41 protein-coding genes and 4 pseudogenes (1 of these 45 running past the window's edge) are annotated in these 57,671 nt (G+C 62.8%); 20 read left to right on the top strand and 25 right to left on the bottom strand.

Features of this window, described 5'->3' with window-relative positions:
• Positions 1-917, bottom strand: the 5' portion of a protein-coding gene (locus EA796_RS20620) for an AraC family transcriptional regulator (RefSeq protein ID WP_122109961.1). It extends 145 nt beyond the left edge of the window; the window shows 917 of its 1,062 coding nt (coding positions 1-917); its start codon is at positions 915-917; its stop codon lies off the left edge, out of view.
• Between the two features lie 155 nt (positions 918-1,072).
• On the opposite strand from EA796_RS20620, the gene EA796_RS20615 reads away from it, so the two are divergent.
• A protein-coding gene (locus EA796_RS20615; protein WP_122109960.1) for an IS5 family transposase occupies positions 1,073-1,926 on the top strand; the annotation gives its coding sequence in 2 pieces (ribosomal slippage) (positions 1,073-1,415 and positions 1,415-1,926; 855 coding nt in all).
• 64 nt (positions 1,927-1,990) lie between these two features.
• A pseudogene (locus tag EA796_RS20610) lies at positions 1,991-2,969 on the top strand (IS5 family transposase).
• Positions 2,970-3,957: 988 nt separating this feature from the next.
• Here the strand turns inward: EA796_RS20610 and EA796_RS20605 are convergent.
• From EA796_RS20605 to EA796_RS20575, 7 genes are all read right to left on the bottom strand, one after another.
• Complete coding sequence (locus EA796_RS20605; RefSeq protein ID WP_122109959.1) at positions 3,958-5,424, bottom strand: DUF1254 domain-containing protein; 1,467 nt, start codon at positions 5,422-5,424, stop codon at positions 3,958-3,960.
• Positions 5,425-5,577: 153 nt separating this feature from the next.
• On the bottom strand, positions 5,578-7,188 hold the full coding sequence (locus tag EA796_RS20600) for a long-chain fatty acid--CoA ligase (protein ID WP_122109958.1): 1,611 nt from the start codon (positions 7,186-7,188) through the stop codon (positions 5,578-5,580).
• A 231-nt stretch (positions 7,189-7,419) separates the two neighbouring features.
• On the bottom strand, positions 7,420-8,196 hold the full coding sequence (locus tag EA796_RS20595) for an SDR family NAD(P)-dependent oxidoreductase (RefSeq protein ID WP_122109957.1): 777 nt from the start codon (positions 8,194-8,196) through the stop codon (positions 7,420-7,422).
• On the bottom strand, positions 8,196-9,380 hold the full coding sequence (locus tag EA796_RS20590; protein WP_122109956.1) for an acetyl-CoA C-acyltransferase: 1,185 nt from the start codon (positions 9,378-9,380) through the stop codon (positions 8,196-8,198). Before EA796_RS20590 ends, EA796_RS20595 begins: the two co-directional genes overlap by 1 nt.
• Before the next feature lie 70 nt (positions 9,381-9,450).
• The gene (locus tag EA796_RS20585) at positions 9,451-11,556 is read right to left on the bottom strand and encodes a 3-hydroxyacyl-CoA dehydrogenase NAD-binding domain-containing protein (RefSeq protein WP_122109955.1); all 2,106 of its coding nucleotides are present in this window, start codon (positions 11,554-11,556) and stop codon (positions 9,451-9,453) included.
• 124 nt (positions 11,557-11,680) lie between these two features.
• On the bottom strand, positions 11,681-13,483 hold the full coding sequence (locus EA796_RS20580) for an acyl-CoA dehydrogenase (protein WP_122109954.1): 1,803 nt from the start codon (positions 13,481-13,483) through the stop codon (positions 11,681-11,683).
• A gap of 133 nt (positions 13,484-13,616) precedes the next feature.
• On the bottom strand, positions 13,617-16,256 hold the full coding sequence (locus EA796_RS20575; RefSeq protein WP_147459067.1) for a LuxR C-terminal-related transcriptional regulator: 2,640 nt from the start codon (positions 16,254-16,256) through the stop codon (positions 13,617-13,619).
• 894 nt (positions 16,257-17,150) lie between these two features.
• Here EA796_RS20575 and EA796_RS20570 point away from each other — a divergent pair.
• The 3 genes from EA796_RS20570 to EA796_RS20560 all read left to right on the top strand — a co-directional run bounded on the left by EA796_RS20570 (position 17,151) and on the right by EA796_RS20560 (position 21,994).
• Entirely contained in the window at positions 17,151-18,929 is a 1,779-nt protein-coding gene (locus EA796_RS20570; RefSeq protein WP_122109952.1) for a DUF1302 domain-containing protein, read from the top strand.
• A gap of 25 nt (positions 18,930-18,954) precedes the next feature.
• Positions 18,955-20,322 carry a DUF1329 domain-containing protein gene (locus tag EA796_RS20565; RefSeq protein WP_122109951.1) on the top strand — a complete coding sequence of 456 codons (1,368 nt, stop codon included), beginning with the start codon at positions 18,955-18,957 and terminating at the stop codon, positions 20,320-20,322.
• 277 nt (positions 20,323-20,599) lie between these two features.
• Positions 20,600-21,994 (top strand): DUF1254 domain-containing protein, encoded by a 1,395-nt coding sequence (locus tag EA796_RS20560; protein WP_122109950.1) that lies wholly within the window; start codon positions 20,600-20,602, stop codon positions 21,992-21,994.
• Positions 21,995-23,132: 1,138 nt separating this feature from the next.
• On the opposite strand, the gene EA796_RS20555 is transcribed toward EA796_RS20560, so the two are convergent.
• A complete protein-coding gene (locus EA796_RS20555) occupies positions 23,133-24,515 on the bottom strand; it encodes a heavy metal sensor histidine kinase (RefSeq protein WP_021443170.1) in 1,383 nt (460 codons plus the stop codon).
• Positions 24,512-25,183, bottom strand: coding sequence for a heavy metal response regulator transcription factor (locus tag EA796_RS20550; protein ID WP_021443169.1), 672 nt, complete (start codon positions 25,181-25,183; stop codon positions 24,512-24,514). The genes EA796_RS20555 and EA796_RS20550 overlap by 4 nt, the downstream gene beginning before the upstream one ends.
• A 147-nt stretch (positions 25,184-25,330) precedes the next feature.
• On the opposite strand from EA796_RS20550, the gene EA796_RS20545 reads away from it, so the two are divergent.
• Together EA796_RS20545 and uraH are read left to right on the top strand one after the other, a co-directional pair.
• A complete protein-coding gene (locus EA796_RS20545) occupies positions 25,331-25,828 on the top strand; it encodes a heme-binding protein (RefSeq protein ID WP_122109949.1) in 498 nt (165 codons plus the stop codon).
• 14 nt (positions 25,829-25,842) lie between these two features.
• Complete coding sequence (uraH, locus tag EA796_RS20540; protein ID WP_122109948.1) at positions 25,843-26,253, top strand: hydroxyisourate hydrolase; 411 nt, start codon at positions 25,843-25,845, stop codon at positions 26,251-26,253.
• Positions 26,254-26,360: 107 nt separating this feature from the next.
• Here uraH and EA796_RS20535 read toward each other — a convergent pair whose 3' ends face one another.
• From EA796_RS20535 to EA796_RS20525, 3 genes are all read right to left on the bottom strand, one after another.
• Positions 26,361-26,894: a DUF3833 domain-containing protein gene (locus EA796_RS20535; RefSeq protein WP_122109947.1), complete on the bottom strand. Its 534-nt coding sequence runs from the start codon at positions 26,892-26,894 to the stop codon at positions 26,361-26,363.
• A 184-nt stretch (positions 26,895-27,078) separates the two neighbouring features.
• The gene (locus EA796_RS20530; protein ID WP_122109946.1) at positions 27,079-28,857 is read right to left on the bottom strand and encodes an acyl-CoA dehydrogenase C-terminal domain-containing protein; all 1,779 of its coding nucleotides are present in this window, start codon (positions 28,855-28,857) and stop codon (positions 27,079-27,081) included.
• A 377-nt stretch (positions 28,858-29,234) separates the two neighbouring features.
• Positions 29,235-30,113 carry a LysR family transcriptional regulator gene (locus tag EA796_RS20525; RefSeq protein WP_122109945.1) on the bottom strand — a complete coding sequence of 293 codons (879 nt, stop codon included), beginning with the start codon at positions 30,111-30,113 and terminating at the stop codon, positions 29,235-29,237.
• A gap of 107 nt (positions 30,114-30,220) precedes the next feature.
• On the opposite strand from EA796_RS20525, the pseudogene EA796_RS20520 reads away from it, so the two are divergent.
• A pseudogene (locus EA796_RS20520) lies at positions 30,221-31,219 on the top strand (zinc-dependent alcohol dehydrogenase family protein); the annotation flags it as partial.
• Positions 31,220-31,284: 65 nt separating this feature from the next.
• Here the strand turns inward: EA796_RS20520 and EA796_RS20515 are convergent.
• Positions 31,285-32,238 (bottom strand): GlxA family transcriptional regulator, encoded by a 954-nt coding sequence (locus tag EA796_RS20515; RefSeq protein WP_178082585.1) that lies wholly within the window; start codon positions 32,236-32,238, stop codon positions 31,285-31,287.
• A gap of 131 nt (positions 32,239-32,369) precedes the next feature.
• On the opposite strand from EA796_RS20515, the gene EA796_RS20510 reads away from it, so the two are divergent.
• From EA796_RS20510 to EA796_RS20495, 4 genes are all read left to right on the top strand, one after another.
• Complete coding sequence (locus EA796_RS20510; protein WP_122109944.1) at positions 32,370-33,170, top strand: SDR family oxidoreductase; 801 nt, start codon at positions 32,370-32,372, stop codon at positions 33,168-33,170.
• A gap of 83 nt (positions 33,171-33,253) precedes the next feature.
• Complete coding sequence (locus EA796_RS20505; RefSeq protein WP_122109943.1) at positions 33,254-33,733, top strand: DUF1348 family protein; 480 nt, start codon at positions 33,254-33,256, stop codon at positions 33,731-33,733.
• Between the two features lie 47 nt (positions 33,734-33,780).
• Positions 33,781-34,683: an alpha/beta fold hydrolase gene (locus EA796_RS20500; RefSeq protein ID WP_122109942.1), complete on the top strand. Its 903-nt coding sequence runs from the start codon at positions 33,781-33,783 to the stop codon at positions 34,681-34,683.
• Position 34,684: 1 nt separating this feature from the next.
• Positions 34,685-35,437: a hypothetical protein gene (locus EA796_RS20495; protein ID WP_122109941.1), complete on the top strand. Its 753-nt coding sequence runs from the start codon at positions 34,685-34,687 to the stop codon at positions 35,435-35,437.
• 598 nt (positions 35,438-36,035) lie between these two features.
• On the opposite strand, the pseudogene EA796_RS20480 reads toward EA796_RS20495, so the two are convergent.
• Positions 36,036-36,289: pseudogene (locus EA796_RS20480) on the bottom strand (transposase); the annotation flags it as partial.
• Positions 36,290-36,831: 542 nt separating this feature from the next.
• Here EA796_RS20480 and EA796_RS20475 point away from each other — a divergent pair.
• Positions 36,832-37,738: pseudogene (locus EA796_RS20475) on the top strand (oxaloacetate decarboxylase).
• A gap of 313 nt (positions 37,739-38,051) precedes the next feature.
• Here the strand turns inward: EA796_RS20475 and EA796_RS20470 are convergent.
• Positions 38,052-38,330, bottom strand: a complete 279-nt coding sequence (locus EA796_RS20470) for a peptidylprolyl isomerase (protein WP_031302901.1) — start codon at positions 38,328-38,330, stop codon at positions 38,052-38,054.
• Between the two features lie 149 nt (positions 38,331-38,479).
• On the opposite strand from EA796_RS20470, the gene EA796_RS20465 reads away from it, so the two are divergent.
• Positions 38,480-39,703, top strand: a complete 1,224-nt coding sequence (locus EA796_RS20465; RefSeq protein WP_178082584.1) for a PilT/PilU family type 4a pilus ATPase — start codon at positions 38,480-38,482, stop codon at positions 39,701-39,703.
• Position 39,704: 1 nt separating this feature from the next.
• Here the strand turns inward: EA796_RS20465 and EA796_RS20460 are convergent, their stop codons facing one another.
• The 9 genes from EA796_RS20460 to EA796_RS20420 form a co-directional block, all read right to left on the bottom strand.
• Positions 39,705-40,355: an ABC transporter substrate-binding protein gene (locus EA796_RS20460; RefSeq protein WP_122109970.1), complete on the bottom strand. Its 651-nt coding sequence runs from the start codon at positions 40,353-40,355 to the stop codon at positions 39,705-39,707.
• Positions 40,356-40,557: 202 nt separating this feature from the next.
• Positions 40,558-41,529 (bottom strand): GGDEF domain-containing protein, encoded by a 972-nt coding sequence (locus EA796_RS20455; RefSeq protein WP_122109939.1) that lies wholly within the window; start codon positions 41,527-41,529, stop codon positions 40,558-40,560.
• Positions 41,516-42,346, bottom strand: a complete 831-nt coding sequence (locus EA796_RS20450) for an alpha/beta fold hydrolase (protein WP_122109938.1) — start codon at positions 42,344-42,346, stop codon at positions 41,516-41,518. The genes EA796_RS20455 and EA796_RS20450 overlap by 14 nt, the downstream gene beginning before the upstream one ends.
• A 201-nt stretch (positions 42,347-42,547) precedes the next feature.
• Positions 42,548-44,503, bottom strand: a complete 1,956-nt coding sequence (locus EA796_RS20445; RefSeq protein WP_122109937.1) for an acetoacetate--CoA ligase — start codon at positions 44,501-44,503, stop codon at positions 42,548-42,550.
• A gap of 244 nt (positions 44,504-44,747) precedes the next feature.
• Positions 44,748-45,647, bottom strand: coding sequence for a hydroxymethylglutaryl-CoA lyase (locus EA796_RS20440; RefSeq protein WP_122109936.1), 900 nt, complete (start codon positions 45,645-45,647; stop codon positions 44,748-44,750).
• A 181-nt stretch (positions 45,648-45,828) separates the two neighbouring features.
• Complete coding sequence (locus tag EA796_RS20435) at positions 45,829-47,763, bottom strand: acetyl/propionyl/methylcrotonyl-CoA carboxylase subunit alpha (protein ID WP_122109935.1); 1,935 nt, start codon at positions 47,761-47,763, stop codon at positions 45,829-45,831.
• Positions 47,760-48,560, bottom strand: a complete 801-nt coding sequence (locus EA796_RS20430; protein ID WP_122109934.1) for a gamma-carboxygeranoyl-CoA hydratase — start codon at positions 48,558-48,560, stop codon at positions 47,760-47,762. The genes EA796_RS20435 and EA796_RS20430 overlap by 4 nt, the downstream gene beginning before the upstream one ends.
• A 109-nt stretch (positions 48,561-48,669) precedes the next feature.
• Entirely contained in the window at positions 48,670-50,277 is a 1,608-nt protein-coding gene (locus EA796_RS20425; RefSeq protein WP_122109933.1) for a carboxyl transferase domain-containing protein, read from the bottom strand.
• A gap of 69 nt (positions 50,278-50,346) precedes the next feature.
• Complete coding sequence (locus EA796_RS20420) at positions 50,347-51,510, bottom strand: isovaleryl-CoA dehydrogenase (protein ID WP_122109932.1); 1,164 nt, start codon at positions 51,508-51,510, stop codon at positions 50,347-50,349.
• A gap of 213 nt (positions 51,511-51,723) precedes the next feature.
• Between EA796_RS20420 and EA796_RS20415 the strand changes: the two genes are divergently transcribed.
• From EA796_RS20415 to EA796_RS20390, 6 genes are all read left to right on the top strand, one after another.
• Positions 51,724-52,305 (top strand): peroxidase-related enzyme, encoded by a 582-nt coding sequence (locus tag EA796_RS20415; protein WP_122109931.1) that lies wholly within the window; start codon positions 51,724-51,726, stop codon positions 52,303-52,305.
• A 290-nt stretch (positions 52,306-52,595) separates the two neighbouring features.
• Positions 52,596-53,372, top strand: coding sequence for an ABC transporter ATP-binding protein (locus tag EA796_RS20410; RefSeq protein WP_122109930.1), 777 nt, complete (start codon positions 52,596-52,598; stop codon positions 53,370-53,372).
• A complete protein-coding gene (locus tag EA796_RS20405) occupies positions 53,369-54,091 on the top strand; it encodes an ABC transporter ATP-binding protein (RefSeq protein WP_122109929.1) in 723 nt (240 codons plus the stop codon). The genes EA796_RS20410 and EA796_RS20405 overlap by 4 nt, the downstream gene beginning before the upstream one ends.
• A 94-nt stretch (positions 54,092-54,185) precedes the next feature.
• The gene (locus EA796_RS20400) at positions 54,186-55,400 is read left to right on the top strand and encodes an ABC transporter substrate-binding protein (RefSeq protein ID WP_122109928.1); all 1,215 of its coding nucleotides are present in this window, start codon (positions 54,186-54,188) and stop codon (positions 55,398-55,400) included.
• Between the two features lie 61 nt (positions 55,401-55,461).
• Positions 55,462-56,349, top strand: a complete 888-nt coding sequence (locus EA796_RS20395) for a branched-chain amino acid ABC transporter permease (protein WP_122109927.1) — start codon at positions 55,462-55,464, stop codon at positions 56,347-56,349.
• A 2-nt stretch (positions 56,350-56,351) separates the two neighbouring features.
• Positions 56,352-57,356, top strand: a complete 1,005-nt coding sequence (locus EA796_RS20390; protein ID WP_122109926.1) for a branched-chain amino acid ABC transporter permease — start codon at positions 56,352-56,354, stop codon at positions 57,354-57,356.
• The last annotated feature ends 315 nt before the right edge of the window (positions 57,357-57,671 follow it).

Below are 57,671 nucleotides of genomic sequence, written 5' to 3'. Positions count from 1 at the left end.
AGAATTTCGGAGAGTTGCGTCAGGTTGATCTCGGAGTCGTTGAGGTAGCGGTTCGCCATAGCCATACGGGTTTGGTCGAGAATTAGGTTGAACGAGGTATTCTCTTCCTTGAGGTAGCGCTGCAGGGTGCGGGTGCTCAGCGACAGGTAATCGGCGATCTGCTCAATGGCGACGCGCCCCTGTGGGAGGAACTTGCGGATAACCTGTTGGACATGGGCGGGTAGATCCTGGGTGGAGATTCGCCCCAGGGCCTCGAGGTGTTGCTGAACCAGGCGCTTGAGCTCGGGGTCAGCTGAGCTCAGCGGGACGTCAAGCAGCTTGGCATCGAAGATCCAGGCATTGAGGGGGGCATTGAATTGCGGAGCCACGCCGAGAATACGGCTGTAGCTTTGTGGGTCGCGCACGGGGGCGTGCTGCAGTAGCAGGGCCTGCGGCTGCCAGCGAATGCCGAGCAGCAGCCGCATGAGTTGCAGTCCGCCGCCGAGCACCAGCTCGACGATGGGGCGCGAACTGGCTATTTCCTCTCCTTCGACCGGGTCGTAGTAAAACAGCGCCAGCTCGCCTTGGACCTCTAGGCGAATCCGGACTGAACTGGCATGTACGTGAAAGTAGTTGCCGATCTCCCGAAGGGCGTCTCCGACGTTATTCGAGTTGCGCGCAAGATAAAGAAGGGGGCCGATGGTGCCGGCGATATTTTGCTGTAGGCCGAGTTGCAGGCCGAAAAGGGCGTTGCCGGAGCGTTCTGCCCCCAACTCCAGCACTTTGGCGATCTTCCGATAGGGGACCAGGCTATCCGGATAATCCAGCAGATCGCTTGGCAGGTCAGCTGCCTCAAGCAGGTACTGAGTATTCAATGAGTGCTTGGAAGCAAATTCTGCAAGGCCATGCAGAGCAGAAGCGCGTGCATAATCGATCATGGTTATCGTATCGAGATTCGATTGTTTAATGCGGTTACTACTCTATTGAGTTGGCGCTGGATGTCAAGTTTTTTGGGGCAATTCAGCTGCTCCCTAGGTTCTGTACGAAAAGTCGGTGCGGGTAGAATTGCCGCCATGATTGGCTGGAGGCCCGCATGGCAAAGCGCTACGAACTCCCCGATGCAGCATGGGAGTTGATCAAGGATCTAGTTTCCCCGGAACAGAAGATGGGCCGGCCGCGCAGTGATGATCAGCTGTTGCTCAACGGTATCTTCTGGATCCTTTGCTCTGGAGCCGCCTGGCGCGACCTGCCGGAGCGCTTCGGCCCGTGGTCAACGGTGTATCAACGATTCCGTGATTGGCGAGACGATGGCACGTTTGGCCGAGTACTTGAGCGGTTGCACGTCCGGTTAAATCAGGAAGGCCTGATCGATCTGGACACTTGGATGATCGACTCTACTGCAGTACGTGCAACCCGAGCCTCTTCAGGCGCCGGGAAAAAGGGGGGCCAGAAGAACCGGTAGACCATGCGTTGGGACGTAGCCGAGGCGGCCTGACCACCAAGATTCACCTGATCTGCGATGCCAGTGGGATACCTCTTCGCTTCGTGCTTTCGCCAGGACATGCCAGCGATATTGCACATGCTCAGCCGCTCTTGGATCAGGTGCGTATCCCCGGAAAGTCGGGACGACCTCGTAAGCGCTGCCGTTGGTTACTGGCAGACAAAGGTTACGATGCCGAACATCTGCGCCAGTACTGCGACCGTTACCGCATGCAACCGGTAATTCCGCAGCGCACCATGAAACGCAAACCCAAGCCAGGACTACCCAGGCTTTTTGATCGCCCGAAATACCGGCAACGGAACATCATCGAGCGTATGTTTGGCTGGCTGAAAGAGAGCCGGAGGATCGGCACCCGCTACGACAAGCTCGCCAGAAGTTTTGGCGCGATGGTCACGCTGGCTTGCGCGCTGCGATGCCTACGGCAGTACTTTTCGTACAGAACCTAGGGATGGTCTGAAAAAAGACTTCCTGAATTTGGCAACATGCCCGGATCCCCCGCTGAGTTATCCGATGAAGCAGGTGGCCTTTGCCGGCGCCGAGTACGCTGGCAGGCGCAAGTACACGCGCAAGGAGGTTTTCCTGATTGAGATGGATCAGGTTGTGCCGTAGAAGGGAAGGGGTTGGTCGTTCTGATCGCCCCCCACTACTAATGGCGATATTGCGTGTGTATCTGATGCAGAACTGGTTTGGCAACAGCGATCCAGCTATGGAGGAGGCGCTGTAGGAGGCCACGATCCTGCGCCAGTTTGCTGGGCTGAGTTTGGAGCGCACTCCCGATGAAACCACCATCCTCAACTTCCGCAGTCTGCTGGAAAACTACGGCCTGGCTGCCGGAATTCTGGCCATACTCAATGGCTATCTGGGAGACCGACGTCTGTCGCTGCGCCAAGGCACCATCGTCGATGTCACGCTGATCAATGCGCCTACCTCGGCCAGTAATAAGGATGGTAAGTGCGGCCCGGAGGTGTACCAGGCCGAGAAGGGCAATCAGTATTGCTTCGGCACCTAGGTCCATATCGGCGTAGATGACGAGCCGGGCTTGGTACATAGCATGGTGAGGGCGGCGGCCAGCGTGGCGGATATCACTCGGGTCGATAAGCTGCTGTATGGTGGTGAAAACATAGTTGGTGCCGCTGGCGTCGAGAAGCGCCTTGAATATGAAGGTCGTGAGGTCATCTGGCAGGTCGCTGTCTGCCGCAGTACAGACAAGAAGTTGGGCAAGCGCAGCCTGCGGTATAAAGCCAGGCGCAAGATCGAGAAGGCCAGGGCTCAGATGTGTGCCAAGGTCAAGCACTCGTTCTGGGTGATCAAGCGCCAACTCGGTTATGCGAATACGTGCTTTCGTGGCCTGACAAAGAACGCCGCGCAACTGGTGACGCTGTTCGTGTTGTCGAGCCTGTGGATGGCACGCCGACACTTCCTGATCAATACAGGAGAGGTGCGCCTGCAATGCGAGAAATGGCTGCCGCGAGGCGTTCGCAGCGGCTAATAACAAAGAAATGAGCGGGTGACCTGATCGTTTCTGATCGATTCGCCGCTTTCAAAATCGGTGGGGCTGAAGTCAGCCAGAAATGCATGGCCACCTCAGGCCATCCATAGGGTGGATGTTTTGCGCCAGAAAAAAAGGGCCACGACCAGCTTGATAGGGAACTGTTCCTATACATGCTGATGGCGGCCCGAAGGAGAGGAGAGAAATGTACTTCGGTACAAATAAAGGATTGCAGCAGGGCAGTCATCCCTTTTTCCGTGGGAAGCGAGTTCGCTGGTGGAGTGGCCGTCCGTGGCCAACCCATTAAATGAAATGACTGTGCGGGATAAATATTATCAACTCCGGTGCGAATCGCTTAATAGGATTTATCCTAAAACGGGTGTCGGTAAATTTGCCCCTTACTATTGAAAGGTGGTGCCTGTAGTGGAGCTCCATCCGGCAGGGTTCTTGCTCTGTGCACTATCCATCCCCAGCTTTACCTTGCCAATATTGCGAACGCCGCCCATCGAACCACTGATCCAGTAGGTCACGCTCGCGCACTTGGCACAAACGCCGCTCGTGGATGAAGGGACTGGGTTACTGACAGCGCCCACACCGGGGCATTCGAGAGGGCTGGGGGGGCAGTTCAATCAGCAGAGTGTTTTCAGTCACAGGGCGAGAGGTGACTACGTCGCGTAGCGCCGGAATCCGCAGACCGTCGTGTCGGAGCGGGCGAAAGGGCGGACCATGTCTACAGCCCGCTTGCTCGCCGCCTCGCGTTGGGCGTCGTCGAAAATGATGTCGACTGAGCTGTGTCCATAAATGATTTCAATCCGCTCTCCTGCGGCCGCACGAACACCGTATCGGGCGGCGAGACTGCTATGTTGACCGGCTCGGTAATCCAGATTCAAATCGTCATGGCAGGTTGCGATGGAGGGGCTGATGTAGGCTGTCCCATTCTGGCCAATGGTATGTCGCCCCTTCCATGCCTTCCTTGCCAGAGCGCTTGTCAGCGAACCTGTCTGACCGCTGGTGGGGCCCAGGTGCCGTTCAGCGCCTCTGGCTTGGGTGAGTAGAGCCGCAGCATGATTTGGAAATTGCCTGCTGGGGCTGGAAGCCAGTTGCTTTCCTTGTCCCGGCCTGGGGATTCGTGTTGCAGATACAGCCGCAGTGAACCGTCTGCTCCGTAATTGAGCGTGTCGTAGCTACCCAGGGCAAAGCGGTTGATCGGGTTGCCGACCTGGAAGCCCTCGTGGTCGTACATGGTCAATGACCAGAACGCTTCGGCTGGCGGTAGTTGGCCGGCCTCGAAGTGCATCACATAGGCATGCCGGCCGGAGTATGGCTGGCCATTGGCATCGACGAAACTGTTGGGGTAGATGGCGTCTTCCGGCAGATTCGCCCCCAGTCCGGCCAGCGCCACGGTGGCGCGCCGGCGGTAGTCGGTACCGTATGTACCCAGGTTGTTCGCCCAGTTCCAGCCATTTCTCACGTTACCGATGGAGGCCTTGCTGACGACCTCATAGAGTTCCTTCTGCGCCTGCTTGGCGATATCGCGTAGGATCTGCAACTGGTCCGCAGTGAAACGGCTGGTGTCGAAGTCTTTGCCGGGGTTCAGCCCCAACGCTTGCATGCGATGCAGGATGGGGTAGTCGTTGGCATGCGGAGGATAAACGTTCAGCAACTGGGCGAAACGGCTCAGCAGTTCTACGCCGTCCAGGGCATTGATCTGCTGCAGAGGGGGCGTTTCGTCGTCGATTGCCCGGCTCACAGGCTGGTCGTCAGACGGGGTGTAATCCTTGCCCCAGTGGCGCAACGGAGTGAGCTGGAGACCGTCCTGGAACTCGTGCACGTTGGCGTAATCGGCCGGGCCGTTGGTGAGGATGCGTGTCATCAACCAGACCATGGAGGTAGGCGCCTGAATCCGTTCGACGCCTTCTGGTAGCTGCCCGTCCCAGCCTGGCGCGGTAATGGCGTAGTGGCCTGGCTTGCCTTCGGTGGTGCGTGTGCCGGGAACAGCAAATACGTCAGTCCACATGTCCAGCATCGGGGCCAGGAAGTAGCGGCCTTTGTTATCCGGAATGGTCAGGATCACGGGCTCTTTGCTGGAGTCGATCCAGGCAAAGGAGTAGAGGGTATCGAAATTGAAGCGCACCACCTCTCTGGCATCGGCGGCGGGGTATTTGCGGTAGTGGGCGAACTGGTTGACGGGAGCCCTGCGTGGCACGCTTCGGGCGTCGGGCACATTGGTCGCCTGGCGCATGGTGAGGTCCATGATCACCAACGGGTAGGCGTACAGATAGACGTCTCGCGCCAGCGCCCTGAACGCAGCTTCGCTTTCGCTGACCGTATGGGCGGGCGATGAGGGGGGCTGGGCGGCGTGAAGCTTTGGGGCTAGACAGGCTCCGGCGGCCAGGCTGGCGGCGAGGCTGAGGGGTAGGGAAATTTTAGCTAGTGACACAGTGGGTCTCTCCATGGTTGTCGGTCTTGTTGTGCTTGGCGAGTCGAGCGGATTTGTACCAGACGCCACGTGACGGGGGCCCTTGGCTCGCGCTCAAGTGCCATGTGCCAAGGGGCGCAACTGGTGAGAGCGGGGGCGGGGGCGGGCCCGACGCTGCTTCCTGGGGGATCAAGCAGGCCATTGGATGTGGCGGTATTGCTCGCGAAGCTCTTTTTTGCTGACCTTGCCGGTGGCTGTGTGGGGAAGGGTTGCGGCTAGCAGGCAGGCGTCCGGCAACCACCATTTGGCGATGCGCCCTTTGAGAAACTCGAGTAACTCGCTCGGCTCTGGAGCGCCGTCTTGCCGAGGCACGACGATCAGCACTGGGCGTTCGCCCCAGTTGGGATGGGGCAGTCCGATCACGGCGGCCTCCAGGACTGCGGGGTGGGCCATTACGGCGTTCTCGATGTCGATCGAGCTGATCCACTCGCCACCCGATTTGATCACGTCCTTGGTGCGGTCAACGATATGCACATAGCCATGCGGATCGATGGTGGCCACGTCACCGGTGTCGAACCAACCAGCAATTGGAGCACTGCCAAAATAGCCGGCAGCTACCCAGGGACCACGTGCTTGCAGTGCTCCCGCGGTCTGGCCGTCGGGCGGCAGGGGCCGGCCGGTGTCGTCGATGATGCGCAGGCGGATGCCAAACACCTGGCGGCCTGCGCTGGTCAGTTGCCGGTTGCGACGGTCTTCGGGAAGTTGCGAGTACCAGGACTTGTGGCGGTTGTAGCTGCCCAAGGGGCTGGTTTCAGTCATGCCCCAGCCTACCTCGAGGGTGATGTCCTGAGCACGCATGCGCTCGATCAGAGACAGTGGGCAGGCCGAGCCACCCGAAACGGCACGGCGCAGGCTGGGGATATGGGTGCCGGTGGTTTCGAGGTGGTTGAGCAAGGCGAGCCATACCGTCGGGACGCCCAGGGCGTAACTGACCCGCTCTTCGTTGATCAATGCGGTCAGGGTTGCGCCGTCCCCCGCTTTGTTTCCAGGCAATACCAGCTTACTGCCGGCTATTGCGGCGCTGTAGGGAATACCCCAGGCGTTGACGTGAAACATCGGCACGATAGGCAAAACCACGTCATCGCCGCTCAGGCCGGTCGCTTCCGGCAAGCTGCCGGCCAGGGTGTGCAGCACGGTGCTGCGGTGGCTGTAGAGAACCCCCTTGGGATTGCCGGTGGTACCGGACGTGTAGCACAAGCCGCTCGGGGTACGTTCGTCGACGTCGGGCCAGGAATAGGTATCGGGATGTTCGGAGATCAGCGTTTCGTAACTGATCAGATTGGGCAGCGACGAGCCCGGGAGGTCATCCGCGGCACAGAGCGCTACGTAGTGGCGAACAGCGGGTAACTGGTGTTGAAGCTGTTCCAGCAGGGGGATGAACTGTGGATCGAGGAAGACGATGCGATTCTGCGCATGCTGGATAATGTAGGCGATCTGCTCGGGAAACAAACGCGGGTTGATGGTGTGACAGATACGGCCGGAGCAGGGTGCGGCGTAATACAGTTCGAAGTGGCGATAGTCGTTCCAGGCCAGGGTGGCGACAGGCTCGCCGGCATCGATCTGCAGATGATCCAGAGCATTGGCCAACTGCCGTACGCGCCTGAATGCGTCGGCATAGGTATAGCGGTGATGTTGGGCGTTGCTGAGAATCGAGACGATTTCCACATCGGCCGCTATCTGCTCGGCGTATTCCATGATCATGGTGATGTTGAGGGAGTCGGCCATCATCAGGTCTTGCATCGGATCCTCGCGGAACGTTGGCGTCGCCCAGCAGCCAGGCTGCAAGGTGAACGGTGGTGGATGTTTCAAGAGTGCGCGCATGGCGCAGAGATAAACTTGACTTTCTGCGTCAGCCTCTTGATGAGGCGCGCCTTCCTGGAACTCGTAAGCGAGCCGCTTTCGAGTGGGTACAGGGATGGCCAGCCATGCGCTCTAAGGGCCGAGCCTCGCGCGCTTCGCTGCGTCAGGGGTCTATAGGGTGGAAAGCAGGTGTCCGCCGTCCACAGCCATGACTTCTCCTGTCATGAACGATCCCGCTTCGCTGGCCAGCAGCAGGAAGGGCCCGTCCAGTTCCTGACGCAGCCCCAGGCGGCGCATCGGTACCGCGTCGCGGATATAAGCCTGGCCCTTATCGCAATCGAAGTAGGCGTCGTTCATCTCCGTTTTAAAGTAGCCGGGCGCGATGGCATTGACGCGAATCTGGTGGCGTGCCAGTTCCAGCGCCAGTGACTTGGTCAACTGCACCACGCCGGCCTTGGCTGCGCAGTAGTGGCTGTAGCCGTTACCGACTCGCAGCCCGAGAATCGATGCCACGTTGACGATGCTGCCGCCGCGACCGGCCTTGACCAAGCGCTGAGCGGCGCACTGGGCGACACGCCAGACTCCATCGAGGTTGGTCGACAGCATGGCGCGCCACTCGTCTTCGCTGATTTCCAGGGCGCGCCGGCCATTGCCGACGCCCGCGTTGTTGAGCACTACCTCGACCACGCCGAAGTGAGCTTCTGCCGCATGGAAGGCAGCTTCGACGCTGCTGCGATCGGTCACATCAAGCGCGACGGCCAGAGCCTCGCCGCCTAGCCATTGGATATCCTGGGCAATTTTCTCCAGGCGTTCGATGCGACGAGCCCCCAGGACAACCAGGGCACCGGCCTGGGCTGCGAGCCGGGCGAGGTGTTCGCCTATGCCGCTGGAGGCCCCGGTGATCAGAACGGTCTTGCCGGCCAGGGAAAACTTCTGCAGAGCGTCCATCAGAGCACCTCGAACAGGCCGGCTGCGCCCATACCACCGCCGACGCACATGGTGATCACCACGTACTTCACGCCCCGGCGCTTACCTTCCAGTAGCGCATGGCCGACCATGCGTGCACCGCTCATACCGTAGGGGTGGCCGATGGCGATGGCGCCACCGTTGACGTTCAGTCTGGCCGGGTCGATACCGAGCTTCTCGGCGCTGTACAGCACCTGGCAGGCGAAGGCCTCGTTGAGTTCCCACAAACCGATGTCATCGACGCTAAGACCGTGCTGCTTGAGCAATTTGGGTACGGCGAACACCGGACCTATGCCCATTTCCTCTGGCGCGAGACCTGCCACGGCGATGCCTCGATAGAGGCCCAGGGGGTTCAGATTGCGTTGTTCAGCCAGGCGCGCGTCCATCAACACGCAGGCGCTGGCGCCGTCGGACAGCTGGCTGGCATTGCCCGCGGTGATACAGCCGCCTTCGATAACCGGTTTGAGCTTGGTCAGGTCCTCCAGCACGGTCTGCGGGCGGTTGCCCTCGTCCAAGCTGAGAGTGACGTCCTCGTAGCTGACTGCGCCAGTTTCTTTATCTACCTGCTTCTTGCGGGCGCTGACCGGCACGATTTCGACGGTGAACAGGCCGGCGGCTTGGGCTGCGGCCGTACGTTGCTGCGACTGCAGGGAATAAGCATCCTGCGCCTCGCGGCTGATGTTGTAGCGCTTGGCGACGATCTCGGCGGTCTGCAGCATTGGCATATAGGCATGCTCGGCATTGCGCATCACCAGTTCGTCACGTTCAGCCATCGCCCATTCCAGATGGCGACCTTGCACCAGGCTGATGTGTTCCTGGCCGGCGCCCATGGTGACTTGCATGCCATCGACCATGATCTGTTTGGCTGCGGTGGCGATGGCCATCAGGCCGGAGGCGCACTGGCGGTCGAGGGTCTGGCCGCTGACCGAGAGTGGCAAGCCGGCGGCCAGGGCGGCCATGCGGCCGAGGTTCCAGCCGGCGGTGCCGCCCGGCATGCCGGTGCCCATGACCAGATCTTCGATCTCGCCGGCTTCAATGCAGGCGCGTTCGACTGCGGCGCGGATCGCATGGCTGGCCATGCTCGGCGATCTGAGATCGTTGAACGCGCCGCGAAACGCCTTGGTGATCGGTGTGCGGGCAGTGGAGAGGATGACGGCTTCTTTCATGCTTTGGATGTTCCTTCAGGTAGTGGAATCCGCGTGCCCGCCCTTGGCCCAGGGGCACGCAGGATCAGGCTCAGATCTTTTCGATGCGGCTCCTACCGGCCGCGACCAGTCGCTGCAGCAGCGGGGCCGGTTGAAACCACATTTCTCCGTAGGCACCAAGCGCCTGGCGGTAGTGCTGCAAGCGCGCCAGCAGCCGATCCAGGCCGATGCATTCGGCCTCGTGCATCGGGCCGCCGCGCCAGGCCGGAAAGCCATAGCCGTTGATAAACACCAGGTCGATATCGCTACTGCGCAGGGCGGTGCCTTCGTCGAGCAATTGGATGCCTTCGTTGATCAGGCCAAACAGGCAGCGTTCAAGGATTTCCTCGTCGGCTATCTGCCGACGCTGGATGTGCAACTCGCCGGCCACGCGCTCGGCGAGGGCAGTGACTTCGGGGTCGTCGAGGCGCTCACGGCCTTCATAGCGATAGAAACCTGCCATGGTCTTTTGCCCGAAACGGCCGAGGGTGTGCAGCTCGTCGCCCAGCTTGCAGTAGCTTGGGTCGTGGCCGATCACCTCGCGGCGCGATTCGCGGATCAGGTAGCCGATATCGATACCAGCCAGGTCCTGCACGGCCAGCATGCCCATGGCCAACCCGTGGTCGGTGAGCACCTTGTCGATCTGCGCCGGCGTGGCCCCCTCCAGCAGCAGGCGATGAGCCTCGCGAGAGTAGGGCTCGAACATGCGGTTGCCGATGAAGCCGAAGCACACCCCAGAGACCACCGCGATCTTGCCGATCCGACGCGCCAGCTTTAGCGTGGTGGCCAGCACGTCGGGCGCGGTCTCGCGGGCTCGGACCACCTCCAGCAAGCGCATTACGTTGGCCGGGCTGAAGAAGTGCAGCCCGATGACGTCTCCTGGGCGCTGGGTGACTGCGGCAATGGCGTCGACATCCAGGGTCGAGGTGTTGCTGGCGAGAATCGCGCCGGGCTTGCATACCTGATCCAGGGTGCGGAACACGTTCTGCTTGACTTCCAGGTTCTCAAACACCGCCTCGATGACCAGGTCGGCATCGGCCAGGTCGGCGTAATCGAGGCTGCCTTTGAGCAGCGCCATGCGCTGTTCCAGTTGCCGCGAGCTCAGCTTGCCGCGTTGCACGCTGATTTCATAGTTTCTGCGGATCTGCGTCAGACCGCGGTCCAGTGTTTGTGCCTGGGCTTCCAGCAAGATCACCGGGATACCTGCGTTGGCGAAGTTCATGGCGATGCCGCCGCCCATGGTGCCAGCTCCGATCACCGCTACTTGCGTGATCGGCCGTAGCATGGTGTCGGCGTTGATTCCAGGCACCTTGCTGGCTTCGCGCTCGGCGAAGAACACATGGCGCAGGGCTGCCGATTCCGTCGAAGCGTCGGCCTCGCGGAACAGTTCGGCTTCACGCCGCAGCCCCTCGGCGAGGGGGCGCTCGCAGGCTGCCTGAATCGCGGCGAGCACCCGCTGCGGGGCCTGCCGGCCTTTCCAGCGCGCTGCGTGCTTGGCCTGGTAGTCGGTGATGAAGGTGGCTGGCAGGCTAATACCCGGCTCGGAGAAGGGCGCGCTCGGTTGCGCCGGTGCGGCGTCGGCGAGCAGTTTGCGAGCGAAGGTGCGGGCGTCCTCCAGCAGGGTGGCAGAGCTGCGCGCCAGGCGGTCGACCAGGCCCGATTCTGCGGCCTTGGCGGCTTTAAGCGATTGGCCTGAGGCAATCAGATCGAGTGCTGCTTCGGCACCAATCAGGCGTGGAAGGCGTTGGGTGCCGCCGGCGCCGGGGAGCAGGCCGAGGTTTATTTCCGGCAGGCCGACGCGGGCCTCCGGCACGGCGATGCGGTAGCCGCAGGCCAGGGCAAGCTCCAGGCCGCCGCCGAGGGCCAGGCCGTCGATCGCGGCAATCAGCGGTTTGTCGATCAGGCTCAGACGCATCAGTATGTCGGGCAGGGACGGCTCAGCGTGGCTGGCCGCGCTGCCGAATTCGCCGATGTCGGCACCGGCGCTGAACGGTGAGCCGTGCAGGATGATGGCGCGTACCGTGGGATCGCTGGCAGCACGCTCGCAGGCAGCACTCAGGGCGCTGCGCAACGCCTGGCTCAGCGCGTTGACCGGTGGATAAGTCAGGCCGATCAGGGCCAGGCCGTCGTCGAATTGGTAATGGATAAGGTCGCTCATAATGGCTCCTGATCATTAAGGGTTAGGTGGCGTCTGCCTGAAGAAGCTGTTCCTCGCTTCCGCCCTTCGTATGCAGTCGATTCGGCTTGCTGAGTGCTGCAACTAGTGAGCGGGGGAGGGGGCGTTAGAACCAGGCGTTCTGCATGTCGAAGCAGACTCGATTGCCATCTCCGAGTAGTCGGGCCTGACCCTCCAGGCCAGCCAGCTCCCAGTCCATGAAGTAGCGCGCGGCCTGCAGCTTGCCCTGGTAGAAATCCGCGTCGCTGCCCGCTGCGCCTGCGCTCAGCGCCCTACTGGCGACCAGCGCCTGACGCAGCCAGATCCAGCCGAGCACCAGCTTGCCGAACAGATCGAGATAGGCGGTGGCGTTGCTCAGGCCGAGATCTGCGTCGGCGGCAACCTGGGCCTGCTGCTCGGCGGTGACCCGCTCGACGATCTGCAATGCGCTACGTAAAGCAGTGCCAAGTAAGGTGCAGCGTTTATCGTTGGCAGCCTCGCTCAAGCTGGCTCCGATCTCGGCCAGCAATAGCGGGTAGCCGTCTCCTCCGCGTGGACCGAGCTTGCGTGCAAGAAGGTCGATGGCCTGTATGCCTTCGGTGCCCTCATGAATCTGGTTGAGCCGGTTGTCTCGATATAGTTGCTCAAGCATGTACTCGCGGGTGTAGCCGGAGCCCCCCAGCACTTGGATGCCGATCTCCGATGCGAGCAGGGCATAGCGTGACGGCCATGACTTGACCACTGGAGTGAGCAAGTCGAGCAATTCGGCCGCTCGATGGCGTTGCTCGTCGTCAGGTGCGGTATGAGTGTCTTCTACCAGGGTACTGGCATACAGGCACAGCGCCAGGCTGCCTTCGGCATATACCTTCTGCTGCAGCAACATACGTCGTACGTCGGCGTGTTCGACGATATGCACTTGTGGGGTTGCGGGGCTCTTGTTGCCGGGCAGGCGGCCTTGTGGCCGCTCGCGGGCATAGTGGAGGGCGTGTAAGTAGCTCTGGTAGCCCAGGCTGGCAGCGCCCAGGCCTACCCCGATACGTGCCTCGTTCATCATCTGGAACATGTAAGCGAGGCCCTTGCCGGCTTCTCCGACCAGATATCCAACAGCACCTTGCTTTTCGCCGAAGTTGAGAACGGTGGAGGTGGTGTTGCGATAGCCCATCTTGTGCAACAGACCGGCCAGCGCCACATCATTGCGCGCACCTAGGCTGCCATCGTCATTGACCAGGTGCTTGGGCACAAGGAACAACGATATGCCCTTGACCCCAGGCGCTGCGCCTTCGATGCGGGCGAGAACCATGTGCACGATATTTTCGCTCAGCTCGTGGTCTCCGCCTGAGATGAACATCTTGCTGCCGCTGATGCGATAGCTGCCGTCACCGGCCTGTCGCGCGCTGGTGCGCAGGTCGCCGAGGGCCGAGCCTTGACCTGGCTCGGTCATCGCCATGGTGCCGCTGAATCGGCCGTCGAGCATCGGCGGCAGGAAGCGCTGACGCAGTTCGGTGCTGGCGAAGCTCTTCACCAGGTTGGCGGCAGCGATGCTGAGGAAGGAGTAGCCGACAGTGGCGATGTTCGCCGCGTTGAAATAGGCCATGCACGCGCGCAGAACAACTTCCGGCAATTGCAGGCCGCCGTCCTGGTAATCGTGATGTGCAGCCATGAAGCCTGCTGCGGCGAAGGCATCCCAGGCGACCTTGGTTTCGGGAATGAGGGTGACCTTCTCACCGTCGAAGGTCGGCTCGTTCGCATCACCTTTCTGATTGTGCGGTGCGAAATACTGGGCGGCGATCTCCCTGGCTGTGTTCAGCGTGGCATCGAGTACTGCGCGGTCATGCTCGGCATAGCGCGGTCGCTGTAGCAGGGCCTCGGTGTCGAGCATCTCGTACAGTTGAAAGCTCAGATCGCGGTCGTTGAGCAACTGGTCGGTCATGGTGTTCTCGTTCGACTAGAGGGACGAGGCGGCTTTGTAGCAAGGGGAGACGGTTGGGCGCGTCCAACCACGGGTGGATATTGGGAGGGAGGGGGGTGGAGATGGCAGGGATTGGCTTCCCTACCCTCGGTAGTCAGCTCAGCAGCTTCAGCTCTCGCGCCGTTTGCAGTGCACCTTCTCGATCCACGGCATCGAGCTTGCGGAACAGATTATTGATATGGGTCTTTACCGTGCTCAGACTGATATACAGGGCGTCGGCGATTAGCTGGTTGCCTTGGCCTTCGGCCATGCGGCGCAGAACATCTTGCTCTCGGCGGGTGAGGGGGTCGAACAGTGGTTGGTTGGTGCTGCCGTGTGCTACCAGCAGATGGAGCAGCTCGGCGAGTTTCTCGCGTGCTGGCAAGGGCTGCTCTAGGCTGTTCTGGCGACGAAACGATGGCGAAGCCAATTGGCGTAGTAGATCACCCAAGTGACGCCCCTCTAGTGTCAGCAACTGGCCGAACCCATTACGGCTTGCGAGTTGTACTGCTGACTCCAAGGTCAGCAGTGCCGCCGAGCGATCCGCTTCGTCCAGACGAAGGTAGGTATCCAGAAGGTATAGCTCTATGTGCAGCTGCTGATTGTCCTCGGCGGTGGCCAGCGCATGCAAGTCGCTGGAGACTTTATTCGCGACGGTGCGCTGGCCCAGATGGCGCTGTACCCATGCGTAGGCTAGCCATTCTTCGGGCATGGACTGGTCTGGACACCGACCCCGACACCGGTGCCACTCTTCAAACCAGTGGTGGATAAAGTCGTGGTCGCGTTCGAGAACCGCCAAGCGTACGCGCCATGCACCGCTCAGCCGGTAGACGGCGAACAGCTTGAATTGCCCGGCTAGGCGCCTCGCCTCGTCCCAGTGCAGTCGCGCTTGGTGTGTCTGGCCCTGAGCTGACAGGCACATGGCCTGATGATGCAGGACCCAGGGCAGGGCAGCGCTGTGTGGCGCCTCAAGGGCTATGGCTTCAGCCTGAGCCAACTGCTTGCAGGCCTGTGGCAGTTGATTCTGCAGCAATAGCACGACGCTCTGTCCGAGATGCTGGAACAGGTTGTAGAAGCCGTGTGGCGCAGCGGTGGCGAGCTGTCGAACGAGATTGGCGAAGCGCTCATCGGCGCGAGCAGTCTGTCCCTGCGCAAGTTCGATCAGGCCGAGTTGTAGGTGGAGTAGGTTGATGTAGCCGCTGAAACCGAGGGTCTCGAGCACATTCAGCGCGCGTTCGGTGTCGCGTCGAGCCTGCTGCAATTGCCCTAAGGCGAAAAAACAGGAGGCGCGGTTGAACAGCAGCACGGCGGTGGCTGCATTGATCTGCGTATAGCGCTCCAGAGCCTGCGTCACCAACGCTATGCCATGAGCGAAGTTGCCACCGAGAAAGGCCAGGCGACTGCGCAGGAAGGCCAGGGTCTGGTGCGCCCGTTCGCTTCGTCGTTCGGGCAGCATCTGGTGCCGGAGCAGTCGTTGGAGGCGACGCAAACTGGCGGTCGCCCGCGGGATGTCATTGGTGACTATGACTGTGCTGGCCTCGGTAATCGCCAGCGTGAAATGATCGTCGGCGCCTTGCCCGGGGATATCGGCAAAGAAGTCAACCAGCGCGTCGATTTTGCCTTCGCGCAGCAGGTCGAAACTGTGTCGCTCGATGGCGGTCAACAGGCTGTTGAAGTCGCGCCCTCTGCCGAGCTGATAGATGGCTTCTGCATAGCACTCATGTTGCAGCAACCAATGGGCCGCTCGTTGATGTAGCTGATTCAGGTTATCTGGATCGTCCTGACGAAATCGCCGGTAGAGCGTCTGGCGCAGTAGCGGGTGCAGGCGGTACTTCAGGCGCTCATTGCCGTGTTGCTGAATGAACAGGTCTTGGCGCTGTAGTTGGTGGATCAGTGCCCTGGCATCGTTGCGGCCGCTGAGATGGACGGCGAGTTCCGCATCGTAGGCGTTGACCACGGCCAGGCTTTTGAGGAATAACCGCATCGGTATAGACAAGGAGCGCAGTACTTCCTCTTCGAAGAACTGGGTAACCAGAGCATTAAACCTTTGCACCTGCATCTGGTTCGTTGGGTCTAGTGGTTGCTCAGCATCTTTGGGGAAGCTGAGGAGCACGCCGCTGATCCAGCCTTCGCAGGTTGCGCGCAGCAGATAGTTTGCGTCGCTATTGAGCGAGTGCCCGTGCGCGGTAGCGAGCGCGTGGACCTCCCCGCTATCCAGAGTGAAGTGGCGTATTCCCAGAACGTTCAGGCGACGGTCGCGGTGCAGGTGGCTGAGTGCCAAATTGGGCACGCCTTCACTGGCCGCGAGGATATGTAAACCAATTGGCGGATGGCGTAGAAGCTCGTTCAGATAGCGGCATGCTGAACGCGAGCGGATATGCTGCAGGTCGTCGAAGAACAGGGTAAAGCGCTCGTTCTTGCGCTCCAGGCACTCGATGATCTCGGCCCACATCTGTGTCTCGGCAGCTGCCGTAGGAGGGGGCGGTTGCTGCTGCACGCCGATGGCCTGGCGCAGATGCAGAAGCAAGTTGTAGGGCGTGTTATCGCTGTTTTCGCAGCGAAGCCAGGCCCAGGGGGTGGTGAGGCCGATCGCATACTGGGCGAGCAGTGTGGTCTTGCCATAGCCGAGAGGTGTACTTAGCAGGGTTAGTAAGCAGTCGCGCTCGATCGATTCATTCAGCTGTCGTAGCAAATGCGGTCGATCAATGATTGCCACCGGCAAGAAGGGAGGGCGCAGTTTGTTCAGTTTGAGCAATGTTCTAAACACGTCCAGCCCTGTGTTTGGTCGCGGAGCATCATAAGGTAGAACTACGCGGCGGTCATGATTGGTAATCAATACCCGGAGCGCTGCCGTTGTCAGCCGTAAGTCAGTTCGCCTCGTTATGAGATGAGGCCGATGTACTGAAGGTAAGAGTCAGGCCTTGAAATGACAAGTTGCTGGCGGGGCCTGTCAAGTTTTACGGTGGATAGCGAAGGCAGTATTCCCCTGATGCTTGTGTACTTCGAATGTGGGGCTTAGCTGGGGGAGCGATACCGGAAATTACGTCGAATTTCTGGACGCCAGTGAGATCGGGCCATGATCAACCGATCTCCTCGGTTAGCGCGATCAGGCCTCAGCATAGAAATACATCGACTCTACAGCAATACGGTACACCGCTCACGCCAAGTCCCGCTGTAACGACCGGTCATGGCCCGTTGATGACCGGTTGGGTGCGTTCCGGGACGACGCCAGGAAAGCGGGCGTTTCACGCTATTTCACAGCATGTCCTGCCTTCCGATATTGAATCAGGCGTTTGGCACTGAAGCGCTATTCCCTTGCGTCCGCGTTTTCCAGCTTGGTTGAGATGCTCGGAGTAAGGATGTCACATGCCTGAAGTACTCCAGGTGTGGCGCGAAATGATAAAACATTGGCGTGATATATCCAGAACCATCGCGAGGTCGGGCGTACAACTGATAGCCGGGCAGTCCCCTCGCGTCTGGATTGGTATCAACCTGACTCCAGTTTCTGGTGGCGGGACACGGTTCAGGCCGTTCGGCTCCACTTAACCGGTTGCTCGCGGCTAGTGAGCAGGGTGTCGGGCTCTCTTGCAATTACACAAGGCCCCAGACACTGCTCAAGGCAACCTCATATTCCATTACGGAGAGCCACATGACAAAAACAATATGGCCCGGATCCATCCTGCCAAGACCGCTAGCTGTCGCTATCACCCTGGGGATCGCAGCCCCCTCTGCGCAGGCGGTCACTTTCAATATTGGAGAAATTGAAGGCCAACTGGACTCTTCGCTCTCTCTAGGTGCCAGCTGGTCGATGCGTGGTGCCGATCCGGATCTGGTCGGTGCAACCAACGGCGGAAAGACCGCTGCTTCGGCCAACGACGATGGGCGCCTGAACTTCAAGAAGGGGGAAACCTTCTCGAAGATTTTCAAGGGCATTCATGACTTGGAACTGAAGTACGGCGATACCGGTGTGTTCTTGCGAGGCAAGTACTGGTACGACTTCGAACTGAAGGACGAGAACCGTCCGCATAAGGACATCGATGATCACAATCGCAAGGTAGGGGCACAATCCTCGGGTGCAGAGCTGCTCGACGCCTTTATCTACCACAACTACAGCATCGATGACCTTCCTGGCAGCGTGCGCCTGGGCAAGCAGGTCGTCAGTTGGGGCGAAAGCACCTTCATCGGCAATAGCATCAACTCCATCAATCCCATTGACGTTGCTGCTTTTCGTCGACCAGGCGCGGAGATCAAGGAGGGTTTGATCCCGGTCAACATGCTGTTCGTTTCTCAGGGCATTTCCGACCAACTTTCTGCTGAAGCCTTCTATCAGCTGGATTGGGAGCAGACGGTCGTTGACAACTGTGGAACCTTCTTCGGCTCAGACACCATTGCCGATGGGTGTGATGACAACTTCACCGTCGGCACGCCGCCGGCGGTTGCCGGATTGATGCCTTTTGCCGATCTGATGGGAGTCACGATCAAGTCGGAGGGACTGATTGTTCCACGTGGAGGGGACCGCGATGCCCGTGACAGCGGGCAATGGGGTTTGGCCCTGCGCTGGCTGGGTGATCAGGCGGAGTATGGCGTGTATGCCATGAACTACCACAGTCGCCTACCTTACCTGGGCTTTACCACTCCTGACGCGGCAAATATTGGCCTGGCGGCGGGGCTTCCCCAGGGGGGGCTGATAGGACCACTGGGACCGACTTCGCTGCTGGGCAACAGTCAGTACTTCTTCGAGTATCCCGAAGATATCCGTCTTTACGGTGCGAGCTTCGCCACCACTTTGCCCAGCGGTACGGCCTGGTCGGGTGAAATCAGCTATCGACCCAACATGCCGCTGGCCTTCAATGCCATAGATGCCACCAATAGCCCGGTGCTGCATGTAATCGGCGGGGCCTTGTCTGGTGGCCTGCCGGGGGCGTTGGCGACTGCCAGCGAGGATCTGAGCGCCTACAAGCGCAAGGAGGTGACTCAGGTGCAGACGACCCTGACGCACTTCTTCGAGCGAGTGATGGGCGCCGATCGCCTGATCCTGGTGGGTGAATTGGGGGCTACGCAGATCGGTGGCCTGGAGCGTCGCAGCGAACTGCGTTACGGACGAATCACCGAGGCGGGAGCTTACAGCCCGACCCATGATGGCGGTTTCTACACCCATACATCTTGGGGCTATCGGGCTCGCGGCATCCTCGAGTACAGCAATGTTATCGCCGGCATCAACCTCAAGCCTAATGTCGCCTGGTCGCATGACGTCGATGGTTATGGCCCAACGTTCAACGAGGGGGCCAAGGCCATCAGCGTCGGACTCGATGCCGACTACCGCAGCGTCTACACCGCTAGCCTCTCCTATACCGACTTCTTTGGTGGCGAATACAACAACCAGATTGATCGCGACTTTTTGGCGTTCAGTGTCGGTGTGAGCTTCTAATTCTGCTTTGAGAGAACCCGTTGCTATGAAAAAAACTGTACAGCTGTTCAGTGCTCTCACTTTGTCCTTGCTCGGCTCTTGCGTGTTTGCCGCTGCCTCCTCCACGGAGCTGGCCAAACTTGGCACCACCCTGACCCCTATGGGGGCGGAGAAGGCGGGCAACGCCGATGGCAGCATCCCCGAGTGGTCCGGCGGCCTGCCTAAGGATGCTGCACCGGTCGATGCCCAAGGTTTCCTTGGTGATCCCTATGCCGGGGAGAAGCCACTTTTTGTCATCACTGCGCAGAATGCTGAGCAATACAAGGACAAGCTGGCGGAAGGCCAACTGGCAATGTTCAAGCGTTACCCCGGTACGTTCAAGATGCCGGTCTACCCAAGTCATCGCAGTGTAGGGATGCCTCAGGATATCTACGCAGCCACTCACGTCAGTGCCGAGAAGGTTTCGCTCCTTGACGGCGGAACCGGGCTTAAGGGGTTTTCCGAGTCCCGCGTTTTTGCATTCCCCATTCCCAACAATGGATTGGAGGTGGTCTGGAACCACATCACTCGTTACAAGGGGGGTAACGTGCTCCGAGAGTCGACCAATGCTTTCCCGCAGAAGAATGGCGACTACACCCTCGTGCGGATGCGCGATCAGGTCGCGTTCCCGTTCTGGTTGGCGGATATGCCGCAAGACAAGGGAGAGAATACTCTCCTGGTTTTTAAATCTGTCACTACATCGCCGGCACGTTTGGCCGGCAACGTATTACTGGTGCATGACACCCTGGACCAGGTGCGTGAGCCACGTATGGCATGGCAGTACAACCCTGGACAGCGCCGTGTGCGTCGAGCTCCGCAGGTGGCCTACGACAGCCCCGGGTCCAATGCTGACGGTACGCGTACCTCGGATGACTTCGATATGTACAACGGCGCACCGGATCGCTACGACTGGACGCTGATTGGCAAGAGGGAAGTGTATATCCCCTACAACAACTACAAGCTGGCATCTCCAAGCCTGAAGTACGCCGACATTCTTCAGTCCGGCCATACCAATCAGGACCTCGCGCGCTATGAGCTGCATCGTGTCTGGGTGGTCGAAGGTGATTTGAAGAAGGACAAGCGCCACGTCTATGCCAAGCGCCGTTTCTACATCGACGAGGACTCTTGGACAATCGTCGCTTCCGAAATGTATGACGGGCGCGGACAGTTGTGGCGCGTCGGCCAGGCCATGCACCTTCACGAGTACAACGCACAGACGCCCTGGTATGCATTCGAAGCCGTCTACGACCTTATCTCGGGACGTTACGGGGTTTACGGGATGATTAACGAAGAAAAGAACTGGGTGAAATTCGGTATCCAAGCTTCGGCCAAGGAATATACCCCGGCGGCGTTGCGTACGGCCGGCGTTCGGTAATTAAGCCAGGGCGGCTCTGCCTCAGGCGAGCCGTGCGACTGAATGAACGACGGAAAAGTCAGTGTCGACGCTCTGACTTTCTGTAGCTGCGCAGATTGCGCTCGGGCCGCCGCCCCTTTTCGGCGGCCTTTTCTTTGAACCCGAGTCATCCAGCAGAACGGGGCTCGCAGTCCTAAGCACCTAGCGGCGTTTCAACCTGTGTGGAGCGGTCTATGGCTTTTCCAGAGCGACATTGTCTGGCGACAGGGCGGTTATATTGCGAAACTAAGGAGAACACATGAAGAGCCTATTGTTTGCGATCGCATGCGGGGCAGGGCTGGGAGTGCCGTTTATGGCCCAGGCCCAGCAGACCCTGTCCCGGGAAGAAGCTCGTGAAATTGCGCGAGACGCTTACATCTACGCTTATCCGCTGGTGCTGATGCAAGTAACTCGGGAGGTGAGCACGAATGTGTTGGAGCCCAAGGGGTTGGCCGCACCGATAAACCAGCTCACCCATGCGCGAAGCTTCCCCGATCATAATTTCACAGTAGTTGTCCGGCCTAATGCCGACACGCTTTACACGGCCGTTACTTATGACGTTAGTAAAGAGCCGTTGATAATCGAGATTCCGGAATCCGATGGTCGTTACTATCTGATGCAGGTTCTGGACTTCTGGACGGATGTTTTCATGTCGCCAGGCACCCGCACGACAGGTAATGCGGCGCAAAGTTTTGCCATTGTCAGTGCAAAGTGGAATGGTACGTTGCCGGAGGGCGTCAGGGAGTATCGCAGTCCAACCGATTCAGGGCTGATAATCGGTCGAGTGCAAACTAACGGTAAAGCGGACTATACGGCTGTGCATGCTTTTCAGAACGGCATGCGTGCATATCCTCTCAGTGCATATGGAAAGCCTTACAAGCCTGTGCCCGGCGTAGTACGGGACAATCAGGACATGACCGCTCCGCCTTTGCAGGTAAGGGGAATGGATGGGCGGCAATTTTTCACGAAGTTCGCCGAGTTGCTAAAGAGTAATCCTCCTCATGCCAATGATTACCCCATACTCGATCGTATCAAGAAGATTGGTATCGAGCCCGGTGCAGGTTTCGAGTTCGATGCTGCTTCGCCGGTGGTACAGGATGCCATCACTTCAGCACCAGCTGCGGCGCTTGAGCTGATTGAAAATGTGTTTGGGCAGTCAGGGCAGTCTGTCAATGGCTGGCGCATCAATATGACGGCCATTGGTACCTATGGCGCCGACTATCTCCGCCGCGCAGGGGTCGCATATGCGGGGCTGGGGGCCAACGTAATCGAGGATGCCATCTATCCCACCGCATTTGCGGATGCGGACGGTCAGCCTTTCCAGAGCGACCGGCGCTATGTGCTGCATTTCAAAAAGGGTGAGCTCCCTCCTGTGAAAGCATTCTGGTCACTGGCCATGTATGACGAGCGGCAGCTCTTCACCGATAACCCGATTGGCCGTTACTCGATTGATGATCGCGATGGGTTGAAACTTAATGCGGATGGTTCGCTGGATATATATATCCAGCGAGAATCACCAGGTAACGATAAGGAGTTAAACTGGTTGCCGACTCCGGCGCAGGGGCAATTCACCATGAACCTGCGCCTCTACTGGCCTGAGGCCCAGGCTCTGAATGGACGTTGGTTGCCGCCGGTAGTTAAGCGGGTTGATTAGTTCTGTAAATCGCGTACGTTCTGACCCAGGTAAAGGGCCCAGTCCACGCGCCCGCCATCATGAACGTGGGCCAGCAAGCCGTCAACTTAGCTCGGCAGGCAGGTAGCGCTTTGGAGCTTAATTCTCCAGGAGACCGTATTGCCTCAGCGACGCGCTTCGCTTGAACTCCCGAGGAGAGATCGTTAGATGGTAAAAAAGTGGTACGGACGGTTTGGTTTCTCTGGCTAAAGCCTCTAGAACTGGCGCCTTATGGCTTTAGGCCGTCCAATCCATCATGGGGGCCACGGAGAAACGGCGGGACAGGGCAGTGCACGTGGTTACTGGCTTTGAAGCTGATTCTAGAGGCATTGGTTCAGATCGATTGACGGCCGCAAAGGCTGGTTGTTGCCCGTTTTTGCGCATGCGATACCAAAATCAAGCACTGGTAAATGCATTTCCAGCACTGGTGATGAGCGCACAGAAACGATCACTCGGCGCAGTGGGCAGACCAGGTACAGGGTTCAGGTTCGGCTGCGCCGCAACGGAGCCATAGTCTACCAAGAAAGCCGGTCCTTAGACCGCAAGCCGTTTGCTCGCGCCAGGGTGATGAGGAGGGAGGCCGGGCTTGCATTGCCCGGTGCTCTCGAAAAGGCTTCGCGCAAGGGCAAATGGGCAAGGAGGGCAGCGGCGTTCAGGCCCAGGCCGTTGGGAGCGATCTCACACACACCTTGGCGCGGTCCTGTCTGTCGCTAAGCCTGCCTCGGGTATGAGATCGAGGCGAGCGCTATGACTGATGCGCGCAAGGTGCTGTGTAAGCTGGATACGGTGACTCGGAGTCGAGAGCCTGATCGAGACCGGGCAGGGATGAGTTGGACGAATTGCTTGCCTACTTTTTCGATCTTCTCGACGCTTAGGCAGGAGGAAATCGCGCGGATCCGTTGGGAGGATCTGGATGAGCGGCGGCAGGCGGTTGTTCGCTCCAACCGGCGATATTGGCTGGAGCAGCGCTCGTGGACGATACGCGGGAGAAAATGCTACCCAAGCCCTGATTGGTTGAGGTATTCGCGTCTTGCCTGAATGACGTTGTTGTGGCACTGAACGCGGTGAGCCCCGGGCCTCCGTCTCGAAGCTGTTTTGGCAGGCTCCGTCGTCCTCAGCCCTAGTGGGGTATCGAGGGATTTTCAGTCGGGAAGTGCAAGGTAAAGCAAGTACCGGAGTCATCGCTGCTGACCAGGGCCTGTCCTCCATGCGCATGCATGATCGAGCGCACAATCGCCAAGCCAAGCCCCCCGGAGTCGTCAGGCTGATTGCGCGAGGGATCGCAGCGGTAGAAGCGTTCGAACAGGCGCGCTAGATGCTCGCCGGCAATCGGCTCGCCCAGGTTATGCACGCTGATTTCAAGCCCTGCTGCTCCAGCCACGCTGTCGATGGTTACGGGAGTATCGGTGGCGCCATAGCGCAGCGCATTGGCAATCAGGTTGGCCAGTGCGCGCCGCAGCAGTTGTGCGTCGGCCCAGAGCTTGCCACTGGTCTGGTTGATCAATGTATTGCCACGCTCATGTGCCATGCCCTCGAAGTACTCGCACAGCTGTGCTGTCAGCTCTCGAAGATCGACTGACTCGCGAGTGAGCGAGGCTTTGGGTTGTTCGCAGCGGGCAAGGAACAGCATGCTGTCGATCATCCGGGCCAGTCGCTCATATTCCTCCAGATTGGACACCAGCAGATTCTGGTAATCCTCGAGCGAGCGTGTGCGCCCCAGTGCCTGCTGGGTCTGGCCCATTAGATTGCTCAATGGCGTGCGCATCTCGTGGGCGAGGTCTTCGGAGAAGCGCGACAGCTGGACGAAGCCATCCTCCAACCGGGCCAACATCTGATTGAGGGCCTGGCTCAGTGCCTGTAGTTCGCTCAGCTCCTCGAACTCGTCCAGGCGCAGGTACAGGTGCTGGGCGTCCACTGTGCAGGCCTGTTTGGCTAGCCGACGTACCGGATGTAATCCGCGCAGGCTAACTAGCCAGCCGAGTAGAAAGGCCAGCAAGGCACCGGTGGAAAGGGCGATCCACAGCTTGAGCCGATAAGCGCTGAGCATCTGCTCGCGCTCGTGCAGCAGCTTGCCGGCGATCAATGTCAGGCGGCGCTCTGGGCGGGCTACATCGAGCCATGCCAGGCGCAGCGGCTCGGCAGACAGGCCATCGGCAAGCCTCGCCTGGGGGGCTGCCGGTAAGCTGGGTAATGGCAACGAGGGTGGGTTGATCTCGATGAGCAGCTTGCCGCTGCCATCGATGATCCACAGCAGGTTGTCGTGGTTGCCCAGCATGTTCTCGTACAGCTGTGGTCGGCTGCGCAGCGCCTCGATGCTGTCGCTGTCGTCGATCAGTGCCTGCATGCGCTGTAGCCGGCCGAGCAGAGCCTGATCATCCCGCCAAGCGATCTCGCGGTGCAGCGATTGATAGAGGTAAAAGCCAAAGGCCCCCAGCAACAACGCACTGACTGCGGCGAACATCAGCGCCAGACGCAGACTCAGCGAGCGCGGCCAAAGGCTCACGACTGCACCTCCAGCATGTAGCCCATGCCCCGTACGGTATGAATCAGCTTGATCGGGTAGGGGTCGTCGACCTTGGCCCGCAGGCGGCGGATGGCCACGTCGACCACATTGGTATCGCTGTCAAAATTCATGTTCCAGACATGGGAGGCAATCAAGGCGCGTGAGAGCACCTCGCCCTCTCGGCTGAGCAAGAGGTGGAGCAGGGCGAACTCCTTGTTGGTCAGGTGCAGCCTCTCGCCATTGCGAGACACCTTGCGCTTGAGTAGATCCATCTGCAAATCGGCGGCCTGAAAATGCTCCACTTCGCGGGGTGGCCCGCGTCGCAGCAGCGTGCGCACCCGGGCGAGCAGCTCGGCGTAGGAAAAGGGCTTGACCAGGTAGTCGTCCGCGCCCAACTCCAATCCCTTCACGCGATCTTCGACGGCATCGCGCGCGGTGAGAAACAGCACCGGTGTGTGCCCCTGCCGCCGAATGATCTGTAGCAGTTGCCAGCCATCTATCCCCGGCAGCATCACATCCAGGATGACCAGGTCGAATTCGCTTTCCTGTACCAGGTGCTGGCCGTCCAAGCCGTTCAAGGCAACCTCCACCAAATAGCCGGACTCACTCAAGCCTTTGCGCAAGTAGTCGGCGGTTTTGGCTTCGTCTTCAACAACCAGGATGCGCATCTTCCCCTCCAGTGCAGGCGCATAGCCTAGGCCTATACGCGGCGCGCTCCCATTACAAATTGGTAATCCCGGCGCAATCGGTCTGACTGGGAGGCTTGTGCAGGATTGCCGGCATCCGCTCAGCAGAGCCTAAACCGGGAGAACTGCATGCTCATTCGTAAAACCACCCTGTCTCTAATCGCCCTGGCCATGGGCGCTTCCACCTCTTGGGCGGCCGATCAGGTCGCTCAGCGTCAGGACGTTACCCTGCCTCTGGCCAACGATTTGCTCGATGCCACGCTGGCTGCCTGCCATGCCGATGGCCGCACGGCAGTTGCGGCTGTGGTCGATCGGGGTGGCAACCTGGTCGCCGTCCAGCGTGACGACAACGTCGGCCCGCACAACACCCTGGCCGCGCAGCGCAAAGCCTTTACCGCACTCTCGACCAAAACTCCGACGCGCTTACTGGCGGAGCGCGCTCGCGGCAACCCGGAGGCCGAGAACCTCAACACCCTCGACGAGCTGTTGCTGCTGGGCGGTGGCGTACCGCTGAAGCTCGGCGATCAGGTCATAGGTGCCATTGGCGTAGCGGGGGCGGGCGGTGCAGCCAACGACGAGGCATGCGCACTCAAGGCCATCGAGCACGTTCTATCCACCCATCAATAACCTGGAGTTACAACATGAAAGCACTCAAAACCCTTCTGGCTGGCGCAGTCCTCAGCGGTCTGTCGTCCTTTGCACTGGCAGACGCCAACCCGCTCAGCGTACATGTCCTCAATCTGCAGGATGGGTTGCCGTCCCCGGCCGTGACTGTGACGCTGGAGAAGCAGAACGGCCAGAACTGGCAGACCCTCAATGGCGGTGTCACCAACGAACAGGGACGCATTACAGCGCTGTATCCGGAAGGCAAAGCGCTCGAGAAGGGCACCTACCGAGTCACTTTCAAGACCGGCGAATGGTTCGAGAAGCACGATCTGAAAACCTTCTTTCCTGAAGTGCCGGTGATCTTTGAGGTCGATGGCACGGTGCCGCATTACCACATTCCGCTTTTGCTCAGCCCCTACGGCTTCTCCACGTACCGCGGCAATTAACGAACCAGGGTGATATCGGTCCGGTGCTCGCCCTGGATCGAGCTGCAGCAGTACTCGCCCACGCATCGGCTGGGCGAGGGCTGCTGCTTTACAGGAAAATTACAGATCTAGTCCTGGGCCGGCTGTCGCCGGAAAAACAGAGTGACTTGACCCAGCTCTACACCGAACTTGCTCATGCGCGAGCGATTGATCATGGTGTCTTCGTCCATCAGGTACATCCAGTCGTCGAAGCTGACTTCATAGGTTGTGCCGTCAACGGGAAGGTTGAGCTGGTAACGCCAGCGTAGGGCATTACCGGCCAGTTCCCCCCGAGCTTCGCCGATCACATCGGCCGCAGTACCTCGCCAACGCTTGTCGCCATCTGGAGTAAGCGTCCAGACACGACGTTGCTTGCTGCCGTCGCTGTAGACAAAGCGCTCATCCAGAATCAGTTTCTCGCCTTCACGGCGGCTAATGATCTGGACATGAAAGCGTTTGATTACCTTGCCCGAGCCATCCTGGAACATTCCCCAAGCCTCTACCGGGCCATCGAAATAACGGATCAGGTCCAATTCAGGCTGCTGTCCGGCATAGTCTTGAACTGAGACGCTGGCGCAGCTACCCAGCAGCAGACAGGTTAAGAGCACGAGCACTTTCTTCATGTGTTACCTCTTCAGTTGCTCTCGCGGTTCAGCCGAGCAGCGCCGCGTGCAGATCGCTTTCAGGATCAACCCGCGCCTGGGTACCCGCTGGGCGATCTGGCGAGCGGCCGAATAAAAAAACCGGCAACCAAAGTAGGGGAGAGCTGGTTGCCGGGTTGCGCAGCCGGGGAAGGAGGCAGACGCCCTATGCGGCGAACTCTTCCTCGCTGAAGGCCATCAGGGTGGATTTGCCTGCAAGTACTTCTGCCAGCAGGCCATCCGTTTCGGTCAGCACTCGGTTGAAGAAGAAATCAGCCGACTTGATCTTGGCTCCGTAGAAGGCGGTCTCCCCGCTGCCGGCACTCAGTGCGTTTCTGGCAACCAGCGCCATACGCGACCACATCCAGGCAAGCGAGGTAAGAGCAAACAAACGCAAGTAGGGGGTCGACGCCGCGCCGGCCTGCTCGGGATCTTTCATGCCTTCCATCGCGATCCACAATGTCGCCTGGTGCAGCTGCTTGAGCGCTGATTCCACGGCAGCAGCGTGCGGTGCATCGGCGTGCTCCTGCAGCCATCCCTCGGTCATGGCGAAGAAGTTGCGGATGGCCCGGCCGCCGCCCAGCGACAGCTTTCGACCAACCAGGTCGAGTGCCTGGATGCCGTTGGTGCCCTCGTATATGCGAGTGATGCGGCAGTCGCGTACCAGTTGCTCGATACCCCAGTCTTCGGTGAAGCCGGAGCCGCCGAGCACCTGCAGAGCTTCGTTCGCGCAGGTGAAGCCCTCATCCGTCAGGAAGGCTTTGACTACCGGAGTCAGCAGCTGAACCAGGTCGTCTGCATGCTCACGGGCCTGCTCGTTCTCATGATCGTGTGCGATGTCCAATTGCAGCCCGGTGAAGTAGGCCAGCGCGCGGCAGCCTTCGATCATGACCTTCTGACGCAACAGCATTCGACGTACATCCGGATGAACCAGGATCGGATCGGCAGGCTTGTCGGCGCATTTGGGGCCAGACAGCGAGCGACTCTGCAGGCGCTCCCTGGCGAAGCCCAGGCTGATTTGGTAGGCGTTTTCCGCGATGCCCAGGCCCTGCATCCCAACCATCAGGCGGGCCGAGTTCATCATGGTGAACATGCACCGCAGGCCCTTGTTCGGCTCTCCGATGAGCCAACCTTGCGCACCCTCGAAATTCATCACGCAGGTAGCCGACCCCTTGATGCCCATCTTGTGCTCCAAACCGCCGCAAAAAGCTGTGTTGCGGGAGCCGTCCTCGAGGAACTTGGGCACCAGGAACAGGGAGATACCTTTCACGCTGTCCGGCGCATCGGGCAGTTTTGCTAGCACCAGGTGCACGATGTTATCGACCAGGTCGTGTTCGCCGCCGGTGATCCAGATCTTGGTGCCGGAGATGGCATAGCTGCCGTCTGCCCGGGGGAGGGCGCGGGTTCGAATCAGCCCCAGGTCGGTGCCGCACTGCGGCTCGGTCAGGCACATGGTGCCGGTCCATTCGCCGCTGATGAGTTTGGGCAGGTAACGGTCTTGTTGCTCGCGGGTGCCATGGGCGGTCAGGGCGTTGATCGCGCCATGAGTCAGGCCTGGATACATGCCCAGGGACAGGTTGGCGGAGCAGACCATTTCTTCGACCATCATGTTCAACACATGGGGAAGGCCCTGACCACCGAACTCCGGCGTACACGCCAGCGCCGTCCAGCCACCCTCGGCGAACTGCTTGTAGGCGGCTTTGAATCCCTCCGGCGTAGTCACCGACTTCTCGGCAGGGTCGTAGTGGCACCCTTGTTTGTCGCCTGGCCCATTGAGCGGCGCCAGCACGTTTTCGGCGACCTTGGCTGCTTCCTCCAGGATCGCGCCACCGAGATCGGCACTGAACTCATGTTGCGTCGGCAGTGACTGCAGGGCTGGGTAGGCGTTGAGCACTTCCTCGAAAACGAAGCGCATATCACGTAACGGCGCGCGGTAAGCCGGCATCGAAGTATCCTCTATTTCTGTACATTAAAAAATCTTGTACAGCTTTTGTATAGCTTTTCGATGCTGCGATGCAAGCACCGATAAGACCGGATACGAATCAGGCGAAACAGCGGCGTGACACATCAGGGGGGCCGGCTCGTGAATGGCCGAGTCTGGGAGGCGCAGATGTACCCACTTGCTTGGTGGGGTTCCTGAAGTGGCGTTTGGTGCCCGGGCCGACACACCGGCCTCGATCTCCCGATTTCACAGGATTAAGGCGATTCAGTGTGACCTGTCCTGCAGCCGCGAACACTGCCCTAGCCGCCCATTCGGGCCTTATATGCTTTCGGGCTGACCAGTTGGGTGTTGGGAAACTGAAGCAGGAGCTATGCACGAATTCAGAGCAGTTCTTTTAGAAAATCGACAAAGGCCATCGTCCGCGCCGAGCGCCGTCGTTCTGGACTGAACACCGCCTGGACGGGAAGGGCCCTGGCCCTATGGCCGTCCAGTACGGTGACAACCCTGCCCTGCTCGAGGTCGGCCGCGAACAGCCACTCGGGAGACAGGGCGATGCCCAGGCCTGAGAGCACCAGCTCGCGAATGGCCTCGCTGCTGTTGCTGGTCATGTTGCCCCGGATGGCAATGTCGAACTCCTCTGCATCGCGGCTGAAGTGCCAGATGTCGTAGTGCTCCAGCAGTGTGAAGCCGATGCAGTTGTGGCCACTCAACTCGCCCGGATCGAGCGGTAGACCACGGCGGCTTAGGTAGGCCGGTGCTGCGAACACCCGGCGTTCGCTGGTACCGAGAGGAACTGCTACCAGCCCCTCGTTCTTCACCGCGCCGATACGAATGGCCAGGTCGATATCCTCCCTGAGCAGATCCTCGTGCTGATCGTTCAGCCTGAGGTCGATCCGTACATTCGGGTGGCGCTCCAGAAAGATGCCCAGCCGCGGTGCCAGGCACAGCCGCCCGTAGCTCACGGGGGCGGCAATGCGCAGCGGCCCGGCGACCTGCTCCTGACCGCTGGCGAAACTCAGGGTGGCGGTTTCCAGGTTGGCGAGGATGTCCTGGCAGTCGGCGTAGAACCTTTGGCCCTGGTCGGTCAGGGCCAAGTGCCGGGTGCTGCGAACGAACAGCGGGCCGCCGAGATGTTGCTCCAGTGCGCGGATCTGCTTGCTCACCGCTGGTTGTCCGACATTGCGTTCGCGGGCTGCCGCGGTGAAGGAGCCGCGCTCCACGACGCGCACGAACAGGCGCATGCTGTCGAACAGGTCCATCGCAATTAGGTCTCCTCTTGGAATGAGTGATATCCACTTTCTAGTTCTTATCGGAATGCGACGAGGACGGCAACCTGTAAGCGTTCAACCACACAGGGTTCGCCATCATGAATCACAGCATGCTTGCCGCCATCGCGGAGTCCGCCCAGGCCCCTCTGGCTGTGCGTCGTCTGGCTCGTCCGGTACCTGCCGCTGGGCAGGTGCTGGTCAGGGTTCACACCGCCGGAGTCAATCCTCTGGATACCAAAATTGCCTCCGGCGCGGCGGCCCATGCCCGCCAGACCCTGCCTGCCGTGCTCGGACTGGACCTGGCTGGGACTGTCATTGAGCTAGGGGCGGGGGTTGCAGGCTTCGCTCCCGGGATGGAAGTTTTCGGTATGGCCGGAGGAGTCGGTGGCAACCAGGGCGGCATGGCCGAGTACATCGCCGTCGATGCCCGCCTGATCGCGCCGAAGCCGCGACAGCTGAGCATGCGCGAGGCTGCCGCATTGCCCCTGGTATTCATCACGGCATGGGAGGGGTTGGTGGATCGCGCCAATGTCCATGCCGGCCAACGTGTTCTGGTGCATGGTGGAGCGGGGGGCGTCGGCCAGGCAGCCATACAGCTGGCCCAGGCCCGTGGTGCCGAGGTCTTTGCCACCGGCTCGGCGGGCAGTCTCGACTTCCTCCGTGCGCTGGGAGCCACGGCCATCGATTACCGAGCCGAGGCCGTGGAAGACTATGTCGAGCGGCATACGGCCGGCGAAGGCTTCGATATTGTCTACGACACGGTCGGTGGCGACACGCTGGATGCCGCGTTCCGTTCGGTGCGGCCCTATACCGGGCACGTGCTCAGTTGCCTGGGCTGGGGTCAGCACAGCCTCGCACCGCTGTCGTTCAGGGGGGCCAGCTACTCGGGAGTGTTCACCCTGATGCCGTTGCTCGACGGGCGCGGGCGTGAGCACCATGGCGCCATCCTGCGCGAGGCCGCCGCATTGGCCGACGCCGGGCAACTGGCAATCCGGGTCGATAGCCATCGTTTTGGGCTGCACGAGGTGAACGAGGCCTTCCGCCAGGTCGCCGAGGGCTCCGGGGTGGGCAAGACGGTGATCGATCTGGTGGGCGAATCCGCTCCGGCGGTGAAGCCGTCGCTGCTTGGGCCGTGCTGGTTACCGCCTGATTCAGGCTCGGGTTATGCGTCGACCTGCTGCGCGGTGGCGCGGGAAGCGCGCCTAAGCATCTGCGGCGGCTGGCCGAAGGCCCTGAGGAAGGCCTTGCGCATCCTTTCGCGATCCGCGAAGCCGGTTTCCACGGCGATACGATCCATCGACAGGCGGCCCCTCTCGATCAGCAGGCGGGCCGCCTCGAGGCGCAGGCTCTCGACCGCCTTGGCCGGTGATTGGCCGGTCTCGGCCCTGAAGGCCCGGCTGAACTGGCGGGGACTGAGGTTGGCGGCCTCGGCGAGCTCGTCTACCGCCAGGCGGTTCTGCAGGTTCTGCTTGGCGTAATCCAGGGCCTTCTGAATTCGGTCGGACTTCGGCCTCAGCTTCGCCAGCGCGGAGAACTGCGACTGTCCGCCAGCACGCCGGTGGTAGACCACCAGGCTTTTGGCCACGCTGCGAGCGATCTCAGGGCCGAGATCCTGCTCGATCATGGCCAGCGTCAGATCGATCACCGCGCTCATGCCGGCCGAGGTCCACAGGTTGCCGTCGACGATGAAGATGCGGTCCTCCTCCAGGCGTACCTTCGGATAGCGTCTTTTCAGGTCACGAGCGAAGAACCAGTGCGTGGTGGCCCGGCGACCATCGAGGACGCCGGCTTCGGCCAGGGTGAAGGCGCCGGTACAGGGCGCCGCGACTCGCCGCGACTTGCTCACGGACTGGCGCACGAAGTCCAGCAACCCCGGCGAGGACGGCTGGATATAGGTGGCGGCGCCGACCACCAGCGTATCCAGCGCCCTCTTGCCGAAGGCTTCGGTTACAACCGCAAAACCGGCCGACGAAAGCACCGGACCGCCCTGCTCGGATAGCAGGTGCATGCCGTAGAAGGCCTCGCCGATGGCGATGTTGGCCATTTCGAAGGCCGAAACGGCGGCCAGGCTCATGACCTGGAAGTTGGGAAATACCACGAAGCCTACGTGATGCACCTGTTTGCTCACTTGCGCGGGTCATGTCTTTAAAAGACGTATATATGACATTTGAGTCATCCACAAGGCCGGATACGCTCCTGTGAAAGTTCCTCTTCCAATCCCTTCGCAACTCATCAGGAGAAACGCTTATGACCACCCAGGCTTCCCAGGGCACCGCGCTGATCACTGGCGCATCGTCCGGCATCGGCGCGCTCTACGCCAAGCGGTTGGCTGCCCGCGGCCATGACCTGATTCTGGTCGCGCGCTCCCATCAGCGTCTGGATCGGTTGGCGCAGTGTCTGCACGAGAAGACGGGCCGGCGCGTCGAAGTGCTGGTCGCCGATCTGGGCGACAGGCAAGGGCTTGCCCTGGTGGAGCGACAGTTGCGCGAGCGCGGCGATGTCTCACTGTTGGTCAACAACGCGGGAGTCGGCGCGACCTCGGCACTGCTCGACTCGGACGTGGATGCGATGACCCGGATGATCGAGCTCAACGTGACCGCCCTGACCCGCCTGGCCCATGCCGCTGCGCCGGGGTTCGTGGAGCAGGGGCGGGGTGCCATCATCAACATTGCCTCGATCGTGGGGATCGCCCCCGAGATACTCAACGGGGTATATGGCGCAACCAAGGCATTCGTGCTGGCCTTCAGCCAATCCCTGCATCACGAGCTGGCGGGCAAGGGCGTGCGTATCCAGGCCGTCGTCCCTGGGGCGGTCGCCACCGAGTTCTGGACGGCAGCCGGAACGCCGGTGGATGCCCTGCCGCGGGAGATCGTCATGCAGGCGGACGACCTGGTGGACGCAGCGCTGGCCGGCTTCGATCAGGGCGAGTTGTTCACTATTCCCTCTTTGCCCGAGCTGGCGGACTGGCAGGCCTATGAAGCGGCGCGGCAGAAGCTCATTCCCAATCTCTCCCGCCAGTCGGTGGCGCAGCGCTATCGCCGGGCCTGAGCGATGATCGACCGTGCGGGCGGCAGCGTGTCAGCCGCCTGCCATGGCACAACGACGCAGGAATCACCGAATGAGGTGCAGACATGTCCACGCCTAGCGAGATCCGCCCACCGCTGCCGCCCTTCACCCACGAGACGGCGCTGCAGAAAGTCCGCCTGGTCGAAGATGGCTGGAACAGCCGCGATCCCGCGGCAGTCGCTCTGGCCCACAGCCAGCACACAGGCTGGCGTAACCGTGTCGAGTTCATCGGGGGGCGCGAGCAGGCCCGTGCTTTCCTCGTGCGCAAATGGGCGAGGGAGCTCGACTACCGCCTGATCAAGGAGCGCTGGGCCTTCACCCACAACCGCATCGCCGTGCGCTACGCCTACGAGTGGCGAGATGACTTGGGGAACTGGTTCCCTTCCTACGGCAACGAGAACTGGGAGTTTGCCGAGGATGATCTGATGGTCAATCGCTATGCCTGCCTCAACGACCTGCCGATCAGCGAGGCGGAGCACAAATTACGCTGGCCTCTGGGCTGCCGTCCGGATGACCACTCCGGGCTTGCGGCGCTTGGACTCTAACCCACTCAGGCCCGACTCTCGGGGGCGACCCAGTCAGGTGATCCGCCATGCATGAAGCGATCTCTTTATCTTCGACAGCCGTGCGCCATCGTTACCTCGAGGTCGATGGTGTGCGCCTCTTCTACCGTGAGGCGGGTCGGTCTGGGCTGCCGCCGCTGCTCCTGCTCCATGGTTTCCCCAGCTCTTCGCATCAGTTCCGCCATCTGTTGCCGCTGCTGGCCGAGCACTTCCATGTCTATGCCCCCGACTTTCCGGGCTTCGGCTTTACCCAGGTCCCCGTCGAGCGAGGCTACGTCTACAGTTTCGCGCGGATTGCCGAGACCCTGGCGGCCTTCACCAGCGAGTTGGGACTGCAGCGCTACGCTCTCTACCTGTTCGACTACGGGGCGCCCATAGGGCTGCACCTGGCATTGCTGCAGCCGCAGCGGATAACCGGGCTGATCTCGCAGAATGGTAACGCCTATGAAGAGGGGCTCAGCGAGGCCTGGGCGCCGGTACGGGCATACTGGTCCGATCCGTCTGTCGCCAATCGCAAGGCAATCCGCGACGCGCTACTGAGCGCCGAGGCCACCGGCTGGCAGTACCTCACCGGCGTCTCCGACCCGGAGTTGATCGCCCCGGAAGCCATAATGCTCGACTACACCCTTCTCGAATGGCCTGGCGTTAAAGACATTCAGCTCGATCTCATCCTGGACTACGCCAACAACATAAAGCAGTACCCGGCGTTCCAGGCCTGGCTGCGCAGGAGCGACTTCCCGGTCTTGGTCATATGGGGGCGCAACGACCCGTTCTTCCTGCCGGCCGGTGCCGAGGCGTTCGCCCGCGACGTGCCGCACGCGGTGATCGAACTGCTGGAGACCGGACACTTCGCCTTGGAGACCCACTGCGATTACATCGCCGCTCGCATCAGGGCGGTGCTCGGGCAACAGCTCCTCGAGGGAGGGCAATGACATGAGCAACCGGGATTCTGAACTGCTTGATCGGGTGCTGGACGCCCATGGCGGTGTCGAACGCTGGCGCCAGTTCGACCTCGTGGAGGCCAGTATCACCAGCAGTGGCGCGTTATGGGACATGAAGGGGTTGAGGCAGGACAGCCAGTCGCGTCGGATGTCGGTCTGGCTGCACGAGCAGCGCGCCGCGGTAATGCCTTTCGGTGCGCCCAATCAGCGTACGGCCTACACTCCCGGGCGCATCGCCATCGAGACGACCGAGGGCCAGGTGGTGGCAGAGCGCCTCGATCCGAGACGCTCGTTTCTGGGGCACGGCGAAACGACTCCCTGGGATCCGCTGCATCGTGCCTACTTCAATGGCTATGCGCTCTGGTCCTACCTCACCATGCCCTTCCTGTTCTGCATGCCGGGGGTACTGGCCGAGGAAATCGAGCCCTGGCAGGAAGGGGCCGAGCGCTGGCGCCGCTTGAGGGTTCGCTTTCCCGAGGATGTCGCGACTCATTGCCAGGTGCAGGACTTCTACTTCGGCGACGACTTCCTCCTGCGTCGGCATGACTATACCGTCGAGGTCAGTGGCGGCATTCCGGCTGCCCAGTATGTGCATGACTACATCTCGGCCAGTGGGATCCTCATGCCAAGCAAGCGCAGAGCATATCGACGAGACTCAAACGGCAGGGCTATCACGACGGACCTGTTGGTATCGATAGACCTGAGCAACGTCAGCTACTCGTCTAAAGGTAATTCTGCGGTCTAACCGGGGGCGTCAGTGAATGATGTAATGTTGGCAGATGGCCGCTACCGAAATGTTCTCCGGTCTCTGGGCTAACGAAGTGCGAACAGGCAGGACGCTGACCCCATGCACTTCGTTAGCTCAAGCATATGACGGGGATGTCTACCGGAGCCGGGTAGTCCATTCGCTCGGCCAGGCTGTTCGCGGCATTGAGGTGGGGCTCGTTGCTGATCAGCATGGCCTGACATGTCGGGAGCTCGCCGCTTTCGACATCGAGGCGCTTGAGCCAATGACCAGCCGACCAGCCCACCAAACGTACTGGATGGCCCTTGCCAGCGGGCTCATACCATCTCGGGAGAGACTTGGCTGATTGCTCATTGCTCATTGCTCATTGCTCATTGCTCGTCTCCCTGAACCAGATCGGTACGCAGGGCTTCAGAGGCGTCGTGAATGGCCCAGGAGGTCATACCTCCTGCATCTGTTGTGTCGATGGCAATCCACCCGCCGCTCGACCACGCAACAGGTTTGCCGGTCTGTTGATGGATCAGTTGGAAGCGTCCGGAGAAGGGGGGCGCGGAGTTGCTTAGGGGAACAGGAGGCATGAAGGCTGCCACCACCGAGGCATCGTCAGAATCCCAGCGTGCTTGTCCAGCAGACGGCGGACGTTGAAGATGGTGGCTTCATCGGGAATGTGCTCCAGGCTCAGGCCGGCGAACTGCCGCAGGATGGTGGTTTCATACAGCGCTTCCTCCATTCGACCTGGGTAAACAAGCCCTTCCACGGTACCACTTGATCCACCTCGATCAGGAACAATTCCCTGCGGATCTGCCTGCGTTTGCCGGCGTACTCGGTTTCGGTGAAGGTCACCTGCTGCATCGGGAAACTCGGGCAACCGGGCCGGCGCATTTCACCAGATTCGGGAAGTCTTCTTCAGAGGTTCCCTAAGAATTTGCTGAATTTAGTTCGTGACTTTATCTATCTATTTGAATTTAAATAAAAATATTTCCATTCCATCATCGGCGCGACGCTGAACTTTCTGCTGATAAGGTTCTGATTCGAAATGTCTTTCTGCAATTGTGCGGTCATCGTCGTGCTTGGGTTTGCCACATGGAGTCGCCATGGGCATGCGAGGTACGACAGCGGGGCATTATACGGCTGTGCCGAGGGGCGAACGCCTGCAATCACCAGGCGCCCGGTGGCCGCTGGGTAGTCGGCTCAGGGATTCGCGGAGCTGTTGCCGGGCCGGGCGGTCATCGCCGGTTCATCGGCGGATTTCCGCCATCCCTCGCCCGGGTAGTGGCGTGCGCTCTCCACTCCAGCGTCGGCAGCGCCCGGCAAATCGCCGCAACGGCGGCGCTCCGGCCTTCGGGTACAGGTCTTGCACAAGCTTGAGCAATACGAAACCAGGACACCAGACCATGCAGAAAGCCTGTCACCATGAACTGCGCAACGCCTTCCGGGCGTTGCTCGCCAGCCGCGCCTGTTATCACACCGCCTCGGTGTTCGACCCCCTGTCGGCGCGCATCGCCGCCGATCTCGGCTTCGAGGTCGGCATCCTCGGTGGCTCGGTCGCCTCGCTGCAGGTGCTCGCCGCTCCGGACGTCGCCCTGATCACCCTCAGCGAATTCGCCGAGCAGGCCACCCGCATCGGCCGGGTGGCACGCCTGCCGGTGATCGCCGACGCCGACCACGGCTACGGCAACGCGCTCAACGCGATGCGCACGGTGATCGAGCTGGAGCGCGCCGGCGTCGCCGCATTGACCCTCGAAGACACCTTGTTGCCGGCCCAGTTCGGCCGCAAATCCTACGACCTGATCAGCGTCGAGGAGGGCGTCGGCAAGCTGCGTGCCGCCCAGGAGGTGCGCGACGACAGCGCCCTGGCGATCATCGGTCGCACCCATGCCGGCGTGCAGCCGCTGACCGAGGTGGCCCTGCGCACCCGCGCCTATCAGGANGCTGACCGAGGTGGCCCTGCGCACCCGCGCCTATCAGGATGCCGGCGCCGACGCCATCTGCCTGGTCGGGGTGAGGGACTTCGCCCACCTCGAGGCTATCGCCGAGGGTCTGCGCGTGCCGCTGATGCTGGTCACCTACGGCAACCCGGATTTGCGCGACGACGGCCGTCTGGCCGAGTTGGGCGTGCGCATCGTGGTGGACGGTCACGCCGCCTACTTCGCGGCGATCAAGGCCACCTACGACAGCCTGCGCGAGCAACGTGGCATCGCCGTCGACAACGGCCTCAGCGCCTCGCAACTGGTGAGCAAGTACACCAGCCCCGACGATTACATCGCCTGGGCACGGGAGTACATGAACGTCAAGGAATAGGGCCGGTCAGGGGCGATGGTTGGCACTCTCCCATCGGGGCCGCCAGGAATCGCCTGCTCGTCCGTTCGGTGAGTTCTTCTTGGAAGCCTTCGGCGCCCTGACGCCGGTAGGCGGCCACGCGCATGGCCTGCCTGGGTGGCCCTTGGCGTTCGCCAGGATGCGGCGGATGCCTTTCATCAGTGCCGCCTCGCCGGCGGCCCAGGTAAAACCCTCGCCGGCCGGCAACTACAGCGCCGCGACGGCGGTCAGCAGCGCTTCGCCATCCTCGAACCAGTGCAGTTGCAGCTGCGCGGCGCAGGCCAGCTCGCGGCTGTCAGTCGCGATAGAACACCTGGATCAGGTGATAGCCGAACTGGGTCTTCACCGGGCCATGCACCTCGCGCAGCGGCTTCTTGAAGATCACCTGGTCCACCGCCCGCACCATCTGCCCCGGACGCACTTCGCCGAGGTCGCCGCCTTTCTTGCCGGAGGGGCAGGTGGAGTACTTGCGCGCCAGCACGTCGAAGGCCTCGCCGGCGGCGATGCGTTTCTTCAGCGCCGCCGCTTCCGCTTCGGTCTTGACCAGGATGTGGCGGGCCATTGCCTTTGCCATATGACGGGCTCCTCAAATTTGCCGGGCTGCTATTGTGCCAGCATCCATAGCGCCAGCAGAATGGCGCCAGATTTTAGGTCATGCATTGCCCGCGACGCCGGCGAATGATGGCCTATGGTATTTCAATCGCGCCTCACGGAAACGTCGCCATGGATCTCCACGCAATGCTGAAAATCCTGTCCAGCCAGGACGGTTCCGACCTCTACCTGTCCACCGGGGCGCCGCCCTGCGCCAAGTTCAACGGCGTGCTCAAGGCGCTCAGCCAGGAGCCGATGAAGTCCGGCGACGTGGCGGCCATCGCCGAGTCGATCATGGACAGCGCCCAGCGCGAGGAATTCGAGCGCGAGCTGGAGATGAACCTGGCGATCTCCCTGGCCGGCGTCGGGCGTTTTCGCATCAACATCTTCAAGCAGCGCAACGAAGTCTCGATAGTGGCGCGCAATATCAAGCTGGACATTCCGCGCTTCGAGGACCTCAAGCTGCCCGAGGTGCTGCTCAGCACGGTGATGGAGAAGCGCGGGCTGGTGCTGTTCGTCGGCGGCACCGGCTCGGGCAAGTCGACCTCGCTGGCGGCGCTGATCGACTACCGCAACCGCAACAGCGGCGGCCATATCATCACCATCGAGGACCCGGTGGAGTACGTGCACCGGCACAAGAAGTCGATCATCAACCAGCGCGAGGTGGGGGTGGACACCCGCAGTTTCCACGCCGCGCTGAAGAACACCCTGCGCCAGGCACCGGACGTGATCCTGATCGGCGAGATCCGCGACCGCGAGACCATGGAACATGCCCTGGCCTTCGCCGATACCGGTCACCTGGCCATCTCCACCCTGCATGCGAACAACGCCAACCAGGCGCTGGACCGCATCATCAACTTCTTCCCCGAGGATCGCCGCCCGCAGCTGCTCAACGACCTGGGCAACAACCTCAAGGCCTTCGTCTCCCAGCGCCTGGTCAAGACCGTGGACGGCAAGCGCCGTGCGGCGGTGGAGGTGATGCTGGGCACGCCGACGGTGCGCGACCTGATCAAGCGCAACGAGTTCTCCGAGCTCAAGGAGATCATGGAGAAGTCGAAGAACCTCGGCATGCAGACCTTCGATCAGGCGCTGATCGATCTGGTCCACCAGGGCGCCATCGACGAGGAGGAGGCGGTGAAGAACGCCGACTCGGCGAACAACGTGCGCCTGAAGCTCAAGCTCTACCGCGACAACCCGGCCAATGCCGCACCCCCGGCCGCCGCGGCAGCCCGACCGGCAGCGGCGCCGGTCAGCGCGCCCAAGGTGGCCGATGCCGGTGACTGGGGCCTGGAGCTCAAGCTGGAAGACATCGAGGAGGACCTGCCGCCGGAAGATCCGGGGCGGCAGGGGATCTGACTCAACGCGGCTCGGGCCGATAGGCCTCGATCAGGCGCTGGCTGATGCCCTCGTCGTGCAGGCTCTGCACGGCGGCGCGCAGGTTTTCCACGAGCTGCGCGTCGCAGTCCCTGGAACAGGCCAGGTAGAGGTCGGTGCTGGCCAGCGCCGGGCTCATCTGCAGCTCGCGCTTGGAGTGCTGTGGCCAGATATACAGCGCCTCCGGCACGCCGGTGAACCAGGCGTCGATACGCCCGCGCTCGAGCAGGTGAACGGGGTTTTCGCCCAGGTTGTGGGTGACGATCTGCTGGTCGGCGAAGCCCTGCGTTCTGAGGATTTCCACCTGCGCCGTGCCCAGACCGACACCGATGCGCCGGTAGCGCTGGCGTGCCTCGGCGAAGCTCTGCACCGGCTCGTCGAGGCTGAAGAAGGCGCGTTCCAGCGGCATGATCGGCGCGATCCAGGTATACAGCGCTTCGCGCTGCGGGGTGCGCGACAGGGGAATGATCAGCTGGTTGCGGCCGCCTGCGACCGTGCGCTGGGCGCGAGCCCAGGGCTCGACCTTGAGCTCGGCGAGGTAGCCCGCGCGAGCCAGGGCGGCCAGGGTGATATCGCCGACCATGCCGTAGCCGGCCTCGAATGCGACCAGGGTCAGCGGTGGCGCTTCCGGCATGTGCAGCTCGACGACTTCCTCGGCCTGACCGGTGGCGGCCAGGGCGAGCAGGGCGCAGCAGCAGAGTTGACGTAGCGACACGGCAGGATCTCCGGTGGGAGAGTCGTACTTGAGTATACGCAGCACGGTCATGGGCTACCTGTGACGCCGCGGCTCTTGCTCATGCGGCGGCAGGCGGCCAGGATCGACCCCGTGCGCCGGCTCAGCGGTGGTCATGGCGAACGCTGCGATTGCGTCCCTGGGCCTTGGCCGCGTACAGCGCCGTGTCGGCCTCTTCGAGGAGTTGTTCGAGGTAGCGCTCGGGGTCTTGCCCCTGCGGTACGAGGTTGGCGATACCGATGCTCACGGTAAGGCGCTGGTCGGCGATCTGCAGCAGGGAAACCTGCTCGTGCACGCGCCGGGCGATGACTGCGGCCTCGTCTCCATCGGCGAACGGCAGCCACAGCGCGAACTCCTCGCCGCCGTAGCGCACGACGCTGTCCTGGCTGCGCACGCTCTTGAGCAGTTGCTGGGCCAGCTCGATGAGCACCCGATCGCCCTCGGCATGGCCGAAGCGGTCGTTGATCTGCTTGAAGTAGTCGATATCGATCAGCAGCAGGCTGGCGTGCGCCTGCGCGCTGACCGTTGCCGTCCACTGTTCTACGTGCAGCGACAGCGCCCGGCGGTTGCCCAGCGCAGTCAGTGGGTCGGTGTGGCTCAGCTGCGCGAACTGTTCCGCCTCGCTCTTGATCTCCACGGCGTATTCGGCGAGCTGGGCGTAGGCGCTCTGCAGGGCGAGGTTGGCCTTGGCCAGCTGCGCCGCGTTTTCCTGCGCCTGCTCGCGGGCCTTGAGCAGTTCGGCCTCGAAGCGCTGACGATCCTTGGCGACGAAGAACAGCCAGATCACCTCGCGTTCGCCATCCACCTCGCTCATCCGGGCATTGGCCATCACCGGGATGTGCTGTTGATCCGTCGCCAGGAGCTGCAGGTGCAGTTCGTTGAATTCGCCGTTTCTGAGCAGCAGTGGCCAGGCATGGGTGTGCAGGAAGATGCGGCTCGCCGGCGGGAAGTAATGATCCATGCTGTCGACCAGCAGGACGCCGGCCAGGTGCTTGAAGTCGTGGTTGGAGTGCTTGATCTGGCCGTTGCAGTCGGTCACCAGCACTGGACAGGGCAGGCGTTCAAGGTAGAACAAGGTGATGGCTTCCTTGCAGGTAGCGGAGCATGGCGACGGCGACCAGCTCCGGGTGGCTCATGTGGGCGCAGTGGCCGCTGATGTCGAGGATCTCGAGGGTACTCGCGTTGAGGTGAGTGTGCAGGTAGTCGGCTACCGCTGGCGGTACCAGCGCATCGCGACGGTGATGCAGGATCAGGCTGGGCACCGGGCAGTGCGGCAGCGCGGCGCGTATGTCGGAGCTGAAGGTGGCCTCGGCGAACAGGCGCGCCATCAGCGGGTCGGTCGAGCAAAAGCTGTCGGACAGCTGCGCGGTCACCGGCTGGCCCGCCTCCGCGCCGGACACCAGCGGCGCGAAGTGCTGCGTCCAGCCCAGATAGTTGTGCGCCATCAGCTCCAGCAGACTGTCCAGGTCGCTGCGCCGAAAGCCGCCTTCGTAGGCCGGCGGGTCGCTGAGGAAACAGGGCGAGGGACCGAGCAGCACGAGTCGGGAGAACAACGATGGCCGTTCGATGGCGGCGAGTATGCCGATGCTGCAGCTGACCGAGTGGCCGACGAAGGTGATGTCACCGCTCAGTTGCAGGGCGTCGCAAACCTCCAGTAGGTCCTGGACGTAGCCCTCGAGCAGTCGATAGCGGCCGGCATCGAACGCGCTGGCGTCGGAGCGGCCGCTACCCACGTAGTCGAACAATACCTGCCGGTAGTGCGGTGCAAATGCTGGTGTGAGCTTGCTCCACATCTCCTGGCTGCAGCCGAAACCGTGGCCGTAGACCAGCACCGGGGCGTCGGCATGCGCCGGCAGCAGCTGCTGAACATGGTTGCGCTGGATGATACTCACGCGGTCACCTCGACAAGCGAAAGCACCTCGCTGAGCGAGGTTGCGAACTCGCGAGGGCGTAAAAATGACGCCAGTATAGGTACTTTCGATTGGCAGAAGGCGATTTGCTATCAGTCTTCCGCGGCGCGGGGACTGCAAGGGTGTGAGCCCAATGGCGGCATCGTTCGGCTCGTCGCCTGGCGTGGATAGGGCGTGTTGCGGCTATTGCCGCAGCTGCGGCAGGTCGCGGAACAGCTCCAGCGCCTGCGGGTTGGCCAGGGCATCGGTGTTCTTCACCGGGCGGCCATGCACCACGTTGCGCACCGCCAGCTCGACCAGCTTGCCGCTGATGGTGCGCGGGATATCGGCCACCGCAACGATCTTCGCCGGCACGTGACGGGCGGTGGTGTTAGCCTGGATCACCTGGCGGATCTCGCTTTCCAGCGCCTCATCCAGCACCACGCCCTCGCGCAGGCGGACGAACAGCACCACGCGCACATCGCCAGCCCAGTCCTGGCCGATGGCGATGGATTCCAGCACCTGCGGCACCTTTTCCACCTGGCGGTAGATCTCCGCGGTGCCGATGCGCACGCCGCCCGGATTCAGCACCGCATCGGAGCGGCCGTGGATCACCAGGCCGCCGTGCACGGTTTCCTCGGCGTAGTCGCCATGGGCCCAGACGCCGGGGAAGGTGGCGAAATAGGCAGCGCGGAATTTCTCGCCGCCTTCGTCGTTCCAGAAACCCAGCGGCATCGAGGGAAAGTGCCGGGCGCAGACCAGTTCGCCTTTCTCGCCGGTGACCGCCTGGCCACTGTCGTTCCATACCTGCACGTCCATGCCCAGGCCCTTGCACTGCAGCTCGCCGCGCCACACCGGCAGCACCGGGTTGCCGAGGGCGAAGCAGGAGACGATATCGGTGCCGCCGGAGATGGACGACAGGCACAGGTCGGTCTTGAAATCGCGATAGACGAAGTCGAAGCTCTCGTGGGCCAGCGGCGAGCCGGTGGAGAGAAGCGCCTTCAGGCGTTGCAATTTGTGCGTTTCGCTTGGCTTGGCGCCGGCCTTCTGCAGCGCGGCGAGGTACTTGGCGCTGGTGCCGAAGATGCTGATGCCCTCGGCATCGATCAGCTCGATCAGGCGTTCGGGCCCCGGATGGAAGGGCGAGCCGTCGAACAGCACCAGGGTGGCGCCGAGGGCCAGGCCGGAGACCAGCCAGTTCCACATCATCCAGCCGCAGGTGGTGTAGTAGAACAGGCAGTCGTTGGCCGTCAGGTCGGTGTGCAGGCCGAGTTCCTTGACGTGCTGCAGCAGGGTGCCGCCCACGCCGTGGACGATGCACTTGGGCACGCCGGTGGTGCCGCTGGAGTAGAGGATGTACAGCGGCTGGTCGAAGGGCACGGCGGTGAACTCGGGCTCGCCGCCGGGCTGGTAGAAATCCTGCCATAGCGCGATCCGGGCCTGGGTGCTGAAGTCGGCGGGCTTCGCCTCGGGCCGGGAGTAGGGCACGACGACGAGTTGCTCCAGGCTCGGCAGGCGTTCGAGGATTTCACCCAGCTTGGCGGTCAGGTCCAGGTTCTTGCCGGCGTAGCGGTAGCCGGCGGCGGCGATCAGCACCTTGGGCTCGATCTGGCCGAAGCGGTCGATCACCCCCTGGGTGCCGAAGTCCGGCGAACAGGACGACCAGGTGGCGCCGAGGCTGGTGGCGGCGAGCATGCCGACCACGGTCTGCCAGGTGTTGGGCATAAAGGCCGCGACCCGGTCGCCGACCCCCACGCCGGCCTCGCGCAGGCTGCGCTGCAGGCCGGCGACATGGCCGGCCAGCTCCAGATAGCTGAGCTGCTCGCGGCTGCCGTCTTCGCCTACGGCCACTAGCGCCGGATGCGGGTCGCGGCGGCGCAGCAGGTGTTCGGCGAAATTCAGCCGGGCGCCGGGGAACCAGTCGGCGTCGGGCATGGCCGGGCCCTCGCGCAGCACCTGCTTGGCGGGCGCGCTGAAGCGGATCTCGAAAAAATCGACGATGGCCTGCCAGAAGGCCTCGCGCTGTTCGATGCTCCAGGCGTGCAGGGCCGGGTAGTCGGCCAGGTCGAGGCCGTGGCGCCGGTTGATCAGGCGGCGGAAGGCATCCAGGCGGGTAGCGGCGATACGTTCCGCGGAGGGCGTCCAGAGAGGCTGCTGCATGGCCGGTCCTCGTCGTTGCTTGTCGGTACTTTCTACCCTAGCGCAAGCGGGCGGGGTTGCCTTGACGCGCAGCGACGCTTATCGCCACGCGACCGACTTTCTGCCGTAGTGACGCCACCACGGCAACTGGCGCGAAACGCAAGGTGGCTCGGAGCGTAGGGTGGATCACGCTTCACCGATCCACCATGGCGTGACACCGTGGTGAGGATTGGTGGATGAACAAAGCGTCATCCACCCTACGGGCTTATCGGTTCAGGCGGGCGCGTGCCACCCGCGAGCCGTTGGCCTTGCCCAGCACCTCGCAGATGCGCTGGCCGGCGGCGATCAGCTTGTCCATGTCGATGCCGGTGTCGATGCCCAGACCTTGCAGCATGTAGAGCACGTCCTCGGTGGCGACGTTGCCGGTGGCGCCCTTGGCATAGGGGCAGCCGCCGAGCCCGGCGACCGAGCTGTCGAACACATGGATGCCTTCGAGCAGGCTGGCGTAGATATTGGCCAGCGCCTGGCCGTAGGTGTCGTGGAAATGTCCGGCCAGCAAGTGGCGGGGGATCTCGCGGCCGACCACGTTGATCAGGTGGCGGGTCTTGCCCGGCGTGCCGGTGCCGATGGTGTCGCCGAGGGAAACCTCGTAGCAGCCCATGGCGTACAGCTCGCGGGCGACGCTGGCGACCTGCGCTGGGTCGATCTCGCCGTCGTAGGGGCAGCCGAGCACGCAGGACACATAGCCGCGCACGCGCACCTTGGCGGCCTTGGCCGCCTCCATCAGCGGCACGAAGCGCTCCAGGCTCTCGGCGATGGAGCAGTTGATGTTCTTCTGCGAAAAGGCCTCGCTGGCGGCGGCGAATACCGCCACTTCCTCGACCTCGGCCTGCAGGGCGGCCTCGAAGCCTTTCAGGTTTGGCGTCAGCGCGGCGTAGGTGACCCCCGGCTGGCGCTGGATAGCGGCGAACACCTCGGCGGAGCCGGCCATCTGCGGCACCCATTTGGGCGAGACGAAGCTACCAACCTCGACATAACCGAGGCCGGCGGCGCTCAGGTCGTCCACCAGGCGCACCTTGTCGGCCACGCTGATCGGCTGCTTCTCGTTCTGCAGGCCGTCGCGCGGGCCGACTTCGACCAGGCGTACGGATTTGGGCAGGCTCATCGGGGTTCCTCGTATGTATCCGTTGTCATCGCGCGTGCGCGGTGGCGTAGGGTGCGCCGTGCGCACCATGGGGTTTGGCTATCTTAGGGCGCTTGCTGCGCATGACGCACGACAGCGTAGGGTGGATGTCGCTTTTTACATCCACCAACGCAGCCGTTGGTGCGCATGGCGCACCCTGCGGCTACTCGAGCTCCACCAGCACCGCGCCGTCGCTGACCAGCTCGCCTTCGCGGCAGTAGATGGCCTTGACCGTACCGGTCTCGGGCGCGCGGATGCTGTGCTCCATCTTCATCGCCTCCAGCACCACCAGGGCGGTGCCGGCCTCCACGGCCTGGCCCGGCTCGACCAGCACGCGGACGATGCTACCGTTCATCGGCGCGGTCAGGCCGCCGTGCTGATGATGGCTGGCCTCGGCGGCGGCGATCGGGTCGAAGCGGCTGACCGCGTGCAGTTCGCCCTGCCACTGCAGATACAGGGTGTCGCCCTGGCGGATCGCGGGCAGGCGCTGCTGCGCCGCGCCGGGCACCAGCAGGCTGTCGCCCTGCAGCTGTGCCTGGCCGCTGGCGCGCACCTTGCGGCTGCTGCCCTGGCAGCTCAGGTGCAGTTCGATCTCCGCCGGGCCGCCGCTGCGCCAGCCGCTGCGCGCGGCCCAGGGCGAATGGGCATCGTCGGCGCGACGGCGCGCGGCTTCGCTCTGGATAAAGGCATCGGCCGCCAGCTGCCAGAAGGCCTCCGGCAGCTCGCTGGGCGGTGGCAGCAGCTGCGCCTCGTGGCGCGGGATAAAGCCGGTGTCCAGCTCGGCGGCGGCGAAGGCCGGATGGGCCAGCACGCGACGCAGGAAGGCCAGGTTGGTCTTGACCCCGCCGACCAGGGTTTCGTCGAGCATGGTCAGCAGGCGCAGGCGCGCTTCCTCGCGGTTCTCGCCCCAGGCGATGACCTTGCCGAGCATGGGGTCGTAGAAGGGCGAGACCACATCGCCCTGGGCCACGCCGCTGTCGGTACGCCGGCCGGGGCCGGCGGCAGCTTCGCGGTACAGCTGCAGGGTGCCGGTAGCCGGGAGGAAGTCGTGGTCCGGATCTTCCGCGTACAGGCGCACCTCGATGGCGTGGCCGTTAAGCGGCACCTGCTCCTGGGCGATGGGCAGCGCCTCGCCGCGGGCGACGCGAATCTGCCAGGCCACCAGGTCCAGGCCGGTGATCAGCTCGGTGACCGGGTGTTCCACCTGTAGGCGGGTGTTCATCTCCATAAAGAAGAAGTCGCCGCGCTCGTCGAGCAGGAACTCCACTGTGCCGGCGCCGACGTAGCCGATGGCCTGGGCGGCCTTGACCGCCGCCTCGCCCATGGCGCGGCGCAGTTCGGGTGACAGGCCGGGGGCGGGGGCTTCTTCCACCACCTTCTGGTGGCGGCGCTGGATCGAGCAGTCGCGCTCGTTCAGGTACAGGCAGTGGCCGTGCCGGTCGGCGAATACCTGGATCTCCACGTGGCGCGGCTTGAGTACGTATTTTTCCACCAGCATGCGCGAGTCGCCGAACGACGACTGCGCCTCGCGCTGCGCGCTGGCCAGGGCCTCGGCCAGCTCGCTTTCGCGCTCGACCACCTTCATGCCCTTGCCGCCACCGCCGGCAGCGGCCTTGAGTAGCACCGGGTAGCCGATGCGCTCGGCGGCCTGGCGGAAGGTGTCGATATCCTGCGCTTCGCCGTGATAGCCGGGCACCAGCGGCACGCCGGCGGCCTCCATCAGCGCCTTGGCCGCCGACTTGCTGCCCATGGCGTCGATGGCCGAGGCGGGCGGGCCGAGGAAGATCAGCCCGGCTTCTTCGATGGCGCGGGCGAAGCCGGCGTTTTCCGAGAGAAAGCCGTAGCCGGGGTGGATGGCCTGGGCACCGCTGGCCCTGGCCGCGTCGATCAGCTTGTCGATCAGCAGGTAGCTTTCCGCCGGCTTGGCGCCGCCCAGATTCACCGCCAGGTCGGCCTCGCGCACATGCCGCGCGTTGGCGTCGATGGCGCTATGCACCGCCACGGTACGGATGCCCATGGCCTTGGCCGTGCGCATCACGCGGCAGGCGATCTCGCCGCGGTTGGCCACCAGCAGGGTGTCGATAGGCTTGAGGTTCATGCTTGTTGCTCCTGCCAGGCGGGCGTGCGTTTTTCCAGGAAAGCGCGCAGGCCTTCCTGGCCCTCGGCGCTGACGCGCAGACGGGCGATGGCGTTCTCGGTATAGCGGCGCAGAGCCGGCGTCAGCTCGCCGCTGCCGACTTCGCGCAGCAGGTCCTTGCTGGCGCGCATGGCCTGCGGGCTATTGAGCAGCAGGTTGGCGATCCAGGCCTCGGCCTGGGCATCGAGCTCGGCGGCCGGGCAGGTTTCGGCCAGCAGGCCCAGCTCGCGGGCACTCAGACCGTCGAAGCGTTCGGCGGTCAGCGCGTAGCGCTTGGCCGCGCGCTCGCCCAGGGCCTGAACCACGAAGGGGCTGATCACCGCCGGGGCCAGGCCGATACGCACCTCGGACAGGGAGAACAGGCTGTCCTCGGTGCCGATGGCCATGTCGCAGCAACTGACCAGGCCCACCGCACCGCCGAAGGCCGCGCCCTGCACCACGGCCAGGGTGGGGATCTTCAGGGCAGCCAGGTTGTACATCAGCTCGGCCAGCTCGCGGGCGTCATTGAGGTTGGCGTTGTAGTCGAGCTCGGCGGCCTGCTGCATCCAGGCCAGGTCGGCGCCGGCGGAAAAGTGTTTGCCGCGGCCGCGCAGCAGCAAGAAGCGCAGGCTCTTGTCCTCGCCGACGGCGTCGAGGGCGAGGATCAACTCGCGGATCATCGCGGCGTTGAAGGCGTTGTTCTTCTCCGGACGGTTGAGCCACAGGGTGGCAAAACCGCGCGGGTCTTTTTCCAGTTGGATGGTGGTGAAGTCGGTCATGGTCATTCCGTAGGGTGCGCCGTGCGCACCGATACATTGGATTCGGTGTGGGAGGGGCTTCAGCCGCGACCTGTAGCGCGGTTGTCGCGGCTGAAGCCCCTCCCACGGATTACATGCGGAACACACCGAAACGGGTCGGCTCGATCGGTGCATTGAGGCTGGCCGACAGCGCCAGGGCCAGCACTTCGCGGGTCTGCGCCGGGTCGATCACCCCGTCGTCCCACAGTCGGGCGCTGGAGTAGTAGGCGTGCGCCTGCTTCTCGTACTGCTCGACGATGGGCTGCTTGAGGCGCTGTTCATCCTCGTCCGAATAGTGCTGACCGGCGCGCTCGGCCTGCTCGCGCTTGACCTGTACCAGCACGCCGGCGGCCTGCTGCGCGCCCATCACGCCGATCTTGGCGTTGGGCCACATCCACAGAAAACGCGGGTCGTAGGCGCGGCCGCACATGCCGTAGTTACCGGCGCCGAAGCTGCCGCCGATGATCACGGTGAACTTCGGCACCTGGGCGCAGGCCACGGCGGTGACCAGCTTGGCGCCGTGCTTGGCGATGCCGCCTTCCTCGTATTTCTTGCCCACCATGAAACCGGTGATGTTCTGCAGGAACAGCAGCGGAATGCCGCGCTGGCAGGCCAGTTCGACGAAGTGCGCGCCTTTCTGCGCCGACTCGGCGAAGAGGATGCCGTTATTCGCCAGGATCGCCACCGGGTAGCCGTCGATGCGGGCGAAGCCGCACACCAGGGTGGTACCGAACAGCGCCTTGAATTCATCGAACTGCGAGTCGTCGACGATACGGGCGATCACCTCGCGCACATCGAACGGCTGCTTGGCGTCGGCCGGGATCACCCCGTACAGCTCTTCGGCCGGGTAGCGCGGGGCGATGGGCACGCGGGCGTCGAGCTGGCCGAGCTTGCGCCAGTTGAGATTGGCGATTGAGCGCCGGGCCAGGGCCAGGGCGTGCTCGTCGTCGTCGGCATAGTGGTCGGCCACGCCGCTGGTCTTGCAGTGCACATCGGCGCCGCCCAGCTCCTCGGCACTCACCACTTCACCGGTGGCGGCCTTTACCAGCGGCGGGCCGGCTAGAAAGATCGTCGCTTGCTGGCGCACCATAATGGTCTCGTCGCTCATCGCCGGCACATAGGCGCCGCCGGCGGTGCACGAGCCCATCACCACGGCGATCTGCGGAATCCCCATTGCGCTCATATTGGCCTGGTTGAAGAAGATCCGACCGAAATGCTCGCGGTCGGGGAACACCTCGTCCTGGCGCGGCAGGTTGGCGCCGCCGGAGTCCACCAGGTAGATGCACGGCAGGCGGTTCTCACGGGCGATGGCCTGGGCGCGCAGGTGCTTCTTCACGGTCAGCGGGTAGTAGCTGCCGCCTTTTACCGTGGCGTCGTTGGCCACGATCATGCACTCGACGCCTTCGACCCGGCCAATGCCGGCGATCACGCCGGCGGCGGGCACCTCTTCGCCGTAGACCTCATGGGCGGCGAGCTGGCCGATCTCGAGGAACGGCGAGCCGGGATCGAGCAGGCGGTTGATGCGTTCGCGCGGCAGCAGCTTGCCGCGCGCGGTATGGCGCGCCTGGGCCTTCTCGCCGCCGCCTTCATGCAGGCGAGCGAGTAGGGTGCGCAGGTCGGCGACCTGCTCGAGCATGGCCGCGCTGTTGGCGGCGAACTCGGGGGAGCGGGTATTGATCTGGGTATGCAGGATGGCCATGGTCGCTTCCTGTAGGGTGCGTCGTGCGCACCCTACCGTTGTTTTGGTGCGCATGGCGCACCCTACGGATTATTTGGTCTCGTTGAACAGCTCGCGGCCGATCAGCATGCGGCGGATCTCGCTGGTGCCGGCGCCGATCTCGTAGAGCTTGGCGTCGCGCAGCAGGCGGCCGGCCGGGTACTCGTTGGTGTAGCCGTTGCCGCCGAGCAGCTGGATGGTGTCGAGGGCCATCCTGGTGGCCATCTCGGCGGTGTAGAGGATCACCGCCGCGGCGTCCTTGCGCGATTCCTCGCCGCGGTCGCAGGCCTTGGCGACGTTGTACAGATAGGACTTGGAGGCGTTCATGCCGGCGTACATGTCGGCCAGCTTGCCCTGCACCAGCTGGAATTCGCCGATGGACTGCTTGAACTGCTGGCGCTCGTGCACGTAGGGCAGCACCACGTCCATGCAGGCCGTCATGATCCCAGTCGGGCCGCCGGAAAGCACGGTGCGCTCGTAGTCCAGGCCGCTCATCAGCACGCGCACGCCGCCGCCTTCGACACCGAGGATGTTCTCTTCCGGCACCTCGCAGTCCTCGAACACCAGCTCGCAGGTGTTGGAGCCGCGCATGCCCAGCTTGTCCAGCTTCTGGTGGCGGGAGAAGCCCTTGAAGTCGCGCTCGACGATAAAGGCGGTCATGCCGCGCGAGCCGGCGTTGATGTCGGTCTTGGCGTAGATCACGTAGGTGTTGGCGTCCGGGCCGTTGGTGATCCACATCTTGTTGCCGTTGAGCAGGTAGCGGTCGCCGCGCTTCTCGGCGCGCAGCTTCATCGACACCACGTCGGAGCCGGCGTTGGGCTCGCTCATGGCCAGGGCGCCGACGTGCTCGCCGGAGCACAGCTTGGGCAGGTACTTGAGCTTCTGCTCGTGGGTGCCGTTCTTGCGGATCTGGTTGACGCACAGGTTCGAATGCGCGCCGTAGGACAGGCCGACCGAGGCGCTGGCGCGGCTGATCTCTTCCATGGCCACCACGTGGGCCAGGTAACCCATGTTGGTGCCGCCGTATTCCTCTTCCACGGTCATGCCGAGCAGGCCCATGTCGCCGAACTTGCGCCACATGTCCATGGGGAACTCGTTGTCGCGGTCGATCTGCGCCGCGCGCGGGGCCAGCTCGGCCTGGGCGAAGTGGTGGACCGCATCGCGCAGCATGTCGATGGTTTCACCGAGGGCGAAGTTGAGGCTGGGGTAGGTCATGGGGGGGGCACCTTGATTGTCGTTATCGGCGGGGCGATGGGTACAGGTTGGCAGGTTTCGTTGCTTTACGTTAACGTAAAGGTGACTTCGTCGCCTGTCAACTCCCGCGAGCAGGCGATCGACCGCGCCGAGGCTGTGCCCCGACCCGTCGCCGCCGGCTCTCTGGCAATAGGATCAGGCTTGCGGGACCACGACCACCATAAGGAACCTCCCATGAACGCCGCGATCAGCCGCTTTCCCATCCCCGACTCGCTCGACGAACTGCCGCCGGACGTGCGCGAGCGCATCCTCGCCGTGCAGGAAAAGGCCGGCTTCGTGCCCAACGTATTCCTGATGCTGGCGCACCGGCCGGAGGAGTTCCGCGCCTTCTTCGCCTACCACGATGCGTTGATGACGCGCGAGTCCGCCAGCCTGACCCCGGCGGAGCGGGAGATGATCGTGGTCGCGATCAGCGCCCGTCACGGCTGTCTGTACTGCGTGGTGGCGCATGGCGCGCTGCTGCGCATCTACGCCAAGGACCCGCTGCTGGCGGACCAGTTGGCGATCAACCCGCGCAGCGCGCCGCTGACCGAGCGCCAGCGCTCGATGCTCGACTTCGCCCTGCACGTCGGCCTCGAACGCGGCGGCCTGGATGATGACTGGCAGGCGCGTCTGCAGGCGGCCGGCTTCGACCTCGACGACATCTGGGATATCGGCGCCATCGCCGCCTTCTTCGGCCTGTCCAACCGCCTGGTGACCCTGGCCGGTACGCCGCCGAACGAGGAGTTCTACCTGATGGGGCGGGTGCCGCGCTGAGATCGCGGCGCCGGCCGGTCGCCTCAGTTGCGATATTTCCGCATAACCAACCAGTTTTTTTGTCCGGTATTAATTCATCCGCGCCTGCCTATACTCGGTTCCAGCTTGGCGGCCGGGTGTAGCCGCCGGCCAGCGCGGGGCAGGGCGGTGTGATCGCCTTCCCGTTTTTGCGTCCGTATGCGACCGAAAAGTCGGATCTAGACTTTCGTATGATGTTGTCGTTTACGTAAAGGTAATAACTTCTGCAGCGCCATAACCGAATAACAACAAGCAAGGTTAGAGGGCTCCTCATGTCACCAGAGTTCGTGTTGGAAACACGCGGCCTGACCAAGGAATTCCGCGGCTTCACCGCGGTGGACGCGGTCGATCTGCGGGTCAGGCAAGGGCACATCCACGCGCTGATCGGGCCCAACGGCGCCGGCAAGACCACGGTGTTCAACCTGCTCACCAAGTTCCTTCCCCCCAGCCGCGGCGAGATCCTTTACCAGGGCCGGCCGATCACCGGGCTCAAGCCCAACGAGATCGCCCGGCTCGGCCTGGTGCGCTCCTTTCAGATTTCCGCGGTGTTCGGCCATATGAGCGTGCTGGAGAACGTGCGCGTGGCGCTGCAGCGCAAGCTGGGCAATTCCTTCCACTTCTGGAAATCCGAACGCAGCCTGCGGGCGCTCGACGAGCGGGCCCGGCAGATGCTCGAGGAGGTCGGCCTGCTGGAGTTCGCCGAGACCCTGACGGTGGAGTTGCCCTACGGCCGCAAGCGCGCCCTGGAGCTGGCCACTACCCTGGCGCTGGACCCCAGCGTGCTGCTGCTCGACGAGCCGACCCAGGGCATGGGCAGTGAGGACGTGGAGATGGTCATCGGCCTGGTGCGCCGCGCTGCGGTGGGGCGCACCGTGCTGATGGTCGAGCACAACCTCAGCGTGGTCAGCCAGTTGTGCGACCGCATCACCGTGCTGGCGCGCGGGGCGATCCTCGCCGAGGGCGACTACGCCAGCGTGTCGGCCAACCCGCAGGTGCGCGAGGCCTACCTGGGCAGCGAGGCAGCGGCTATCGAGGAGGTGCAGTCATGACCAGCCTGCACGTGCCCGAATACGAGCAACTGCGAGTCAACGACCTGCACGCCTTCTACGGCGAGTCGCACATCCTGCATGGCATCGACCTGCTGGTGCGCCGCGGCGAGCTGGTGACCCTGCTCGGGCGCAACGGCTCGGGGCGCAGCACCACGCTGCGCGCGATCATGAACCTGGTGGGCCGGCGTACCGGCTCGATCGTGATCAACGGCAACGAGACGCTCGGCATCGCCGCGCACCTGATCCCGCGCCTGGGCGTGGGCTACTGCCCGGAGGAGCGCGGCATCTTCGCCAGCCTCAACGTCGAGGAGAACCTGCTGCTGCCGCCCATGGTGCGCAGCGGCGGGATGAGCCTGGACGAAATCTACGAGATGTTCCCCAACCTCTACGAGCGGCGCTTCAGCCAGGGCACCCGGCTGTCCGGCGGCGAACAGCAGATGCTGGCCATGGCGCGCATCCTGCGCACCGGCGCCAACCTGCTGCTGCTCGACGAGATCACCGAGGGCCTGGCTCCGGTGATAGTGCAGAAGCTCGCCGAGGTGCTGGTCAAGCTCAAGCGCAAGGGCCTGACCATCGTCCTGGTGGAGCAGAACTTCCGCTTCGCCGCGCCGCTCGCCGACCGCCACTACCTGATGGATCACGGCCAGGTAGTCGATGAGATCGCCGCCGCCGAGTTGGAGGCCAAACAGGACCTGCTCAACCGCTGTCTCGGCGTCTGAGCTTTTTCCCCGCAGTAAGCAGCACGGCGCGTTTCGGCGCGCCGGCTCGGGGTCGCTTTGCCCGTACAACAACAATAACGTGGAAGGTAACCAGATGAATCCGTTCCAGAAGACTGCAAGCGCCATCCTCGCCACCAGCCTGTTCGCCGGCGCCGCCCAGGCGCAGATCAGCGACGACGAAATCCGCATCGGCTACCTGGCCGACATGTCCGGTACCTACCGCGACCTCTCCGGCCCGGGCGGCCTCGAGGCGCTGAAGATGGCCGTCGAGGACTTCGGCGGCCAGGTCGACGGCAAGAAGATCGTGGTATTCAGCGCCGACGACCTGAACAAGCCGGATGTCGGCGCCAACACCGTGCGCCAGTGGGTCGATGAGCGCAACGTCGACATGGTCACCGGCATGGTCGCCTCCTCGGTGGTGCTGGCGGCGAGCAAGGTGGTGGAGCAGTCCGGCAAGCTGGCGCTGATCTCCGGCGCGGCGGCCTCCAGCCTGACCAACGAATTCTGCTCGCCCAACCATATCCACTGGACCTACGACTCCTACGCGCTGGCCAACGGCACGGCCAGGGCGGTGCTGGCCGACGGTGGCAAGAGCTGGTTCGTGCTGACCGCCGACTACGCCTTCGGCCACGCCATGGAAAACGACATCACCAAGGTGGTGGAGGGCGACGGCGGCAAGGTGCTGGGCAAGGTGCGCCACCCGTTCCCCAGCAGCGACTTCTCCTCCTACATCCTTCAGGCCCAGGGTTCCGGCGCCGACGTGATCGCCCTGGCCAACGCCGGCGCCGACACGGTCAACTCGCTGATGACCGCCAGCCAGTTCGGCGTCGCCCAGTCCGGGCAGAAGCTGGCCGGCATGGTGGTGTTTCTCAACGACATCCACGCCATGGGCCTGGACGTGACCCAGGGGCTGATGCTGACCACCGGCTGGTACTGGGACATGAACGAGGACAGCCGCGCCTGGGCCCAGCGCTACCACGCGCGCTTCGGCAAGATGCCGGGCATGGTGCCGGCGGGCATCTACTCGGCGACCCTGCACTACCTCAACGCGATCAAAGCCAGCGGCAGCGACGACGCGCAGACCGTGCGCGCGCAGATGATGGCCACCCCGGTCAACGACATGTTCGCCAAGAACGGCCAGATCCGTGCCGACGGCCGCATGGTCCACGATATGTACCTGGCCCAGGTCAAGACCCCGGCCGAGTCCAAGGGCGAGTGGGACCTGTACAAGATCGTCCGCACCATCCCCGGCGACGAGGCCTACCGGCCGCTGGCAGAGAGCCAGTGCAGGCTGGTGGCGAAGAACTGAGCGGCGCCATCACCCGGCCGCCAGCGGCCGGGTGTCACGGACTTCCAGCGGGTGAACAATCATGACAATGGTACTCGGCATCCCCCTGAGCGTTCTGCTCGGCCAGCTGCTCCTGGGCCTGATCAACGGCGCCTTCTACGCCTTGCTCAGCCTGGGCCTGGCGATCATCTTCGGCTTGCTCCGCATCATCAACTTCGCCCACGGTGCGCAGTACATGCTCGGCGCCTTCGCCGCGGTGCTCGGCCTGAGCTACCTGGGCGTCAACTACTGGGTCGCCCTGGTGCTGGCACCGCTGCTGGTCGGCGTCCTCGGCATGGCGATCGAGCGCGGCCTGCTGCGGCGCATCGCCGGTGAGGATCATCTCTACGGCCTGCTGCTGACCTTCGGCCTGGCGCTGATCGTCGAGGGTAGCTTCGTCAAGCTGTTCGGCGTCTCCGGGCTGTCCTACCCGATGCCGGAGCAGCTCAAGGGTGGCTACAACCTCGGCTTCATGTTCCTGCCCACCTATCGCGCCTGGGTGGTGGCGGCGGCGGTGCTGGTGTGCCTGGGTACTTGGTACATGATCGAGCGCACCCGTCTCGGCTCCTACCTGCGCGCCGGCACCGAGAACCCCAAGTTGATGCAGGCCTTCGGCATCAACGTGCCGCTGCTGATCACCCTGACCTACGGTTACGGTGCGGCCCTGGCGGCCTTCGCCGGTGTGCTGGCGGCGCCGATCTATTCGGTCACCCCGACCATGGGCGCCAACCTGCTGATCGTGGTGTTCGCCGTGGTGGTGATCGGCGGCATGGGCTCGATCATGGGCGCCATCGTCACCGGCCTGGCGATGGGCCTGATCGAGGGGCTGACCAAGGTGTTCTACCCCGAGGCGGCCAACACCATCGTGTTCCTGGTAATGGTGCTGGTGCTGCTGACCCGTCCCGCGGGACTCTTCGGTAAGGAGGCATGAGCATGACCAGTCTGCAGATCAAGCCCGCGCCGGTGGCGCACCCCCCGCAGGCGGTGCGCGAGCGCCGCCAGGCCGCCGCGCGGCGCCAGCGCTGGTTCTACCTGGCGCTACTGGGCGTCGCCCTGGTCGCGCCGCTGGCGGTGTACCCGGTGTTCCTGATGAAGCTCCTGTGCTTCGCCCTGTTCGCCTGCGCCTTCAACCTGCTGCTCGGCTACGCCGGCCTGCTGTCGTTCGGCCATGCGGCCTTCCTCGCCACCGGCGGCTACGTCACCGGCTACCTGCTCAGCCAGCACAGCGGGCTGGGCACCGAGCTGGGCATCCTCGCCGGCACGCTGGCCGCGACCCTGCTCGGGCTGGGCTTCGGCCTGCTGGCGATCAGACGCCAGGGCATCTACTTCGCCATGATTACCCTGGCCCTGGCCCAGCTGGTGTTCTTCCTCTACGTCCAGGCGCCGTTCACCGGCGGCGAGAACGGCCTGCACGGGGTGCCACGCGGCAAGCTGCTGGGGTTGTTCGACCTCGGCGACAACCTGACCCTGTACTACTTCGTGCTGGCGGTGTTCGTCTTCGGCTTCGCGGTCATCCAGCGCACCATCCACTCGCCCTACGGCCAGGTGCTCAAGGCGATCCGCGAGAACGAGCCGCGGGCCGTCTCGCTCGGCTACAACGTCGATGCGCACAAGCTGCTGGCCTTCGTCATTTCCGCCGCACTGACCGGCCTGGCCGGTGCCACCAAGACCGTGGTGTTCCAACTGGCCTCGCTGACCGACGCGCACTGGCACATGTCCGGCGAGGTGATCCTGATGACCCTGCTCGGCGGCGTCGGCACGCTGCTCGGTCCGCTGGTCGGCGCCGGCGTGGTGGTCACCCTGCAGAGCTACCTGTCCAACGGCCCGCTGGGCGAATGGGTGCACGTGATCCTCGGGGTGATCTTCGTGATCTGCGTGCTGCTGTTCCGCGCCGGCCTCGTCGGCTGGGTGCTCAAGCTGGCCCGCCGCAACTTCTAGTCACACGCCCTTGTCGCTCACGGCGCGGACTTCGGTCCGCGGCGCGGGCCTGCGTGTGCCGAATTCGCTCGGTCGAGCCTTCGACCGGGCCAGTCGCCACGGCCAGATCCGTGGCTAACGGGCCGGCTCCGTCGGCCTTCGCCGGGTCACGCCGCCGTGGGCTGTCTGGGAGACGGCGTGGCCCAACCAACAAGAAGAGAGAGCCATGTACCAACTTCGTCCCACCCAGCTGTTTATGCCGTCCGCCCTGGCCGCGGCCCTGGCGTTAAGTGCTCCGGCTTCGGCCGCCTTCGTCGACGACAGCAAGGCGGTGCT

It is taken from the genome of Pseudomonas sp. AOB-7 (assembly GCF_003696305.1).
Taxonomy (GTDB): domain Bacteria; phylum Pseudomonadota; class Gammaproteobacteria; order Pseudomonadales; family Pseudomonadaceae; genus Aquipseudomonas.
This window is presented reverse-complemented; position numbering and strand designations above follow the sequence as displayed.

Excerpts from the sequence above, each read along its gene's own strand:
- EA796_RS20395 (WP_122109927.1), top strand. The coding sequence starts at position 55,462 with ATGACAATGGTACTCGGCATCCCCCTGAGCGTTCTGCTCGGCCAGCTG.
- EA796_RS20605 (WP_122109959.1), bottom strand. The coding sequence starts at position 5,424 with ATGGAGAGACCCACTGTGTCACTAGCTAAAATTTCCCTACCCCTCAGC.
- EA796_RS20405 (WP_122109929.1), top strand. The coding sequence starts at position 53,369 with ATGACCAGCCTGCACGTGCCCGAATACGAGCAACTGCGAGTCAACGAC.
- EA796_RS20535 (WP_122109947.1), bottom strand. The coding sequence starts at position 26,894 with ATGAAGAAAGTGCTCGTGCTCTTAACCTGTCTGCTGCTGGGTAGCTGC.
- EA796_RS20550 (WP_021443169.1), bottom strand. The coding sequence starts at position 25,183 with ATGCGCATCCTGGTTGTTGAAGACGAAGCCAAAACCGCCGACTACTTG.
- EA796_RS20585 (WP_122109955.1), bottom strand. The coding sequence starts at position 11,556 with ATGAGCGACCTTATCCATTACCAATTCGACGACGGCCTGGCCCTGATC.
- EA796_RS20445 (WP_122109937.1), bottom strand. The coding sequence starts at position 44,503 with ATGCAGCAGCCTCTCTGGACGCCCTCCGCGGAACGTATCGCCGCTACC.
- EA796_RS20505 (WP_122109943.1), top strand. The coding sequence starts at position 33,254 with ATGTCCACGCCTAGCGAGATCCGCCCACCGCTGCCGCCCTTCACCCAC.
- EA796_RS20530 (WP_122109946.1), bottom strand. The coding sequence starts at position 28,857 with ATGCCGGCTTACCGCGCGCCGTTACGTGATATGCGCTTCGTTTTCGAG.
- EA796_RS20590 (WP_122109956.1), bottom strand. The coding sequence starts at position 9,380 with ATGAAAGAAGCCGTCATCCTCTCCACTGCCCGCACACCGATCACCAAG.
- EA796_RS20425 (WP_122109933.1), bottom strand. The coding sequence starts at position 50,277 with ATGGCCATCCTGCATACCCAGATCAATACCCGCTCCCCCGAGTTCGCC.
- EA796_RS20390 (WP_122109926.1), top strand. The coding sequence starts at position 56,352 with ATGACCAGTCTGCAGATCAAGCCCGCGCCGGTGGCGCACCCCCCGCAG.
- EA796_RS20545 (WP_122109949.1), top strand. The coding sequence starts at position 25,331 with ATGCTCATTCGTAAAACCACCCTGTCTCTAATCGCCCTGGCCATGGGC.
- EA796_RS20560 (WP_122109950.1), top strand. The coding sequence starts at position 20,600 with ATGAAGAGCCTATTGTTTGCGATCGCATGCGGGGCAGGGCTGGGAGTG.
- EA796_RS20495 (WP_122109941.1), top strand. The coding sequence starts at position 34,685 with ATGAGCAACCGGGATTCTGAACTGCTTGATCGGGTGCTGGACGCCCAT.
- EA796_RS20465 (WP_178082584.1), top strand. The coding sequence starts at position 38,480 with ATGGATCTCCACGCAATGCTGAAAATCCTGTCCAGCCAGGACGGTTCC.
- EA796_RS20570 (WP_122109952.1), top strand. The coding sequence starts at position 17,151 with ATGACAAAAACAATATGGCCCGGATCCATCCTGCCAAGACCGCTAGCT.
- EA796_RS20595 (WP_122109957.1), bottom strand. The coding sequence starts at position 8,196 with ATGGACGCTCTGCAGAAGTTTTCCCTGGCCGGCAAGACCGTTCTGATC.
- EA796_RS20525 (WP_122109945.1), bottom strand. The coding sequence starts at position 30,113 with ATGGACCTGTTCGACAGCATGCGCCTGTTCGTGCGCGTCGTGGAGCGC.
- EA796_RS20400 (WP_122109928.1), top strand. The coding sequence starts at position 54,186 with ATGAATCCGTTCCAGAAGACTGCAAGCGCCATCCTCGCCACCAGCCTG.
- EA796_RS20510 (WP_122109944.1), top strand. The coding sequence starts at position 32,370 with ATGACCACCCAGGCTTCCCAGGGCACCGCGCTGATCACTGGCGCATCG.
- EA796_RS20500 (WP_122109942.1), top strand. The coding sequence starts at position 33,781 with ATGCATGAAGCGATCTCTTTATCTTCGACAGCCGTGCGCCATCGTTAC.
- EA796_RS20410 (WP_122109930.1), top strand. The coding sequence starts at position 52,596 with ATGTCACCAGAGTTCGTGTTGGAAACACGCGGCCTGACCAAGGAATTC.
- EA796_RS20440 (WP_122109936.1), bottom strand. The coding sequence starts at position 45,647 with ATGAGCCTGCCCAAATCCGTACGCCTGGTCGAAGTCGGCCCGCGCGAC.
- EA796_RS20420 (WP_122109932.1), bottom strand. The coding sequence starts at position 51,510 with ATGACCTACCCCAGCCTCAACTTCGCCCTCGGTGAAACCATCGACATG.
- EA796_RS20580 (WP_122109954.1), bottom strand. The coding sequence starts at position 13,483 with ATGACCGACCAGTTGCTCAACGACCGCGATCTGAGCTTTCAACTGTAC.
- EA796_RS20415 (WP_122109931.1), top strand. The coding sequence starts at position 51,724 with ATGAACGCCGCGATCAGCCGCTTTCCCATCCCCGACTCGCTCGACGAA.
- EA796_RS20600 (WP_122109958.1), bottom strand. The coding sequence starts at position 7,188 with ATGCAAGACCTGATGATGGCCGACTCCCTCAACATCACCATGATCATG.
- EA796_RS20470 (WP_031302901.1), bottom strand. The coding sequence starts at position 38,330 with ATGGCAAAGGCAATGGCCCGCCACATCCTGGTCAAGACCGAAGCGGAA.
- EA796_RS20430 (WP_122109934.1), bottom strand. The coding sequence starts at position 48,560 with ATGACCGACTTCACCACCATCCAACTGGAAAAAGACCCGCGCGGTTTT.
- uraH (WP_122109948.1), top strand. The coding sequence starts at position 25,843 with ATGAAAGCACTCAAAACCCTTCTGGCTGGCGCAGTCCTCAGCGGTCTG.
- EA796_RS20435 (WP_122109935.1), bottom strand. The coding sequence starts at position 47,763 with ATGAACCTCAAGCCTATCGACACCCTGCTGGTGGCCAACCGCGGCGAG.
- EA796_RS20460 (WP_122109970.1), bottom strand. The coding sequence starts at position 40,355 with ATGCCGGAAGCGCCACCGCTGACCCTGGTCGCATTCGAGGCCGGCTAC.
- EA796_RS20565 (WP_122109951.1), top strand. The coding sequence starts at position 18,955 with ATGAAAAAAACTGTACAGCTGTTCAGTGCTCTCACTTTGTCCTTGCTC.